The 57,020-nt window shown below is 72.4% G+C and carries 47 protein-coding genes and 1 tRNA gene; 21 read left to right on the top strand and 27 right to left on the bottom strand.

Annotated elements, in window-relative coordinates:
- The first annotated feature begins 211 nt into the window (after positions 1–211).
- Both DS079_RS09250 and DS079_RS09245 read left to right on the top strand, forming a co-directional pair.
- Complete coding sequence (locus tag DS079_RS09250; RefSeq protein ID WP_126986811.1) at positions 212–757, top strand: DUF4188 domain-containing protein; 546 nt, start codon at positions 212–214, stop codon at positions 755–757.
- Between the two features lie 209 nt (positions 758–966).
- On the top strand, positions 967–1,536 hold the full coding sequence (locus DS079_RS09245; RefSeq protein WP_126986809.1) for a dihydrofolate reductase family protein: 570 nt from the start codon (positions 967–969) through the stop codon (positions 1,534–1,536).
- Positions 1,537–1,558: 22 nt separating this feature from the next.
- Here DS079_RS09245 and DS079_RS09240 read toward each other — a convergent pair whose 3' ends face one another.
- The 8 genes from DS079_RS09240 to DS079_RS09205 all read right to left on the bottom strand — a co-directional run bounded on the left by DS079_RS09240 (position 1,559) and on the right by DS079_RS09205 (position 11,810).
- A complete protein-coding gene (locus DS079_RS09240; protein WP_126986807.1) occupies positions 1,559–2,266 on the bottom strand; it encodes a response regulator transcription factor in 708 nt (235 codons plus the stop codon).
- On the bottom strand, positions 2,263–3,648 hold the full coding sequence (locus DS079_RS09235; protein WP_126986805.1) for a sensor histidine kinase: 1,386 nt from the start codon (positions 3,646–3,648) through the stop codon (positions 2,263–2,265). Before DS079_RS09235 ends, DS079_RS09240 begins: the two co-directional genes overlap by 4 nt.
- On the bottom strand, positions 3,645–4,796 hold the full coding sequence (locus DS079_RS09230) for a hypothetical protein (RefSeq protein ID WP_126986803.1): 1,152 nt from the start codon (positions 4,794–4,796) through the stop codon (positions 3,645–3,647). Before DS079_RS09230 ends, DS079_RS09235 begins: the two co-directional genes overlap by 4 nt.
- Positions 4,797–5,028: 232 nt before the next feature.
- On the bottom strand, positions 5,029–6,192 hold the full coding sequence (locus DS079_RS09225) for an FAD-dependent oxidoreductase (RefSeq protein ID WP_126986801.1): 1,164 nt from the start codon (positions 6,190–6,192) through the stop codon (positions 5,029–5,031).
- A gap of 273 nt (positions 6,193–6,465) precedes the next feature.
- Positions 6,466–8,571 carry an ABC transporter ATP-binding protein gene (locus DS079_RS09220; protein WP_126986799.1) on the bottom strand — a complete coding sequence of 702 codons (2,106 nt, stop codon included), beginning with the start codon at positions 8,569–8,571 and terminating at the stop codon, positions 6,466–6,468.
- The gene (locus DS079_RS09215) at positions 8,568–10,331 is read right to left on the bottom strand and encodes an ABC transporter ATP-binding protein (RefSeq protein WP_126986798.1); all 1,764 of its coding nucleotides are present in this window, start codon (positions 10,329–10,331) and stop codon (positions 8,568–8,570) included. The genes DS079_RS09220 and DS079_RS09215 overlap by 4 nt, the downstream gene beginning before the upstream one ends.
- Before the next feature lie 352 nt (positions 10,332–10,683).
- Positions 10,684–11,382 carry an LrgB family protein gene (locus tag DS079_RS09210; protein ID WP_126986796.1) on the bottom strand — a complete coding sequence of 233 codons (699 nt, stop codon included), beginning with the start codon at positions 11,380–11,382 and terminating at the stop codon, positions 10,684–10,686.
- Positions 11,379–11,810 carry a CidA/LrgA family protein gene (locus tag DS079_RS09205; RefSeq protein ID WP_126986794.1) on the bottom strand — a complete coding sequence of 144 codons (432 nt, stop codon included), beginning with the start codon at positions 11,808–11,810 and terminating at the stop codon, positions 11,379–11,381. Before DS079_RS09205 ends, DS079_RS09210 begins: the two co-directional genes overlap by 4 nt.
- Before the next feature lie 215 nt (positions 11,811–12,025).
- Here DS079_RS09205 and DS079_RS09200 point away from each other — a divergent pair, with 215 nt between their 5' ends.
- Both DS079_RS09200 and DS079_RS09195 read left to right on the top strand, forming a co-directional pair.
- Complete coding sequence (locus DS079_RS09200) at positions 12,026–12,673, top strand: cysteine peptidase family C39 domain-containing protein (protein WP_126986792.1); 648 nt, start codon at positions 12,026–12,028, stop codon at positions 12,671–12,673.
- Between the two features lie 36 nt (positions 12,674–12,709).
- Entirely contained in the window at positions 12,710–13,213 is a 504-nt protein-coding gene (locus tag DS079_RS09195) for a GNAT family N-acetyltransferase (protein WP_126986790.1), read from the top strand.
- Between the two features lie 11 nt (positions 13,214–13,224).
- Here the strand turns inward: DS079_RS09195 and DS079_RS09190 are convergent, their stop codons facing one another.
- From DS079_RS09190 to DS079_RS09180, 3 genes are all read right to left on the bottom strand, one after another.
- Complete coding sequence (locus DS079_RS09190) at positions 13,225–13,782, bottom strand: pyridoxine/pyridoxamine 5'-phosphate oxidase (protein ID WP_126986788.1); 558 nt, start codon at positions 13,780–13,782, stop codon at positions 13,225–13,227.
- 356 nt (positions 13,783–14,138) lie between these two features.
- Positions 14,139–15,725: an AbgT family transporter gene (locus tag DS079_RS09185; protein ID WP_126986786.1), complete on the bottom strand. Its 1,587-nt coding sequence runs from the start codon at positions 15,723–15,725 to the stop codon at positions 14,139–14,141.
- A gap of 144 nt (positions 15,726–15,869) precedes the next feature.
- Positions 15,870–17,243, bottom strand: coding sequence for a M20 family metallopeptidase (locus DS079_RS09180; protein ID WP_126986784.1), 1,374 nt, complete (start codon positions 17,241–17,243; stop codon positions 15,870–15,872).
- A 183-nt stretch (positions 17,244–17,426) separates the two neighbouring features.
- On the opposite strand from DS079_RS09180, the gene DS079_RS09175 reads away from it, so the two are divergent.
- The 4 genes from DS079_RS09175 to DS079_RS09160 all read left to right on the top strand — a co-directional run bounded on the left by DS079_RS09175 (position 17,427) and on the right by DS079_RS09160 (position 22,084).
- Positions 17,427–18,263 carry a PTS sugar transporter subunit IIA gene (locus tag DS079_RS09175; RefSeq protein WP_126986782.1) on the top strand — a complete coding sequence of 279 codons (837 nt, stop codon included), beginning with the start codon at positions 17,427–17,429 and terminating at the stop codon, positions 18,261–18,263.
- A 63-nt stretch (positions 18,264–18,326) separates the two neighbouring features.
- Positions 18,327–19,919 (top strand): PTS ascorbate transporter subunit IIC, encoded by a 1,593-nt coding sequence (locus DS079_RS09170; RefSeq protein WP_126986780.1) that lies wholly within the window; start codon positions 18,327–18,329, stop codon positions 19,917–19,919.
- A 341-nt stretch (positions 19,920–20,260) separates the two neighbouring features.
- Positions 20,261–21,913: a sodium-dependent transporter gene (locus DS079_RS09165; protein WP_126986778.1), complete on the top strand. Its 1,653-nt coding sequence runs from the start codon at positions 20,261–20,263 to the stop codon at positions 21,911–21,913.
- Between the two features lie 57 nt (positions 21,914–21,970).
- Positions 21,971–22,084: a methionine/alanine import family NSS transporter small subunit gene (locus tag DS079_RS09160; RefSeq protein WP_082358729.1), complete on the top strand. Its 114-nt coding sequence runs from the start codon at positions 21,971–21,973 to the stop codon at positions 22,082–22,084.
- 219 nt (positions 22,085–22,303) lie between these two features.
- On the opposite strand, the gene DS079_RS09155 is transcribed toward DS079_RS09160, so the two are convergent.
- The 4 genes from DS079_RS09155 to DS079_RS09140 form a co-directional block, all read right to left on the bottom strand.
- A complete protein-coding gene (locus tag DS079_RS09155) occupies positions 22,304–23,128 on the bottom strand; it encodes an energy-coupling factor transporter transmembrane component T family protein (protein WP_126986776.1) in 825 nt (274 codons plus the stop codon).
- Positions 23,128–24,963: an ABC transporter ATP-binding protein gene (locus tag DS079_RS09150; RefSeq protein ID WP_126986774.1), complete on the bottom strand. Its 1,836-nt coding sequence runs from the start codon at positions 24,961–24,963 to the stop codon at positions 23,128–23,130. The genes DS079_RS09155 and DS079_RS09150 overlap by 1 nt, the downstream gene beginning before the upstream one ends.
- Before the next feature lie 28 nt (positions 24,964–24,991).
- Entirely contained in the window at positions 24,992–25,921 is a 930-nt protein-coding gene (locus DS079_RS09145) for a DUF8171 family membrane protein (RefSeq protein WP_126986772.1), read from the bottom strand.
- Positions 25,922–26,058: 137 nt separating this feature from the next.
- Positions 26,059–27,873: an HAD family hydrolase gene (locus DS079_RS09140; protein ID WP_126986770.1), complete on the bottom strand. Its 1,815-nt coding sequence runs from the start codon at positions 27,871–27,873 to the stop codon at positions 26,059–26,061.
- Between the two features lie 177 nt (positions 27,874–28,050).
- On the opposite strand from DS079_RS09140, the gene DS079_RS09135 reads away from it, so the two are divergent.
- The 4 genes from DS079_RS09135 (at position 28,051) to DS079_RS09120 (ending at position 32,241) form a co-directional block, all read left to right on the top strand.
- On the top strand, positions 28,051–29,052 hold the full coding sequence (locus DS079_RS09135; RefSeq protein WP_126986768.1) for a LacI family DNA-binding transcriptional regulator: 1,002 nt from the start codon (positions 28,051–28,053) through the stop codon (positions 29,050–29,052).
- A 123-nt stretch (positions 29,053–29,175) separates the two neighbouring features.
- Positions 29,176–29,260, top strand: a tRNA-Ser gene (locus DS079_RS09130).
- A gap of 410 nt (positions 29,261–29,670) precedes the next feature.
- On the top strand, positions 29,671–30,690 hold the full coding sequence (locus DS079_RS09125; protein WP_126986766.1) for a neutral zinc metallopeptidase: 1,020 nt from the start codon (positions 29,671–29,673) through the stop codon (positions 30,688–30,690).
- A gap of 75 nt (positions 30,691–30,765) precedes the next feature.
- Positions 30,766–32,241: a hypothetical protein gene (locus tag DS079_RS09120; RefSeq protein WP_241237605.1), complete on the top strand. Its 1,476-nt coding sequence runs from the start codon at positions 30,766–30,768 to the stop codon at positions 32,239–32,241.
- Positions 32,242–32,383: 142 nt separating this feature from the next.
- Here the strand turns inward: DS079_RS09120 and DS079_RS09115 are convergent, their stop codons facing one another.
- Both DS079_RS09115 and DS079_RS09110 read right to left on the bottom strand, forming a co-directional pair.
- Positions 32,384–33,448, bottom strand: a complete 1,065-nt coding sequence (locus DS079_RS09115; protein WP_126986765.1) for an Rv2578c family radical SAM protein — start codon at positions 33,446–33,448, stop codon at positions 32,384–32,386.
- 54 nt (positions 33,449–33,502) lie between these two features.
- Complete coding sequence (locus tag DS079_RS09110; RefSeq protein ID WP_126986763.1) at positions 33,503–35,542, bottom strand: S9 family peptidase; 2,040 nt, start codon at positions 35,540–35,542, stop codon at positions 33,503–33,505.
- A gap of 392 nt (positions 35,543–35,934) precedes the next feature.
- Here DS079_RS09110 and DS079_RS09105 point away from each other — a divergent pair, with 392 nt between their 5' ends.
- From DS079_RS09105 to DS079_RS17615, 7 genes are all read left to right on the top strand, one after another.
- Positions 35,935–37,092: an LLM class flavin-dependent oxidoreductase gene (locus tag DS079_RS09105; protein WP_126986761.1), complete on the top strand. Its 1,158-nt coding sequence runs from the start codon at positions 35,935–35,937 to the stop codon at positions 37,090–37,092.
- 180 nt (positions 37,093–37,272) lie between these two features.
- Complete coding sequence (locus DS079_RS09100) at positions 37,273–38,007, top strand: CE1759 family FMN reductase (protein ID WP_126986759.1); 735 nt, start codon at positions 37,273–37,275, stop codon at positions 38,005–38,007.
- Positions 38,008–38,193: 186 nt separating this feature from the next.
- The gene (locus DS079_RS09095; protein WP_126986757.1) at positions 38,194–38,643 is read left to right on the top strand and encodes a YciI family protein; all 450 of its coding nucleotides are present in this window, start codon (positions 38,194–38,196) and stop codon (positions 38,641–38,643) included.
- 154 nt (positions 38,644–38,797) lie between these two features.
- Positions 38,798–39,580 carry a sugar phosphate isomerase/epimerase family protein gene (locus DS079_RS09090; RefSeq protein ID WP_126986755.1) on the top strand — a complete coding sequence of 261 codons (783 nt, stop codon included), beginning with the start codon at positions 38,798–38,800 and terminating at the stop codon, positions 39,578–39,580.
- Positions 39,577–40,569, top strand: a complete 993-nt coding sequence (locus DS079_RS09085) for a hydroxyacid dehydrogenase (protein ID WP_126986753.1) — start codon at positions 39,577–39,579, stop codon at positions 40,567–40,569. The genes DS079_RS09090 and DS079_RS09085 overlap by 4 nt, the downstream gene beginning before the upstream one ends.
- A gap of 223 nt (positions 40,570–40,792) precedes the next feature.
- Positions 40,793–41,893, top strand: a complete 1,101-nt coding sequence (locus tag DS079_RS09080) for a LacI family DNA-binding transcriptional regulator (RefSeq protein ID WP_126986751.1) — start codon at positions 40,793–40,795, stop codon at positions 41,891–41,893.
- A gap of 55 nt (positions 41,894–41,948) precedes the next feature.
- Complete coding sequence (locus DS079_RS17615) at positions 41,949–42,059, top strand: siderophore-interacting protein (RefSeq protein ID WP_164736177.1); 111 nt, start codon at positions 41,949–41,951, stop codon at positions 42,057–42,059.
- A gap of 110 nt (positions 42,060–42,169) precedes the next feature.
- On the opposite strand, the gene DS079_RS09075 is transcribed toward DS079_RS17615, so the two are convergent.
- The 4 genes from DS079_RS09075 to DS079_RS09060 all read right to left on the bottom strand — a co-directional run bounded on the left by DS079_RS09075 (position 42,170) and on the right by DS079_RS09060 (position 47,129).
- Positions 42,170–43,405, bottom strand: a complete 1,236-nt coding sequence (locus tag DS079_RS09075; protein ID WP_126986749.1) for a multidrug effflux MFS transporter — start codon at positions 43,403–43,405, stop codon at positions 42,170–42,172.
- A 321-nt stretch (positions 43,406–43,726) separates the two neighbouring features.
- On the bottom strand, positions 43,727–44,608 hold the full coding sequence (locus tag DS079_RS09070; RefSeq protein WP_126986747.1) for a sugar phosphate isomerase/epimerase family protein: 882 nt from the start codon (positions 44,606–44,608) through the stop codon (positions 43,727–43,729).
- Positions 44,605–45,951: a DUF993 family protein gene (locus DS079_RS09065; RefSeq protein WP_126986745.1), complete on the bottom strand. Its 1,347-nt coding sequence runs from the start codon at positions 45,949–45,951 to the stop codon at positions 44,605–44,607. The genes DS079_RS09070 and DS079_RS09065 overlap by 4 nt, the downstream gene beginning before the upstream one ends.
- Before the next feature lie 5 nt (positions 45,952–45,956).
- Complete coding sequence (locus DS079_RS09060; RefSeq protein WP_126986743.1) at positions 45,957–47,129, bottom strand: Gfo/Idh/MocA family protein; 1,173 nt, start codon at positions 47,127–47,129, stop codon at positions 45,957–45,959.
- Between the two features lie 291 nt (positions 47,130–47,420).
- On the opposite strand from DS079_RS09060, the gene DS079_RS09055 reads away from it, so the two are divergent.
- The gene (locus DS079_RS09055) at positions 47,421–48,920 is read left to right on the top strand and encodes a hypothetical protein (protein ID WP_126986741.1); all 1,500 of its coding nucleotides are present in this window, start codon (positions 47,421–47,423) and stop codon (positions 48,918–48,920) included.
- A 27-nt stretch (positions 48,921–48,947) separates the two neighbouring features.
- On the opposite strand, the gene DS079_RS09050 is transcribed toward DS079_RS09055, so the two are convergent.
- Entirely contained in the window at positions 48,948–49,433 is a 486-nt protein-coding gene (locus tag DS079_RS09050) for a hypothetical protein (RefSeq protein ID WP_126986739.1), read from the bottom strand.
- Between the two features lie 213 nt (positions 49,434–49,646).
- Here DS079_RS09050 and DS079_RS17080 point away from each other — a divergent pair, with 213 nt between their 5' ends.
- A complete protein-coding gene (locus tag DS079_RS17080) occupies positions 49,647–49,814 on the top strand; it encodes a hypothetical protein (RefSeq protein ID WP_010549287.1) in 168 nt (55 codons plus the stop codon).
- Between the two features lie 56 nt (positions 49,815–49,870).
- Here the strand turns inward: DS079_RS17080 and DS079_RS09045 are convergent, their stop codons facing one another.
- From DS079_RS09045 to DS079_RS09025, 5 genes are all read right to left on the bottom strand, one after another.
- Positions 49,871–50,728 (bottom strand): sugar phosphate isomerase/epimerase family protein, encoded by an 858-nt coding sequence (locus tag DS079_RS09045; RefSeq protein WP_126986737.1) that lies wholly within the window; start codon positions 50,726–50,728, stop codon positions 49,871–49,873.
- A gap of 122 nt (positions 50,729–50,850) precedes the next feature.
- A complete protein-coding gene (locus DS079_RS09040) occupies positions 50,851–51,450 on the bottom strand; it encodes a hypothetical protein (RefSeq protein ID WP_126986735.1) in 600 nt (199 codons plus the stop codon).
- A gap of 34 nt (positions 51,451–51,484) precedes the next feature.
- On the bottom strand, positions 51,485–51,820 hold the full coding sequence (locus tag DS079_RS17740; RefSeq protein WP_126986733.1) for a substrate-binding domain-containing protein: 336 nt from the start codon (positions 51,818–51,820) through the stop codon (positions 51,485–51,487).
- Between the two features lie 859 nt (positions 51,821–52,679).
- On the bottom strand, positions 52,680–53,603 hold the full coding sequence (locus tag DS079_RS09030; RefSeq protein WP_164736176.1) for a DUF4240 domain-containing protein: 924 nt from the start codon (positions 53,601–53,603) through the stop codon (positions 52,680–52,682).
- 19 nt (positions 53,604–53,622) lie between these two features.
- Positions 53,623–57,020: hypothetical protein (locus DS079_RS09025; RefSeq protein WP_206516155.1), on the bottom strand; the 3,398-nt coding region annotated here is incomplete at its 5' end.

Below are 57,020 nucleotides of genomic sequence, written 5' to 3'. Positions count from 1 at the left end.
CGTCGCTGCGCGGGCCGGCAGGGTCGGGCGGGGCGCGCCGGGGCGGACGGGACGCAGCGGGCCGAACGCGGCGAGGACCGACGGGTCGGGCACTTCGAGGGACGAGAGGTCGGGTCGGACGGACGAGGACCGCCGCCCGAAACCCCTTGACTGGGAGTCGACCCGAGCACACTCTTAGAAAGTAGCACTTTCCAATTGAGACGAGGACCCCATGGACCACCCCGCCGCGCCCGCTGACCGCCCGGCCGCCGCCACCGACCGCCGGCCCCCGAACCTGACCCATGCCGCAGTCGACGACCTCGTCGTCTTCCACATCGGCATGACCATCCGCGCCCCGTGGCGGCCGGACCTGTGGGGCCCCGTCGCCGCCGCGATGCCGCGCATGCTCGCCGAGCTGCACCGCAACCGCGCCGCGGCCGCGCGCGGCGAGGCCGAGGACCTCGGCTTCCTCGGCGCGGACACCCTGATCGGCGCGAAGGGCCCCTGGGTGGTGCAGTACTGGCGCAGCACCGAGCACCTCTACACCTACGCGCGGATGTCGAGTGCCGAGCACCTGCCGGCCTGGAAGGCGTTCAACAAGGCGGCCCGGACGCATCCCGGCGCGGTCGGGATCTGGCACGAGACCTATGCCGTGCCCGCGGACGGGATCGAGACGTTCTACGGCAACGGGGCGCGGGTGGGACTCGCGAAGGCGGTCGGCTCCGCTCCTCTGGCCTCCCGGGGACGCACCGCCGCCCAGCGGCTCGGCACCCGCTGAGGCGCCGCGCCCCCGTCCTCGCGGGGGCTGGCCGTCGCGCAGCGACTCGGCACCTTCCAAGTCACCGCACCTCGAGCGCTCCGGTCCCGGCATCGCCCTCACCGCGGGGGCGGCTCCCGGAAAAGCATGGGGCGCTGGTCGCCACTGCGCCGTAGTGTCGGCCCTCCGAGCCGCGGCGCCGCCGCGGGGCACCGACCCGAGGGGGACCCATGCGAGAGCTCGTCTACTACGTCGCCGTGAGCCTGGACGGCTATATCGCCGGCCCCGACCACCAGTTCGACGCCTTCCTGATCGAGGGCGACCACATGGAGGGGATCAACGAGGAGTTCGCCGTCACGATCCCCACCGACATCGCCGCCCACCTCGGCATCGACCAGTCGGGCGGCCGCTTCGACACCGTGCTGATGGGTGCGAACACGCATGCCGTCGGCCTGCCGGACATGCCCAGCCCCTACCGCCACCTCCAGCAGATCGTGTTCACGCACCGTCCGCTCGAGCCCGCCGAGAACCTCCGCGTGACCGACGAGGACCCGGTCGCGGTGGTGCGGGAGCTGAAGCAGCAGGACGGCGGGGACATCTGGCTGTGCGGCGGCGGCCGGCTCGCGACCCAGCTGCACGGGGAGATCGACCGGCTCCTGCTCAAGCGCCAGCCGTTCCTGTTCGGCGACGGGATCCCCCTGTTCGCCCCCGGCGAGTACGCGCCCGAGCAGTTCGAGCACGTGCGCACCCGCACCTACGAGACCGGGGTGAGCTTCACGGAGTTCGCGCGACGGCGCTGAACCTCCCCCGCACCCGAGCGGATCAGCTCGCGCGCGGGTCCACCAGACCGGTGCGGTAGGCGATCACCACCGCCTGGGTGCGGTCGCGGGCACCGAGCTTGGCCAACAGGTTCCCCACGTGCGTGCGGACCGTCTCGACGCCGAGGAAGAGCTCCGCGGCGATCTCGGCGTTGGTCTCCCCGCGGGCGAGATGCGCGAGGACCTCGGTCTCGCGCTCGGTCAGCGGCGGGCCGTCGTGCCGGGCGGTGCGGGCGCTGGGACGCAGCAGGTCCCGCACGGCGTCGGGGAACAGCAGGCTCGTGCCGTGGGCGATCGTGCGCACCGCCCGGACCATCTCCGGCCCGGTCGCGCGCTTGAGCAGGAACCCGGAGGCCCCGGCGAGGAGCGCGTCGTGCACATGCTGGTCATGCTCGAACGTGGTCACGACCAGCACCTTCGGCGGCTCCGGGAGGTGCAGCAGGAGCTCGGTCGCGCGGATCCCGTCGATCCCGGGCATGCGCACGTCCATGCACACCACGTGCGGCCGCGTCGCGCGGACGATGCGCAGCGCCTCGTCGCCGTCGGCCGCCTCGCCCACGATCTCGAGGTCGTCCTCGGCGCCGAGGATCAGCGACAGGCCCTGCCGGACCAGGGGCTCGTCGTCGACGACGACGAGGCGGACGGGGTCCGGGGCGTCGACGGGACGCGCGAGACCGGTGGGCTCGGCGGGCTCGTTCGCGGGGTCGGTCATCGCTCCTCCTCGCGCAGCAGGGGCAGGTCCAGGCGCGCGATCCAGTGCTCGCCGCGGGGTCCGGCCTCGAGGGTGCCGCCCAGCAGCGCGGCGCGCTCGCGCACGCCGACGAGACCGTGCCCTCCCGGGACGGCGGCGGGCTGCGCGGCGGAGTCCGCAGGCGGCGCGGCGGCGTCGTCGGCGGGCTCCGCGAGCGCATCGTCGAGGGGGCTGGTCACCTCGAGGTGCACGCGTCCGTCGTCGGCGCCGAGCACGAGGGTGACGGGTCCGGGCGCCGCATGGCGCTGGGCGTTGGTGAGCAGCTCGCCCAGGCCGCGCACCAGATGGCGGTGCTGGAGAGGAGCGAGATCGGCGGGGAGCTCGCCGCGTCGGTGCAGGTCCATCCCGGCGCGGCGGTGCCCGGCCAGGAGCCGCTCGAGCTCGTCCTCGGCAGCGGGTTCGTCACCGGGAGCAGCGGGCGCGTCCGTGGCGCGGCCGTCCGGCGCGGCGGGGTGCCGCGGCGTCCGTCGGCCGCTCTCCTCCTCGCGCAGCAGGGCGAGGACCGCATCGAGCTCCCCGGTCGCGTCGCGGGCGGTCTCCTCGATCGCCGCGAGCGCGGCCGCGGTCACCTCGGGATCCCTGTGCTGCACGGTGCGCGCCGCGGCGGCCTGCACGCTGACCACCGTGAGGGCATGCCCGATCCCGTCGTGCAGCTCGCGCGCGATCCGGGTGCGCTCCGCCTCGCGGGCGACGCGCTGCTCGGCCGCCTCGAGCCGGTCGGTCGCCGTCGGCCCCAGCAGGTGGGGAGCGAGACGGGAGAGGGCGGCGCCCAGCGGCCACCACGCGAGCGCCGAGGCCGCCCCGATCAGCAGGGCGAGCGCGGCCGCGCCGAGCCGCCCGACCGCACCCTCCGGCAGCGGCAGCCCGGAGCCGAAGGACCGGCCGGCCGCGAGCTCGACGAGGAACAGCGCGGCCGAGGGCACGAAGGTCGCCAGCAGCGTCGCGCAGAGCAGCCCGGAGCCCAGATGGAGCACGACCCACAGGGCGGTGCGGGCATGGTGACCGGCGCGGGGCCGGCGCGGTACGAGCAGCTCCCCGTCGGCGCCGAGCATGCCGCGGGCCCCGGTCACCTCGAGCTCCCGCACCCCGGGCACGAGGCCCAGCAGCGCCGCGAGCAGAACGCTCGCTCCCGCGATCGCGCCCACGGGGCCGGCTCCCCGGAGGGCGCCGACCGTGCCCGAGCCGGCCTCGGACCCCGGCTCCGCGCCGAGGCCGACGGCGACGGCCGCCACGACGACGACCAGCAGGACCACCGCCAGGCCGATGGCGGCTCCCGCCATCAGCCACGCGAGGCGGCGGCCCTGCCGTCGGAGGATCTCCATCCGCACATCGTCGTCGATCATGCGCGGCGGGCACCAGCGACTTCCGGCGCGGATCCGCGACGCTCCTGGTCACGACGGTGGCCGATGTATCCCCGGACGGCCAGGGCGAGCGCGGGGCCCCACAGCCAGCAGGGGAAGGTCACGGCGAACAGGAGGCGGTCGGCGGCGGTCATCATCTCCGCGCCGACCAGCATCGGCACGGCGGCGAAGGTGAACAGCGCGGCGACCGCACCGCCGGGCACCACGGCCACGGCGATCGGCACCTCCCGGCCCGCGACGACCGGCATCCAGCGAGGGAACCTCTCGCCCCACGGCAGGATCAGCCCGAGGGTGAGCACCACGGCGAGCCAGCTGCCGGAGGAGAGGACGAGGCCCCACAGCCGCGTGCTGAGCTCGAGCCCGTCGGGTGCCATCAGCGGCCAGGGTGTCAGCCAGGACAGCCGGATCAGCGCGTAGGGCAGCGGGCAGGCGGCGGCGACGAGCGTCAGGGGCACCCGGTGACGGGTCACCCGTGCTGCGAGGCGCGCGGCACTCCCGTCGCTGCGCAGGGCCGCGGCGGCGAGAGCGGCCCACAGGGCGCCGCCGGCGACGAGCAGCAGGGTCGTCGAGATCATCGGGATCTCGGCGACGAAGGCCGGCAGGAGATAGCCGGCGAGGTCCAGCAGCGCCTCGCCGAGGAACAGCGCTCCGGCCGCCAGCGCGATCACGACGATCCCGGCGACGGGCACGCGCAGGCGCGGGTATCGGCGGATCACCTGCACCACGAGCAGCCCGACGACGGCGGGCATCGCGAGCGCGAGCAGGTAACCGGCCGTGGACAGGGTGGACATGCTGCCCATCCCCACCCCGGCGACCAGCACCTGCGCGGCCGCGACGGTCAGCAGCGCTGGGCGCGGCAGCCTCCGGGAGAGGGCGGTCAGCGCCGCACCGACTCCGAGCAGGGAGACGGCGGCGAGCGTCGCGACGGCGCCCGTCGGGCCGAGGAGCAGCTCGAGGGGCGTGCGATCGGGTGGTCCGCCGAGCAGATCGGCGTCCGGGGCGAGCGCCCACGCCGCCCCGAGCAGGGCGATGAGCGCGCTGGCCAGGACGGCCGCGAGCAGCAGGGCGCGGGGCGCGGCGGCAGGTCGGTCGGTGTCGGTCAGGGACGGTGCGGGCGTGTTCGTGGTCATGCCCCGAGCCTTCTCGGAGGACGTGCTCCGCACCTCCCCCGCGCGGGGGAACCGGCCCCGTCGACGGGTGGGATCCGCCGGGCGGAGCCCGTCGGCCGGCGGACCTCTTCAGCCGACCGGAGCCCGCCTGTCCGGTGGACTTCTTCTGCCGACCAGTGCCCTCGCGACCTGGCACGGCCGGTCGGACGGTGCCGGCCGTCGGCTGCGAGCGGGCGCGCGACGCCGTGCCGGCTCAGTGGCCGAGGACGCTCCGGGCGGCGAACAGGCCGGCACCCGGCAGCATGACCGCCCGGCGGGCGATCTGCTGGAGGCGCAGCTGGAGCCGGGTCGCGGGCGCGAAGAAGGAGGCGCTGCGACGGCCCGCGCGCTGCACCCGCTCGGCCGTCGGCCGCCAGCGCCGTTCGTACTCGACCAGCCCCACCTCGACGTGCGGGCCGGCCGCGCGGAGGCTCCGGGCCAGCGCCTCGGCCCCCGCGATCGCGAGCGAGGTGCCCTGCCCGGCCAGGAGCGAGGGGGCGTGGGCGGCGTCCCCGGCGAGGGCCACGCGCCCGCGGCTCCAGCGGGGCGCGATCGCCTGGGCGGCGAGGTCGTCGTAGAAGGACTCCGGGGCGTTCTCGAGGGTCCGGTCGACCTGCGGGTGGAGGCCGGCGAAGTCGCGCTGGAGCCGTTCCCGATCGGGGACCGGCCGCTCGGTGCTCGCGACATCGGTGCGCTCGGCGAACATCGCCCCGACCCGGCCGTCGCCGGCTGCGTACGCCCAGCCCACCCGGCCGACGGTGTCGGTCATGAGCATCCGCTCCCCCAGCTCGCCTGCGAGCTCCGGATCCGGATAGAGGTAGCTCGCCACCCGATAGCCCATCGGCACGATCTCCCCGTGCCCGGGCGCGACCCTCTCCCGCACCGGGGAGCGCACGCCGTCGCAGGCCACGACGAGGTCGGAGGCGATGCTGGTGCCGTCGGCGAGCTCGACCAGCGCGCCGCGCGGGGAGCCCCCGCCCTGCAGCCCGATGTCGCGGACCGCGACCGCGCGGGCGCCGTAGCGCAGGTCGACGGAGCGCGGCAGCACGGCGAGGAGCCCGAGCTCGACCTCCGGGCGGAGGATGGAGAAGTAGCGGCCACCCAGGGCCGCGGCGAGCGGCCTGACGTCGATCCGGCCGGACTCGGCCCCGTCGGGCGTCCCGTAGCGCACGCCCTCGTAGACGTGACCGCGGGCGCGGAGCTCGTCGATGATCCCCATCCGCTCGGCGGCGACGAATCCGGGGCCGAAGAAGTCGATCATGTAGCCGCCGCCGCGGGGGCCCGGGGAGGCCTCGAGCACGGTGACGTCGTGGTCGGGGGCGAGCTGGTGGGCGAGGGCGAGGCCGGCGATGCCGCCTCCGATGACGGTGACGTCCATGCCCTCGACGCTACCCGCGACCGACGGAGCTGCCCAGGGGGTTTCCTTCAGCCTCTCGAGCCGCGAGGCGAGCGGGACGGGACGCGGCGGGAGGCGGCGGAGCGGGACGCGGCGGAGCGCCAACCGGTTCTGTGCCCGTGAGGACTCATGCGCGGGTCGGCATAAGTCCTCACGGGCGCAAAAGGTGCGGCCCGCCCGGCCCGGGCGGTCCGGGCGAGGCAGTGCGGGGCGGGGCGGCCGATGTGCCGAGTCCGCGCCCCCCCCCTGCCCGGGCTACTCGGCCTCGAACTCGGTCGCCGCGACGGCCGGGACGGGGCCGGTGGTGGTGCCCTCGAGCACGGCCTCGTCCTCGTCGGGGTCGACGCCGTCGGCGAACTGCGACCAGTACAGCCGGTGGTAGGCGCCGCCTGCGGCGAGGAGCGCGTCGTGCGAGCCCTGCTCGACGATGTCGCCGTGCTCCATCACCAGGATCACGTCCGCGTCGCGGATGGTGGAGAGCCGGTGCGCGATGACGAAGCTGGTGCGGTCGGTGCGCAGCGCCGCCATCGCCTCCTGCACGAGCACCTCGGTGCGGGTGTCCACGGAGCTGGTGGCCTCGTCGAGGATCAGCAGCGCGGGGTCCGCGAGGAAGGCGCGGGCGATCGTGATCAGCTGCCGCTCGCCGGCGGAGACGTTCGCGCCCTCGTCCTCGATGACGGTGTCGTAGCCGTCGGGGAGGGTGTGCACGAAGCGGTCCACGAAGGTGGCGGTCGCGGCGGCGACCACCTCCTCGTCGGTCGCATCCAGCCGGCCGTAGCGGATGTTCTCCCGGATCGTGCCGCCGAAGAGCACCGCGTCCTGGAGCACCATGCCCACGCGGGAGCGCACCGCGCCGCGGTCCAGGGCACGGATGTCCACGCCGTCGAGCCGGATCTCGCCGGCGTCGATCTCGTAGAACCGCATGATGAGGTTGACCAGGGTGGTCTTGCCCGCACCGGTGGGGCCGACGATCGCGATCGTCTGCCCCGGCTCCGCGGTCAGCGACAGGTCGCTGATCAGCGGCTTCTCCGGGGTGTAGGAGAAGGCGACGTGGTCGAACTCGATCCGGCCCCGGGTGGGGCCGGTGAGCTCCTGGCGCGGCACGATGCGCCCTGCGGGGGCCGACGAGCCGGCCTCGCCCTCGACGATGCCGGCACCGGTCGCCTCCGCCCGACCGCCCGGCGCCTCCGCGGAGGACGCGCCGCCGACGGGCCCGCGCGCGGTGATCTGCCCGTCGGGCTCCTGCTCCTCGGCGTCCAGCAGCTCGAAGATCCGCTCGGCGGAGGCGACGCCGGAGATGAGCATGTTCGCCATCCCCGCCACCTCGCCCAGCGGCGCGTTGAACTCACGGGAGTACTGGATGAACGCGGTGACCTGGCCGAGGCTCATCTGCCCGGCCGCGATCCGCAGACCGCCGACCACGGCGATGCCGACGTAGCCGAGGTAGGTCACCCACTGCATGATCGGCATGATCATGCCGGAATAGAACTGCGCCTTGTACGACGCCTCCCACAGCTCCTCGTTGCGCGTATCGAACTGCTCGCGCATCGAGTCCTGGCGGTCGAAGACGGTGACCAGGTCGTGGCCGGTGAAGGACTCCTCGACATGGCCGTTCAGCCGCCCGGTGCCCCGCCACTGGGCGGTGAAGAGCTTCTGCGACTTCGCGCCGATGATGCCGATGACCACGCCGGAGATCGGCAGGGCGATCAGGGCGATGAGCGCGAGCTGCCAGGACAGCCAGAACATCATCACGGTGATGCCGACGATGGTGAGGACCGCGTACACGAGCGAGGCGAAGGCCTGCTGCAGGGCGGTCTGGACGTTGTCGACGTCGTTGGTGGTGCGGGAGAGCAGGTCGCCGCGCTGGCGGGTGTCGAAGTAGCTCAGCGGCAGGCGGTTGACCTTCGCCTCGATCCGCTCGCGCAGGTCGTAGACGATGTCCATCACCACGTCGTTCAGCAGCCGGCCCTGCAGCCAGTCGAACAGCGCCGCGATCACGTACATCCCCAGCACGATCAGCAGCAGGCGGCCGAGCGCCCCGAACTCGACGCCGTCGCCGAGGAAGCCGTCGAAGATGACGTCCATGGCGTCGCCGAGGATCGAGGGCGCCCACACGGTGAGCACCGTCGAGACGATGCCGAAGGCGAGCACCACGGCGAGCCCCAGCTTGTGCTCGCGGAAGGTGCCGGCCAGCCGCAGCGCGGAGGGCCAGAACGCCTTCGCCTTGCGCGGCGCGCCCTCGCCCCACTCGCTGCTCATCGAGTCCTGCATCTCCAGGATCTCGGCCTCGGTGAGCTCGGCGGTCCCGGTGCCCTCGGCCTCGGAGGACTTCTTCGCGGAGGTCTTCTTCTTCGTGCTCATGCCATCTCCTCCGCGGTGATCTGGGAGTCGACGATCTCCCGGTAGGTCTCGGAGCTCTCCAGCAGCTCCTCGTGGGTGCCGCGGCCGACGATCCGACCCTCCTCGAGCACGAGGATCTGGTCGGCGGAGGTGATGGTGGAGATGCGCTGGGCGACGATGATCGTGGTCGCGCCGCGGGTGTGCTGGGCGAGGCCCTCGCGCACCCTCGCGTCCGTGGTGACGTCGAGCGCCGAGAACGAGTCGTCGAAGACGAACACGCGCGGGGCGGCGACGAGGGTGCGGGCGATGCACAGGCGCTGCCGCTGGCCGCCCGAGACGTTGGTGCCGCCCTGGGAGACGGTGGACTCGAGCCCGGTGGCGACGGCGTCGCCCTCGCCGGTGGTCCGCTCGCGCACGAAGCCGGCGCCCTGGGCGACCTCGAGCGCGTCCCAGAGCTGCTTCTCGTCGGCCGACGGATCGCCGAAGCGGAGGTTGTGCGCGATGGTGCCGGAGAACAGATAGGGCTTCTGCGGCACGAGGCCGACGGCGGCGGAGATGTCGGCGCGGGCGAGGTCGGTGACCGGCACCCCGTCCAGCAGCACCTGGCCGCTGGTCGCGTCGTGCAGTCGCGGGATGAGGCTGACCAGCGTGGTCTTGCCGGAACCGGTCGAGCCGATGATCGCGGTGGTGCGGCCGGCCTCGGCGGTGAACGAGACGCCGTCCAGCACCGGGGACTCGGCGCCCGGGTAGGAGAAGGTGACGTCGCGGAACTCGACGGTCGCTCCCCCGTCGGCCGCCGGCAGCGGGGTCGGGGCGGCGGGCTCGTGGAGGGTGGGGGCGGTCTCGAGGACCTCGCCGATGCGGCGGGCGGAGATGATCGCGCGCGGGAACATCATGAACATGAAGGTGCCCATCATGACCGCCATGAGGATCTGCAGCAGGTACTGCATGAAGGCGGTGAGCGCGCCGACCTCGACGAGCCCCGCGTCCACGCGGTGACCGCCGAACCAGAGCACGGCGGCGGTGGCGAGGTGGAGCACGATCGTGATCGCCGGGCCCATGATCACGAAGAGGCGTCCGATCCGCACCGAGGTGTCGGTGAGGGTCGCGTTCGCGTCGCGGAAGCGGCCGGTCTCGTGCTCCTCGCGCACGAAGGCGCGCACCACGCGGATCCCCATGATCTGCTCGCGCATGACGCCGTTGATGGAGTCGATGTTGTCCTGCATCCGCTGGAACAGCGGCATCAGCCGGGTGACGAGCAGGCCGACGATCACCATCAGCACCGGCACGGACACCCACACCAGCCAGGACAGCCCCGGGTCCTCCTGGATCGCCATGACGATCCCGCCGATGGACATGATCGGGACCATGACCATGAAGTTCAGGGTCATCAGCACGAGCATCTGCACCTGCTGGACGTCGTTGGTCGCGCGGGTGATGAGGGTCGGGGCGCCGTAGCGGCCCATCTCCTCGGTCGAGAAGCGGTCCACACGGGTGTAGACAGAGCGGCGGATGTCGCGGCCCATGCCCATCGCGACGCGGGCGCCGAACCAGACCGACGCGATCGCGGTGACGACCTGCGCCATCGCGACGATCAGCATGATCCCGCCGATGCGCCAGATGTAGTCGGTGTCGCCGGTGGCGACGCCGTTGTCGATGATGTCGGCGTTGAGGCTGGGCAGGTAGAGGGTCGCGAGCACGGTCGCGAGCTGGAGGACGGCCACGGCGGCCACGTGCGGCAGGTAGGGCCGCAGATGGCGCCGGATCAGGGTCCAGAGCATGAGGGGATCTCCCGGAGCAGGGTGGTGCGGCCCGGCCGACGGGGTGAGCGGCCGGGGTCTCGTCGGAGCGTAGGACGGGGCGAGGACAGATCCTGTCCTCGAAGGGGCCGACGGGGTCGTCGGCCGAGTGGTCGGCGGGGCGTGCGCCGGACCCGCCGGACCCCGAGGTGACGGGCGCTGCCGGAGCGGGACCGCTGGTCGCGGCAGGGGCTCAGGCGGACAGGGCCGGTCCGAGGAGCAATCCTCCCCCGGGAGCACCGCCCGGCGCACCCGACTTTCGGCGAGCAGCGCTGAGACGCGCGGCACGTCCCGTCCGTGCGTGCGACCGGCCACCGGGCCCGCCGGCCGGGCCTCAGCCCGTGACGAGCGCAGCGACGATCGGCAGCACGATCGTCATCACCAGGGCGTTCAGCACCATGGCGGCGCTGGACCAGCCGCCGGCGACGGTGGAGTCGGCGAGCACGCGCGAGGTGCCGATGCCGTGGGAGGTCAGGCCGATCGCGAAGCCGCGGGCACGGTCGTCCTCGACCCGGGCGAACCTCAGCAGCGCGGGGCCGACGGCGGCGCCGAGCACGCCGGAGACCATGGTGAGCACCACCGCGAGCGGCGCCGAGGCCTGGAGCATCTCGGCGATCGAGAGGCCCACGGGCGAGGTGACCGACCGGGGCAGCGCGGCGAGGAGCACGTCGTCCTCGGCGCCGAGGAGCATCATGGCGCCGACGGTGATGCCGATGCTGAGCACGCCGCCGACCACCAGCACCGCGGTCACGGCGGGCGCCGCCCCGACCAGGGCGCGGCCGTTGCGCAGCAGCGGCAGGGCTAGGGCCACGGTGGCGGGGCCCAGGAGCATCGTCAGCAGGGCCACCTGCTCGAGGTAGACCGCGTAGGGCAGACCGGTGAGCTGCAGGACGGTCGCGACGATCGCGGTGGTGACCAGCACCGGCGAGAGCACGCCGGGGCGGCCGGTGCGCTGGTGGAGCCAGAAGGCGAACAGATAGGCGCCGAGGGTCAGGACGAGCCCGAAGACGGGCAGGTCCACGAGGGTGCTCATGCCGGCGCCTCCCCGGGCCCGTCGGCCGCGCCGGAGCCGGCGCCGCCCCGTCGTCGGTCCCGGCGGCGCAGCAGCGCCTGCAGCAGCATCCCGGAGACGATCAGCGGCACCAGGAAGGAGCCGCCCACGCCGAGCGCAAGCGGAAGGGCGTTCTCGGCGAGGGTCTCCAGCTCCAGGACGATCCCGACGCTCGGCGGGACGAACAGCAGCTGCAGGTGGGCCAGCAGCGGGGTCGCCGCGGGCTCGGCGGCGCGGAGCACGCCGCGGGTGGGCCGGAGGATCCCCAGCAGCGCCAGCAGCACGATCCCGAGCACCACGCCGGGCACGGGCAGGTCGAGCAGCGCCGTCGCGGCCAGGCCCGCCATCTGCGCGAGCAGCAGGACCACGAGGCCGAGCAGCACGGGAGGCAGGAGGGCGGCGCGTGACATCCGGCAAGGGTAGCCCGCACCGGGGCGCCTGCCCCGATGTGGTTCGTGCCGCACGAGCGGTGGATCACGCACGTCTTGCCGCGCGCGGGCGGGCTGTTACAGCGTGGATGGCTCATTTCGGCGCATCGGTCGCGTCTCGCGGGGACGGTGCGCGATCGAGACCGCCCGCTGAGGCTCGCCCGGTCGCTCCCCTCGACCCCTCGGAGGTGACCGGGTTGCCCAGCCCGCTCGACAGCACCCTCAGCCGACGCACCGCGCTCCGCGGCTTCGGCGCCCTCGGCCTCACCGCGGCCGGACTGCTCGCGTCCACGCAGGCCCATGCCTCCGGCGACCTCGTGGTCGTCGACCAGATCGGCACCGGACCGTGGGACACGGAGAACTGCGGCCCCACCTCGACGGTCATCGCCATGGTCGCCGCGGGCCGGGAGGTGCGGCACTTCGTCTCGGGCGAGAAGGGCACGACGGTGGGCGGCAACCGCAGGGCGGTCATCGAGATGCGGGCCCGCTGCGGCCTGTCCCCGTGGGGCGAGCCCGAGAAGAAGTCCGTCGACTACACGGGCGCCTATCTCGGCGACCTCGAGAACGGCCTGCGGGACGCGGGGGCCCGCGCCACCCGCGCCCGGTTCGAGGAGGGGCTGGAGGCCGCCGCGCGCGGAAAGGTCGTGATCCTGCACGTCCATCACGGCCGGCTGCTCGGCGAGGAGGAGGCCGACTACGGCCACTTCGTCGTCGCCCAGGGCGAGGACGAGAACGGGAACCTGCGGGTCTCCGATCCGGGCCGTGCCCAGGAGATCGGCATCACCACCTACTCCCCAGACCGGCTGCGCCACGCGCGCCAGGGCCTCGCCACGGTCGTCAGCTGACTCCCGGCCGGGCCGGCCCCTCGCCATACTGGCGGGATGACCCTTCGGTTCCCGCTGCGCGGCCCGCGCCTGGACCTGCGCCCGTTCACGGTCGACGACGCCGCGGCCGCGCATCGCGTCTACGGCGATCCCGAGGTGATGCGCTTCGTCGGCGACGGCGAGCCCGCCTCCCCGGAGCAGTCCGCGCAGATGCTCGCCGACTACGCCGCCCACCAGGCCCGGCACGGCTTCGCGTTCTGGGCCGTGATCGAGCGTGCGAGCGGCGAGCTGATCGGCGATGCGGGTCTGGAGGTCACCGACCAGGGCATCGAGCTCGGCTACACGCTGGCCCGGGGCCGGTGGGGCCACGGTCTCGCGACCGAGGCGGGGCGGCTGTGCGTGGAGGCGGCCGACGGGCCGCTCGCGCTGCGCCGTCTCGTCGGCCTCGCGGACCTCGCGAACCCGGCCTCAGCCACGGTGCTCGCCCGGCTCGGCTTCACGGACGACGGGATCGTCGACGCCTACGGCCGGCCGCACCGGCGCTTCGTCCGGGAGCGCTGAGGCGGGGTCGGTCAGCCCGCCGGGGTGGTGATGCGCTCGTGCGTCCAGGCGCCGCCCTCGCGCCGGTAGCCGACGCGCACGTGCTTGCGGTCCAGCCGCGACTGGGTGAACTCGTACCAGGCCGGCTGCAGGGCGTAGACCTGCCAGTCCGGGTTCGGGGAGCCGTCGTAGGAGGGGCGCGAGGCCCAGTCGGCCTGCGAGGTCGCCTCGTCCAGCGCGACGACCTCGCCGCCCACCTGGACCTGCCTGCCGCTCTCGCGCCAGAAGAAGGTCATCGCGGCGCGAGGGTCGGCGCCGAGCTGCTCGCCCTTGCGGGAGGTGCGGTGGGTGGAGACGTGCAGGCCGCGCTCGTCGAGGTCCTTGAGGATGAGGGTGCGGCCGACGGGCGCGCCGCCGTCGAGGGTCTGGAAGGTCATGGCGTGCGGCTGGCGGGCGCCGCTCGCGATCGCGCCCTCGAGCCAGTCGAGGAAGAGCTCGGCCGGGTCCTCGGGGGCGGAGTCCGGGTCGAGGCCGGGCATGTCCTCGGGGAAGGACGGCAGGGCGCGGAGGCGGTCGGCGAGTTCGCTCATGCCTGCCATCCTCGCGCCGACGGCCCCGCCGCTCAACCCGGTGCCCGGGCAGGGACGCCTCGCCCCCGCCGACCGGTCGCGCGAAGCGCTGGCTGAGGCAGATGCACCCAGGCACACCCCGGCTCAGGTTTTGCTGCCCACAGGACCGATGCAACGCGCGACATAGGTCCTGGGCGCAGCAGAAACTGTCGGTCCGACGGCCCCGCCGCTCACCCCAGGCCCCGGCACACCATCGAGACGTAGCTTTGGTGCTCTCTCCGGGCATATAGAGCACCAAAGCAACGTCTCGATGGGCAAGGTGTGGGGACGGCGGGCCATCCAGGGCCGAGGGGGTCGACGGGGCCGCCGGAGGGGGATCAGCCGAGGAAGATGCCGTTGCCCGGGCCGAGCGGCAGGTCCGCGAAGAAGAAGACCGCGAGGATCACGGTCCACACGAACCAGAACGGGACCACGAAGGGCAGCATGCGCGCCATCAGCGAGCCGAGGCCCGCGCCGGGCTCGTACTTCCGCAGCATGCCCAGCAGCACGATCATGTACGGGTTCATCGGCGTGATGACCTGGGTGGCGGAGTCGCCCACGCGGAACGCGGCCTGGGTGAAGGCGGGCTCGTAGCCGATCAGCGCGAACATCGGCACGAACACGGCGGCCATGATCGCCCACATGCCGGAGCCGGAGATGATGAACAGGTTCAGGCAGCTGGCCAGCAGCATGAAGCCGAGCACCGCCGGGAAGCCGGTCAGGCCGATGCCCTCGAGGGCGGCCGCGCCGGTCACGGCGATCCAGGTGCCGATCCCGGACCAGTTGAACAGGGCGATGAAGTTGCCCAGGATGAAGGCGAGCACCACGAAGGGCAACATCTCCTTGAGCGACTCGGTCATCATCGCGACCGCATCCTTGGTGCTGCGCAGGGTGCCGACCACGATGCCGTAGGTCAGGCCCAGCACGATGAAGTAGGCGACGACCAGGAACACGATGGAGTCCAGCAGCGGGGACTTCGGCAGGAAGCCGCCGTCCTCGTTCCGCCACGGCGAGGCGGGGGCCAGCGTCGCCGTCAGCACGATCGCGGTGAGCACCGCCGCGGCGATCACGGCGGCGATCAGGCCCTTGTTCTCCGCCGGGGTGAGCTCGGCACGCATCTGATCGGCGCTCTCGCCGCTGGTGGCGACCTCGCCCTCCTCGGTGATCTCGTCGCGGCCGATGCCCTGGCGGTTCAGGCGCGGCTCGAGGATCCGGTCGATGATGAAGCCGGCGACGAAGCCGAGCACCAGCGACGAGGCGATGTTGAAGAACCAGTTCGAGACCGGGTTCACGGCGGTGAACTCGAAGTCCGGCAGCGCATCCATCACGGAGGTGGTGATCCCCGCGAACAGGGCGTCCAGCGAGGTGGGGAAGATGTTGGTGGAGTAGCCGGCGCCGGCGGCGGCGAAGCCGCCCAGTAGGCCCGCGACGGGGTGTCGCCCGGCGGCCTTGAACACCAGCGCGGCCAGCGGCGGGACCACCACGAAGGCGGAGTCGGCCATGATCGAGGAGACCACGCCCACGAAGCCCACCACGTAGGGGAGCATCCACGAGGGCGAGGAGCCGAACAGCTTGCGGATCGCGGCGGCGAGCAGCCCGGAGTGCTGGGAGATGCCGATCGCGAGCAGGATCGGCAGCACCGTCACCAGCGGCGGGAAGCCGATGTAGTTCTCGCCGAGGGTGGTGGTCAGCCAGGTCAGGCCCTCACCGGTGAACAGGCCCTTGATGACGGTGGCCTCGTCCGAGCCGGGCACCGTCACCTCCACGTCCGCCCAGGCCATGGCCGTGGAGACCACGCCGGTGATCGCGAACAGGATGAGGAACAGCATGAAGGGCTCGGGCAGCTTGTTGCCCGCCCTCTCGACGCCGTTGAGGATCTTGTCGGTCAGTCCGGTCTTGGCCGGGGGCGCGGGGGTGGCGCTCATGAGGACTCCCAGGTGGTGCGGTTCGAGGTCGGGGCCGGAGGAGGGGGTGCGCGACGGGACGGTCCGGGACGGGGGCGGAGGTCGGGCGGGCGGCGCCGACGGCCGGCTCGTCCCTCGGCCGCCGACGGCGGTCGGGGAACGGTGTCAGTCGAAGAAGGAGGGCACGTCGATCGCGCCCCCGGCCTGCGCGAACTCCTCGGCGACGGCGGCGGCGAGCGCCGGGTCGTGCAGGACGTCGAGCAGGGTGGCGGCGAGGCCGTAGGCCCCGTCGGTCGCGGCGGCGCGGGCGTCGGCCGAGGTGGACTCGGCCGCGAACTCGCGGGTGTGCAGGGCGACGTCGGCCGGGGCGATGCGGATCAGCGGATGCATGCCGGGCAGGCGGTAGCTGACGTTGCCGAAGTCGGTGGAGGCGGCGAGGGTCGTGGAGACCACGCCCAGCGGCAGCGGGTCGCGGCCACGGCGGCGCTGCGCCTCGACCCAGCGGCCGGTCAGCGCGTCGTTGGTGCGCACCGGCAGGGAGGGCGGGTGGTGGTCCCAGGTGACGGTCACGCCGACGCCGGCCATCAGAGCCGCACCGTGGGCGACGTCCTCGACCCGGCGCGAGAGGTCCTTGAGGGTCTCGGGGCGCTGAGAGCGCACGTACAGGTCGAGCCTCGCGCGGTCGGGGACGACGCTGGCCCGCTCGCCGCCCTCGCGGATCACGGCGTGGATGCGGTCGCTGGGCGGGGTCTGCTGACGCATCAGGCCGATGCCCTGGTACATCAGGCTCGCCGCATCCAGGGCGTTGCGGCCCATGAACGGCTGCGCGGAGGCGTGGGCGGTGTGGCCGTGGAACTCGACGGTGAGGGTGCGCCGGCCCAGCCACACCTGGTCGGCCAGGTCGTAGCCCGGGTAGCCGTGGGCCATGACCGCGGCGTCGAGCCCGTCGAAGGCGCCCTGGCGGGCCATGTACTCCTTGCCGGTGTGTCCCTCCTCGGCGGGGGTGCCGAGGTAGACGACGGTGCCGGGCACGGCCGAGGGGTCCCTCTTCGCGAGCTCCGCGAGCCCCAGGAAGGCGCCCAGTCCCATCACTGCGATGACGTTGTGGCCGCAGCCGTGACCGATGCCGGGCAGGGCGTCGTACTCGGAGAGCACCGCGACGGTCGGCGCGTCGGCCGATCCGGCGCCCTCGCCGCGGATCTCGGCGCGGATCGCGGTGTCCAGGCCGTGCACGCCGAGCTGCGCCTCGATGCCGTGGTCCTCGAGGGTCTTCACGATCGCGGCGGCGGAGCGGTGCTCCTCGAAGGCGACCTCGGGATGCTCGGCGAGGTCGATCATCAGGTCGACGAGCTCGGGGCCGGCCTTGTCGACCTCCTCCTCGAGCCGGGAGCGCAGCTCCTCCGCCGCGCCCTCGTGGTCGGAGCCGGGGTGGGACTGCGTGCGCAGCGCCGCCTCCCGCTCCTCGTCGAGCTGGGCCATGTATGCGGTGGACGGCTCGGTCGGGGTGGACCCGAGCCGCACGGGGGACGGTTCAGACATGGGCCCGAGCGTAACGGTCGGGGCCCCTCTCCTCGTGCGCGCCTGCCGCCGGTTGCGGGGTCGTGACATGCAGGGCGGGTGGGCCTCGTCGCACCGGGACAGGCGCGCTCCCCCATCGCCGACGGCTCAGGCGTAGCGTATCGATCCCGCCCCGCGCCGCCCTCGTGAGAAGAGGCCCTTGACATGTCACAGCTCAGCGAACTGCTCTCCCCGTCCACGATCCTCCTGGACGCCGATGCCGCCGACTGGCGCGAGGCGATACGCCGCTCCGGCGAGCTGCTGGTCTCCACCGGCGCCACCGACCCCGCCTACACAGAGGCGATGATCCGCATCGTCGAGGAGCACGGCCCCTACATCGTCGTCGCCCCGGGATTCGCGCTCGCCCATTCCCGGCCCGACGAGTCGGTGCATCGCACGGGGATGTCGTTCGTGCGCCTGGCGGAGCCGATCGCCTTCGGCAACGCGGCCAACGACCCCGTCACGCTGGTCATGGCGCTGGCTGCGGCGGACAGCTCCGCGCACCGCGAGGCGCTCGCGGCCCTCGCCGGGGTGCTCGCCGACCCGGCCCGCCGTTCCCTGCTCGACGCGGCGCGGACGCGAGAGGACGTGCTCGCAGCTCTCGGGGCCGACGGCGCTGGTCCGGGCGAGAGGTCGGCAGAGGACTCCCGGTCCGGGGCCGGGACCGACACCGGCTCCGGCACGGGCGCCATGGTCGATGCCGACGCCGTCCCCTCGAAGAAGCTCCTGCTCACGGTGTGCGGGAACGGGCTGGGCACGAGCCTGTTCCTGAAGAACACGGCCGAGCAGGTGCTGGACCGCTGGGGCTGGTCCTCGCACCTGGACGTGCAGGCCACCGACACGATCTCTGCGAAGGGCCGCGCCAAGGACTCCGACGCGATCCTCACCTCCGGTGCGATCGCGGACACCCTCGGCGAGGTCGGCGTGCGCGTCGAGGTGATCGAGAACTTCACCTCGCAGGCGGAGATCGACGCGGCCCTGCGCCGTATCTACGCCGTCTGACGCATCCGCCCTCTCCGACCTGTCGGCCACCCCTCCCCCGTCCCCACTCCCCGGAGAAGAACCATGAACGTGCTCGTCACGATCGCCGAGTTCCTCGTCAACGAGGTGCTCTCCGTCCCCGCCTATCTCATCGGCATCATCACCGCGATCGGCCTGATCGCCCTGCGCAAGTCCGCCGGGCAGGTGGCCGGCGGTGCGCTGAAGGCCGTGCTCGGCTTCCTGCTCATCGGCGCCGGCGCCACGCTCGTCACCGCCTCCCTCACCCCGCTGGGGGTGATGATCCAGGGCGCGCTCGGCGCCCAGGGCGTGGTCCCGACCAACGAGGCGATCGCGGGCATCGCGCAGGAGGAGTTCGGCGCCCAGGTCGCGTGGCTGATGATCCTCGGCTTCGTGGTCGCGATCCTGCTCGCCCGCTTCACGCCGCTGCGCTACGTCTTCCTCACCGGTCACCACCTGCTGTTCATGGCCACCCTGATCACGATCGTGATGGCCTCGGCCGGGATGCCCACCGTGGTCGTGGTGGTGCTCGGCGCGCTGCTGCTGGGCATCCTCATGGTCTCCCTGCCCGCTCTCGCCCAGCCCTGGACCCGGCGGATCACCGGGGACGACTCGATCGCGATCGGTCACTTCGGCACGGCGGGCTACATCGCCGCCGGCGCCGTCGGCCGACTCGTCGACCCGAAGGGGAAGAGCCGCTCCACCGAGGACCTCAAGGTCCCCGAGTCGCTCCGCTTCCTGCGCGACTCCATGGTCGCCACCGCTCTGTCGATGGTGCTGATGTACCTCGTGGTCGCCGTCGCGTATCTCGCGCGGGCCGGGCAGGAGACCGCCTTCGGCGCCTTCGAGGGCGGGGCGACGGGGGTGGGCAACTACCTCATGCAGTCGGTGACCCAGGGTCTGCAGTTCGGCATCGCGGTCGCGGTGATCCTGTTCGGCGTGCGCACGATCCTCGGCGAGCTCGTCCCCGCCTTCCAGGGCATCGCCGCGAAGGTCGTGCCCGGCGCGATCCCGGCCCTCGACGCCCCGATCGTGTTCCCCTACGCCCAGAACGCGGTGTTGATCGGGTTCCTGTCGAGCTTCGCGGGCGGCCTCGTGGGCCTGCTGGTGCTCGGCGTGTGGCTCGGCCCGGTGCTCGGCCTCGCGCTGATCCTGCCGGGCCTGGTCCCGCACTTCTTCACCGGCGGCGCCGCGGGCGTGTACGGCAACGCCACCGGCGGCCGACGCGGCGCGGTCGCGGGCGGATTCGTCAACGGCCTGCTGGTCACCTTCCTGCCGGCGCTGCTGCTGAAGGTGCTGGGCACCTTCGGCTCCGCGAACACCACCTTCGGCGACACCGACTTCGGCTGGTTCGGCATCCTCATCGGCTACTCGGCGCGCACCGGGGTGCTGCCCGGCATCGTCCTGCTGATCGTGCTGGGCGCCGTGCTCCTGGGAGCCGCGATCCTCATGCAGCGCCGCGTGGTCGACGGCGGCTGGGACCCCTCGCCCGCCCGCGTCCCCGTCGGCGCCGCTGCGGGGACGGGAGCGGACGGCCGTGCCGGCGAGTCGTCGGGTGCCGCGGCCGACGGCCGCACCGCCGCCCGCTCGGGGACGACCCATCCCCGGGTCGCCCCGCCCGTCGGCGCGCCGACGCCCCCGCCGCCGCCCGCCGACTGACCCGGGGCAGGCCCGGTCCCTCGGCGTAGCGACGCCCCGTCGCGTCCCGGGCCGGGCCGGCGCGGTGCGGTACCGCGCCCGATTCGCCGCACGGGGCACGACCCGGCGGTCAACTCCGCTCCGCGCGCGTCCATCCCTCTGGACGGTACGATCCCCCCACGGTGCCCCGCGGCGATCCCGCACCGCGCCGTGCGTCGGACCGCCCATCCCTGCGGTCCAGGGCCGTCTCCCGCGGCCGTCGTGCCGTCGTCCCCTCAGGCGGCGCATCTTCCCCGGGTCGCCGACGTCGTCGACCTCTCTCCCCCGCGCCGTGACCGGCGCAGCTCACCCGGAGGCTCATCGTGAGTGCACCAACCCCGTCCGCCGGCGCCGCCACCCAGAGCGCCGATCGCGGTGCGTTCCGCGGCCGCACCGCCTTCATCTTCGCGGCCATCGGCTCCGCCGTCGGCCTCGGCAACATCTGGCGCTTCCCCGCAGTCGCCTACGACAACGGCGGCGGCGCGTTCATCCTGCCGTACCTGGTCGCGCTGCTGACCGCGGGCATCCCGCTGCTGTTCCTCGACTACGCGATCGGTCACCGCTGGCGCGGCTCGGCCCCCGCCGCGTGGCGCCGCTTCCGCCGCTGGACCGAGTTCATCGGCTGGTGGCAGGTGCTGATCGCCCTGATCATCGCGCTGTACTACGCGCTGATCCTGGCGTGGGCGACGAACTACACGATCTTCTCCCTCGACCAGCGCTGGGACTCCCACCCCGACGGGGCGGCCGGCTTCTTCGGCGAGTACACACAGGCGCTCGGCGGGGCCGACGTGGCGGTCTCCTTCGACTACGTCCCCGCGGTGCTGATCTCCATGCTGGCGGTGTGGATCACGGTGATCGTGGTGATGGCTCTCGGCGTGCAGAAGGGCATCGCGGCCAGCTCGGTCGTCTTCATCCCGCTGCTGGTCGTCATGTTCATCATCCTGGTGGTCCGCTCGCTGTTCCTGCCCGGCGCGATCGACGGCCTGGACGCCTTCTTCCGCCCGAACTGGGCCGCGCTCGCGGACCCGGGAGTGTGGATCGCCGCCTACGGGCAGATCTTCTTCTCCCTCTCGGTGGCGTTCGGCATCATGCTCACCTACTCCTCGTACCTGAAGAAGAAGACCGATCTCACCGGCTCCGGCCTGGTGGTCGGCTTCGCGAACTCGAGCTTCGAGATCCTGTGCGGCATCGGCGTGTTCTCGGCGCTGGGCTTCATGGCGCAGGCCCAGGGCGTCGCGATCGACGAGGTGGTCGTCGCCGGTGTGGGCCTCGCGTTCATCGCCTTCCCGACGATCATCTCCGAGGCCCCGGCCGGCGCGCTGATCGGCGTGCTCTTCTTCGGCTCGCTGGTGCTGGCCGGCTTCACCTCGCTGATCTCCATCGTGGAAGTCGTAATCGCGGCGGTCCAGGACAAGTTCGGCCTCGCCCGCGTCTCCTCGACCCTGCTGGTGTGCGTGCCGATCGCCGTGGTCTCCACGGTGCTGTTCTCCACGACCATGGGCCTGCCCCTGCTGGACGTGATGGACAAGTGGGCCAACGAGTACGGCATCGTCGCGGCGGCGCTGGTCTCCTCGCTGATCGTCGCCTTCGTGGTGCGCGGAATGCCCACGCTGCGCGATCACCTGAACTTCCGCGGCACCTTCCACATCGGCCGCTGGTGGTACGCGTGCGTGGCGATCATCGCGCCGCTCGTGCTCGGCGTCTCGCTGATCATCAGCACCGTCAGCCTGCTCTCGGCCGACGGCACCTACGAGGGCTACCCGGGCTGGTTCGTGCTCGTGTTCGGCTGGCTTATGGCGATCGGTCTGGTGGTGGTCGCGGTGATCCTCTCGCTGATCCCGTGGCCGGCCGGCTCGAACCTCTACAAGGCCGACTCCGACGGCGACCCGATCGCCCCCGAGGTCGTCTCCGGCAAGGGCCTGGTGACCACGCCCGAGGCGACCACGCCGCACGAGCTGCGCCCCGCCGGCCTCTGAGCCGTCACTCCCCGACTCACCGCCGGTCCCGCACCGGCCCGTTCCCCAGGAGGGATCATGTCCGTCCCCGCCATCGTCATGATGATCGTCGCGATCGTCACCGTCTGGGGCGGCCTCGTCGCCGCCGTCGTCAACCTCCGCAGCCACCCCGAGGCGCCCGAGGAGGACTGACTCCAGCCGCAGGCCTCCCGTCGGCCGGACCCGTCGGCCGGACCCGTCGGCCGCTCCGGCCAGCCGGTCCCGTCGGCTGAACCTGACTGCCGTACCTGTCGGCCGATGGCGCAGGGGCGACCACTATGCCTATATAGGCATACTGGTCGCCCCTGCGCCATCTCCTGGCCATCCCGGCTCCACGAGGGCGCCCCGGGCCGCAGCCGATGGCCTTGCCCCTCACCCGAGCCACGGGATCCGCGCGCCAAGCGGGAAGGCGGCGACGACGAGCGCCGCGGTCGCGAGCAGCACGGCGAGGTCCAGCGCCGAGACGCGCAGGTAGGCCAGCCGCAGCGAACGTCCGGCGGGGTTCGAGGCACCGTAGGTGAAGCCGCGCGTCTCGAGCGCCTCGACCGTCGTGCGCACGTTCTTGGCGGTGTTGAGCATGATCGGGTAGAACGCGGTGACGGCGAGGACGCACCACTGACCCATCACCCGCCACCCCAGCAGGCCCGGTCTCTCCACCGGCGCGTGCCGCAGGCGCTGCCCCTCGAAGACGGTCACGTACTCGTCCACCAGGATCGGCAGCATCCGATAGCCGTAGCTGACGCCGAAGGCGAGCAGCTCGGGGGCGCGGAACCACAGCAGCGCGTCGGAGAGCTTCTCCGGGTCCAGTGACACGAACGCCGCCATCGACGCCATGGAGACGGCGCCGAGCTTGAGGTTCAGCTCGGCGAGCGCGACGAGGGTGTCGAGGTTCCCGCCGAACAGGAACGACGCCACGAACAGGCCGATCACGTTGCCGAGCAGGCCGATGAGAAACAGCCCCAGCACCAGCGGCCCCACCCGGGCGAGGGCCACGGAGACGACGCCGAGCGCGAAGAGAACCAGCAGCACGCCGGTGTCATGGGTGAGCCAGGGCGCGATCGCCATCAGCAGGTACCAGGCCAGCACGATCCGCGGATCCATCCGCGAGAACAGCCCGCCGCGGGTGGAGTACGCGGTGCGCAGCAGCTCGAGCCGGATCCAGTCGACGCTGAGCACGTCGTGGGTCTTGCGCGCCATCAGCGCACCTCCTTCGGCAGCCAGGCCCGCAGCTCGGCCGCGGTCAGGGGCAGCGGGTCCAGTCCCAGCTCGAGCGCGATGCGGGCGGCCTGCGGCGGGACCAGCCGGGTGCGGGCGGTGAGCTCGGGGCGGGAGAAGAGCTCGCGCGGGGTGACGTCGGCGAGCACCTTCCCCTGGTCGAGCACGAGGACGCGGCTCGCCCAGGTGGCGACGAGCTCCATGTCGTGGGTGGCGACGACGGCGCAGCGCACGGTCTCGGCGAGCGCGGCGAGCATCGCGGTGACGTCGTCGCGGGAGCGGATGTCGAGGCTCGATGTCGGCTCGTCCAGGAGCAGCAGCGAGGGCCGCATGGCCAGGCCGATGCCGAGCGTCGCGCGGCGCTGCTGGCCGCCGGAGAGGGAGCGTCCGTCACGGTCCGCGAGGGCGGAGAGCCCCACCTCCTCGATGATCCTCTCCACGATCGCCTCGGCGTCGGGCACCTTCCGGCCGCGGGGGAACAGGGCGATGTCCTCGCGCACGGTGTCCTTGAGGAACATCTGCTGCGGGTGCTGGTAGAGGTAGGAGACGTGGTCGGCCATCGTCGCGGCGGAGCGGGTGCGGGTGTCGATCCCGTCGACCGTGACGGTGCCGGCGCGGGGCACGATCAGCCCGGTCAGCAGCTTCATCAGCGTGGTCTTGCCGGCGCCGTTGGTGCCGACCAGGGCGATGCGCTCCCCCGCGCGCAGGTCCAGGTCGAGGTTGTCGAGGACGGTGGAGAGGCCGCCTGCGACGGAGCGGTAGCCGTGGCGGACGCCGCGCAGCGTCGCGACGATCTCGGCGGACGCGACGGGCGCAGCGGGCGCAGCGGGCGCGTGCTCGGCCCCGGCAGTCTGGTCGGCGGTGTCGACGACGGGCGCGGGATCGGCGCCCTCAGGGGCGTCGGCCCCCGTCGGCCGCTCCCCCGTCGGCCGTTCCCGCACGACGGGCCGCAGGGCCGCGGCGGCGGAGGGGACGTCGAGCGCGACCGGCCGCGCACCGGCCGCTGCCGAGAGCGCAACCGCGTCCGGGGCGGGGACTCCGTGGGCGGCGAGGTCCTCGTGGCGGTCCATCGCCTCCTGCACGGGCAGGTGCCAGACGGGCGCGCCGTCGGCCATGAGCACCACGGAGCGGGCGAACTCCGCGATGAACTCGGCGTGGTGCTCGATGGTGATCACGGTGATGCCGTCGCGCTCGTTGAGCTCGCGCAGTCGCAGGTAGATCTCCCGCGCCCGGGCCGGGTCGAGCTCGGCGACCGGTTCGTCGACCACGATCACCTCGGGGCGCAGGGCGAGCACCGCGGCGAGGGCCACGAGATGGGACTGGCCGCCGGAGAGCTGCCAGACGAACTGGTCGCGCAGGTGGGCGATGCCCAGGTGCTCGAGGGCCTCGTCGGTGCGCTCGCGGTAGTCAGCGTGACCGAAGTTCAGGGGTCCGAAGGCGACCTCGTCGCGGACCGTCGGACGCACCAGCTGGTTCTGGAAGTCCTGGTAGACGTAGCCGACACGGCTGGAGAGCTCCGCGACGGACGAGTCCCAGGTGTCGACCCCGTCCACGTGCACGGACCCGGCGAAGTCGCCGCTCCAGTAGTGCGGGACGAGGCCGTTGAAGGTCTTGCACAGGGTGGTCTTGGCGGAGCCGTTGCCCCCGACCACCGCCACGAAGTCGCCCCGCTCGACGGTGAGGTCGACGTTGCGCAGGGTGTCTCGGTCGGTGCCCGGGTAGCGGAAGGACAGGTCCTTCACGCGGATCACGGGGTCCGCCCGCCTGTCGCCGGCGGGTGCCGGGGCGGGAGCGGTGGTCGGGGGAACGGTCTGCATCAGGGTCTCCGAGGTCGGGCGTCGTCGCTCAGGCGCGGTCGGCGGTCCCGCGCGAGGCCTGCGCCCGGCGGAAGAGCAGGATCGCGATCCCCAGGACCACGGCGATCGCGAGCACGGAGACGAGGACGAACCAATCGCCGAACCGGTCGATGAAGTCGGGCTCGAAGGCACCGGCGGAGATGTCGAAGGCCTCGAGGAAGGCGAAGCCGAAGCTCGCCACGCCGAGCAGCACCGCGAAGCCGACGAAGGTGCCGGAGAGGCGGGCCTGGCCCGGGATCGGCTCGCCGGGGACCCGGGGACGCATGCCCATCAGCGGCTCGATCTTCCCGTGCAGGGCCGGGATCAGCCACATCGCGGGGATCGCGCCGAGCAGGATCCCCGACATCAGCACGTCCACGCCGAGGCCGAGCAGCTCCAGCGCCAGCATCGACTCGGGCAGGCCCTCGACGAACTCCGCGTCCTCCACGCCGATCCAGACCTTGGAGAGGTCCACGATCGCGGAGAGGATCTTGTCCACGAGCACCAGCACGATCGCACCGAGCGCGATCTGGCCCCGGGAGCGCGGGTTGCGGATCAGGGAGCCGGCGAGGAACACGGCGAGGAACATCTGCAGGAAGCCCTCGACCTCGGCGAGGCCGGAGAAGTCACCCATCAGCAGGTCGGTGAACACGATCTCGCCGAGCGGTGCGCCGAGCGCGGCCCAGAACGGGGAGAACAGCGCCGCGATCGTCAGCGGCACGAACACCATGTAGGACACGGAGATGTCGACGGGGCCGATCGAGGGGTCCGGGATGATCTCCAGGATGATGTTCGACAGGCCGAACAGCGACATCGACAGCACGAAGATCATCAGCTTCTGCGAGGTGGACAGCTGGACGCTGCGCACCCCGTCGATGGTGCCGCGGAGGGCACCGCGGCGCTCGTCCTCGGCAGGACGGGGAGGGTTCTGGGTGGTCACGGGAGGCTCCTTCGAGAGGTTCGGGGCGTGTGGGGGCGGTGAGGGCCGGCGGACGGTACGGACTGCGGCCGAGGGAGCGGGTCGCAGGGACGGTCGGCGAGGGGACGGGGGACGACGGCGCCGCAGGGGCGCCGAGATCAGGGGGCGGCGGGGTGCGCACCCGCCGCGACGGACGGGCGCGCGGCCTCGCGCACGCGCTCGACGAGAAGGGCGATGAGCGCGTCCGGGGAGTCGAGGACGTGGTCGGCGAAGCCGCCCGCGAGCGCCTGCGCGAGCTCCTCGTCGGAGTCCTTGCCGCCGCGCAGCAGGCAGACGGTGCCGATGCCGGCGTCCTTCCCGCCGCGGCCGTCGTTGACGGACTTGTCGCCGACGTAGAGCACGTCGGCGGGGTCGGCGTCGAGCCCGCCGAGCGCGGCCTCGAAGATCTCCCGGCCGGGCTTGCGCACCCCGATCTCGTCGGAGTACGCGGAGGGGCCGAGGTCAGCGAGCACGCCGTAGCGGGCGAGGATCTCCCGCACCCCGCGGCCGGAGATCGTGTTGGAGACGATGCCGACGACGATCCCCTGCTCGCGGCACCAGCGGATCAGCTCGAGCGCCCCGGGTCGCGGCGCGGGCACGGACTTCGCCCGGTGCAGGGCGAGGGAGAACTGCGCGCCGTCCAAGCGCAGCGCGGCGCGCAGCGGCTCGGGCAGGCCTTCCCCCACGAGGTCGCCCCAGAGCACGGCCGGATCGATCTCGTCGTGGCGGTGCGAAGGGTCGGCGGAGGCGTCGAGGTCACGGGTGTCGCGGGCGCGCTTGCGGGCGCGGTGCCGTTCCCACCCCTCGGCGACGGCCCGGGCGGCGGTCTCGAGGTCGATCGGGTGGCCGATGCGCTCGGAGAGGGCGACGATCAGCGCGCCGACCTCCTCGTCCCGGGCAGGATTCGGGGTGGACAGCGTGATCACGCCGCCGTGGTCCAGGAGCACGGCGGGACGGCCGCGGCGCGAGGGGACGGGTGCGGCGCCGGCCGAGTCGGCCGACGACAGCGCTGCGGCCGACGGGTCGCCGGCGGGCGGCTCCGTGCCCGGCGCGGTCGCCGTCGTCGGCCCGCCGGCCGCGCCGCGCCCGGACGCCGCGGAATCGAGCGCGGCGCGCAGCGGGGCGATCAGCCCCTCCGGGGTCTCGAGCACGAGATCGGGAGCCTCGGCGATGCGGAACGGCGGGGTGTCGGTGCGTCGGTCGCGGGTGATCACCACGGCGCCGACCCCGGCACGGCGCGCGGCGACCACGTCCCGGTCGAGGGTGTCGCCGACGTACCAGGCCTGCGGCAGGGCGACGCCGAGCCCCTCCGCGGCCAGGCGGATCATGCCCGGGTGCGGCTTGCGGATCCCGACCTCGTCGGAGTACACCTGCACGCCGAAGAAGCGGTCCAGCCCCAGGTCGGCGAGGATCGCGCGGTGGGCCCGACCGGAGTGGGCGTTGGAGACGATCCCGAGGGGGATCCTGCGCGCGGCGCACTCGGCGAGCAGCTCGTCGATGCCCGGGCGCTGGTGGTGCTCGGAGACCAGGGTCGCCATCGTCGCGAGCAGCTCGCCGGCGTCGAGGGCGAGGGTGCGCCGCACCGGGTCCGGGAGATCGGCGAGGAGGAAGTCGCCGACGATCTCGGCCGGGGCCAGCTCGCGCGGGGCGAGGCGGCGGGAGGCGGCGTTCTTCCACATCGAGAGGGCGGATCGCCCGGCGCGCAGCGACTCCGCGACCGAGCCTGCGTCGAGACGGGCGCCGAGCGTCGCGGCCCGGGCGACGACGTCCTCGGCGAGCTCCTGCGACCAGGTCGCCCGGGAGACGGTCGTGACGACCACGCCGCCGAAGTCCAGGAGCAGCGCCGCAGGGGCGGGCAGCTGCGGGGCCCCGCCTGCCGCGGGGAGCAGGTCGGCCGGGGAGGCGAGATGGAGGGTGCGGGGCGCAGTGGTCACGGAGGTCCTTCGACGGGGAGGAGCGGGGGCGGCGCGGGCCGGTGCTCTCGACGCTAGGCGGCATCGGGGCGCGCCCCGTGAACGGAGGGTGAACCCGTCGGCACGCCTTCGGGTCCGGGACTGAAAACCTTCAGATCCGCCGGTCAGGACCGCACTCGGCGCTGATAGACCGGTCTCGTGACCGCCCCTGGGAAGCGCCCGAGCCTGGCCGATGTGGCGCGCGCGGCCGGGGTCTCCCCCTCCGCCGCGTCGATGGCGCTGAACGAGCGGCCCGGCATCGCGCCGGCGACCCGGGAGCGCGTGCGGGAGGCCGCGCGGCGGCTCGGCTACGGGCGGCGGAGGCGGGCGACGACTCTGTTCGGGGTCCTGCCGACGGACCTCGGGAATCCGTACCACACCGACGTCATCGCGGGCATCGAGGCGACGGCGGAGGCGCTCGGGGCGGGGGTCGTGATCGCCCACGGCAGGCGGGACACGGCGCACATGGAGCGGCAGCTGCAGCGCCTGCTGGACCTCGAGGTGGACGGGGTCATCGCGGTGACCACCTGGCTGCCGCCGGAGGCGCTCGAGCGGGCGGCCCGCTCGGTGCCGGTGGTGGTGATCGGGCGGATGCAGGACCCGGTGCCGGGCACCGATGCGGTGATCACCGACGACACCGCCGGCGCCGCGCTCGCGGTGCGGCATCTTGTCGCGGCCGGTCATCGCCGCCTCGCCCACGTGACCCTGTCCTCGCGACCGGGTCCCGCCGCCCGGCGCACCGGGTTCCTCGCCGAGACGGCGCGGCTCGGGCTCGCCGATGCGGTCACGGTGATCGGTCCGGACTCGGCCGACGAGGGCATCGACCTGCTGCTCCGCGCGCTGCGGCGCGGCGCCGAGGAGGCCCCGACCGCAGTGTTCGCCGCCAACGACATCGCCGCGGTGCGGGTGCTGCACCGCGCCGCCGATCTCGGGGTGGCGGTGCCCGAGCGGCTCAGCGTGGTGGGCTACGACTCCTCCGCCGTCGCGCTCACCGTCAGGCCGCACCTGACCAGCGTGAACCAGCCCCGGCAGGAGATGGGGCGGATCGCGGCGCGGATGCTGCAGGAGCGACGCGAGGGCCGTCGCACGGACTCCCGCAGCATCGCCGAGCCCGTGCTGCGCCTCCGGGACTCCACCGGCCCGGCCCCTGCCTCGCGATGAGCCTCGATCCCGGCGCGACCCGGCCGCGACGACCTCGAGCCCGGGCCGAGTGTGACGTGCGCCCGCTCGGTTCGCGCAGACCTGCACTCTCAGGTACTCTGATCATCGCTCTTCACGAGCGCTGGAGGATTCGCCTAGCGGCCTATGGCGCACGCCTGGAACGCGTGTTGGGTTAACGCCCTCGGGGGTTCAAATCCCCCATCCTCCGCCGGAGAAAGACCCCTGACCAGCGAGTTCGCTCGCCGGGCAGGGGTCTTTCCGCATGTCCGACCGGTGCGGCCGCGCCGCCGGGGCGCCGAAGGGGGCGTCCTCTCCCCCGCGCATGGAACGCTCTCCCGCGGGCGAGATGCCCAGATATCCTGCACACCAGCAGTGCGGTGGCAGTGCGGTGGCGGAGACGAGGGGGACCAGATGTCGAACACAGGATGGGGAGGCCCGGGGGACGGGGCCGGCCCGCCGGGACAGGGCCAGGGCGGGCCATGGCAGGGCGGTCCGCAGGGTGGTCAGGGCCGGGGCGGACCGCAGGGCGGCGCGCCCCAGGGGCCGTGGCAGTCGCCGCAGTGGCAGCAGCCTCCGTCGCAGCCGCCCCAGGGCCCCGGCTACGGACAGGCCCCCGGCGTGCAGCCTCCCGCACCGCAGCGGAAGCGGCCGTGGGCTCTGCTCGCCGTCGCGGCGAGCTGCATCCTGGCGATGATCCTGGTGGTCGGAGGCGGGATCACCTTCCTCGCACTGAACCGCGGGGGTCCGGAGCCCGTCGCCGGCGACCCCACGACGACCACGGAGTCGGTCGAGCCCAGCGATTCCGAGGCCACCTCGACCGCGGAGGAGACGCCGACGACCGAGGCGTCGGACTACTCGGAGTTCCATGTGCTGGGTCTCGGGGAGTTCCCCGAGGCCACGCCCGAGGAGCTCCTGGGAGTCATGCAGGACAACCCCCTCACCGAGGGCGGCCTGCCGGACGTGGGCAGCTGCGACCTGCCCGCCACCCCGACCGCCCCCTCGCAGGAGCAGCTCCAGGCCGTGCTCGATGCGGCCTCGGGATGCCTGAACCAGGTGTGGTCGGTCGCGAGCTCCGACCGCGGGCTGCCCTGGACCGCGCCCGACGTGGTGGTCTACACCTGGCCGGACGTCCCCTCGTCCTCCAGCTGCGAGGCGGACACCTTCGCCGAGGACGTCCCTCGGATGTGCAACCTCGACTCCACGATCTACTGGCCAGTGGGCTACGGCACCGCGACGGACTTCGAGGACGAGGCGCACGCCCCCGGCGCCTACCTGTGGGACCTCGCCTACATGTACTCCAACGCCGCCAGCTGGAACAGCACGCTGGTGTTCTACCAGGGCGAGCTGCGCAACCAGTACGAGGACACCGATCCGGAGGCGTTCGACGACGCCTGGCGCCGCAACTCGCTGCAGTGGATCTGCTGGGCCTCGGCCGCGTCGATGCAGGTCCCCAGCGCCGCGCAGCCCAGCCAGGAGCTGCGGGACGCGCTGGGCTCGCCCGACGCCTGGGAGGCCGGGGAGCCGCCGAACGACATCACGCCGGAGAACCGGGCGCGCTGGATCGCGGCGGGCTTCGAGTCGGGCGGCGACCTCGCGAAGTGCAACACCTGGACGGCGGAGACCGAGACGGTCTCCTGACCGGACGGCGCGGCCACGGCGCCGGGCCTCCGGCGGAGGAGCCGCCGGCCGCCGGGCCCTGAGGGAAGGAGGACGATGAGCGATCAGCGCGGAGACGCCGTTGACGGCTCCCCTGCGGATCCCGACCTCGAGGACACCGTCCGACGCACGCCCTCGGAACGGGCCCCGGCCGATCACCGCCCGGGCGACGCCGAGGAGACCGTGCCGGACGGCTCCGGCGGGGACCTGCCCGAGGACGACACCGTGCTGCGCGAGGCACCACCCACGGAGGCCGACGGCGACGCGCTGGTCCACGAGGTCCCACTCTCGGACACCGACGACGACACCGTGGTGCGCCGTCCCGGAGGCGGACTGTTCGACCCCTCTCCCGGCGGCAGGCCCTTTCTGCCTGACAGCGGTCCGATCCAGCGCTTCGACCAGCGGCCCCGCTTCGAGTACCCTGCCGCGTCGACCACCTCGCCGTCGGCCGCGCGATCGACCGGCACGTCGTCGCCCGCCGCGCAGCCGCAGGGCTCGCCCTCGCAGGGAGCGCAGCCGGCCGACGGAAGTCCGTCGACCTCCTCCCCCGCACCGCCCGGCGCCCCGCCGGGGATCGACGCGACCGGTCCGCGCCGGCGCGGACTGCTGGTGCCGGCGATCGCCTTCGGCTGCGCGCTGCTCCTGCTGCTGGGCGTGGGCGGCGGCCTGACCGCGGTGTGGCTCGGCAATCGCGATGCCGAGCCGACCCCCGCCGCGGAGTCCTCGAGCAGCTCCGGCCAGGCCGAGCCCGGCGTCTGGCAGCCGCTCGAGGAGGGGCAGGAGCCCACCGGCACCGCCGACGACCTCGAGCAGGTCCTCGCCGAGAACCCGCTGCAGGAGGCGACGCTGCAGGCCCCCACCGGCTGCGAGCTGCCGCCGACCGACGGCGGCGCACTCGCACCGGAGGAGCTGACCGGCTATCTCGAGGCCGGGGCCGACTGCCTCGAATCCAGCTGGGGGGAGGCGCTCGGCGCGGTCGGCGTCGACTTCACCGGCCCGGACGTCGTCGTCTACACCGTCGATGCGCTGCCCGAGGACTCGGCCTGCGATCCGGCGCGCTTCTCCGAGGCGACGCCCGTCGTGTGCCAGGCCGACAACACCCTGTACTGGCCCGCGGCCTGGGACCCCGGCTTCTCGAACACCGATGCGGAGGAGGTGCCGCAGCTGTACATGTGGCACCTCTCCTACTCCTACGCGCTGTTCGCGATGAGCGCCGTCTCGCTGGACGACTACTTCGGGACGCTGCTGATCTCCCTGGCCGAGGAGCCGGAGCGCGCCGAGGAGTCGCAGCGCCGCTACGCCCTGCAGGTCTCCTGCATCGCCTCCGCGGCCGTCTACCGGATGCCCGAGGGGATCCGTCCCGCGGGCCGGGTGGAGGGCTTCGTGACCTCGGTCGACGCGCAGGCCGCGCCCGCGACCGCCGGGGAGCCGAGCGCCGAGGCCCGTGCGGTGTGGGTGGGGCAGGGGAAGGACAGCGAGGGCGTGCTGCGCAGCTGCGACACCTGGTCCGCGGCGCCCGACGCCGTCGCCTGACCCCGACGCCACCGTCTGAGTCGACCGGCCATCGCCTGCGCTGCGGCGCGGGATCCGTGGCCGTGCGCAGGGCGGGCCGGGACTCCGGGGCCGAGCGCGGAGCGGGACGGGGCGCCGGGACGCGCCGAGACGGGCGCCTCCGTCAGAACAGCGCCGGCTGCGGCATCGGGTCGAGGGCGGGCGGCGGCGAGGAGGGCCGGCGTGCGGCTCCACGGACGAGGCGGCGCTGCTCCGGCTGGTCCTCGTCCTCCAGGGCGTCCAGGCCGTGGCGCCGCAGCATGGGCCGCAGTCGCCGGGCGAGCTGGGCGCGATAGGCCGCCGGGGCGTAGGAGGAGCTGCCGTAGAAGCGTCGGTACCCGGTGGCCAGGTGCGGGTGCTCGCGCTGGATCCACTCGAGGAACCACTCCTTCGCCCCCGGCCGCAGATGCAGCGCCCCGAACACGACGCGCGAGGCGCCCGCCTCGGCGATCCGGGCGAGGGCGTCGTCGAGCTGCGTGTCTCCGTCGGTCAGCCAGGGCATGATCGGCATCAGGAAGACGGTGACGGCGAAGCCGGCGTCGGCCGCGGCGCGCACGGTCGCGAGCCGGGCCGCGGTGGTGGGGGTGCCGGGCTCGACGGCCTTCTGGAGCGCGTCGTCGAACACGGCGATCGACATCGAGAGGTCCACGGGGACGCGCCGGGCGGCCTGCTCGAGCTGCGGCAGGTCGCGGCGCAGCAGGGTGCCCTTGGTGAGGATCGACAGCGGCGTTCCGGACTCGGCGAGCGCATCGATGATCCCGGGCATGAGCCGGTAGCGGCCCTCGGCCCGCTGGTAGGGGTCGGTGTTGGTGCCGAGCGCGACGAGGTCGCCGTTCCAGGAGCGACGGGCGAGCTCGGCCCGCAGCACCTCGGCGACGTTGACCTTCACGATCACCTGCTGATCGAAGTCCGCGCCCGCGTCGAGGTCGAGATAGCGGTGGGTGCTGCGCGCGAAGCAGTACACGCAGGCGTGGGAGCAGCCGCGATACGGGTTCACCGTCCAGTCGAAGGGCATCGAGCTGGCGGCGGGCACGCGGTTCAGCGCGGACTTCGCGGTGACCTCATGGAAGGTGACCCCCTGGAACTCGGGCGTGGTCACGCTGCGCACCAGGCCCGAGAGGCCCAGCAGCGCGGGCGCCCCTGCCTGCTGAGCACCCTCCGGGCCGATCTCCTGTCCGCTCCACCGCATGCCCGATAGTCGAACACGCGTTCGAAGCGGCGTCAAGCGTGCGGGGCCGTCCGCTCAGCCGAGGGTCGCGGGTCGCTCCCAGTCCTTACCGCGCACGTGCTCGTCGAGGAAGCCGAGGAAGGTCTCGTACCAGACCTGCGCGTTGCCGCGGCCCTGGATCCAATGGCCCTCGTCGGGGAAGTACAGGTAGCGGTGGCGACTGCGGCCCTGCGCATCGCGCGGGGTGGCCGAGTACTCGTGGAGGTCGTGCCAGAGGGCGTGGCCCTGCGCGATCGGGACGCGGTAGTCCTTGTCGCCGTGGATGACGAGCATCGGCGCCACGATCTCGCCCACGAAGTCGCGGGGGTTGTAGCGCGCGTTCTGGGCGAGCATCGGCCGGTGCCAGGCGGCGTTGTCGGTGGTGCGGCCCATCGACTCGGTGTCCCACAGCGAGGCATGGGTGACGATGCAGCGGAACCGGTCCCCGGTGTGCCCGGCGACCCAGTTGGCCATGTACCCGCCGTAGGAGCCGCCGGCGAAGGCGGTGCGATCCTCGTCGATGTCCTCGCGCGCGATCGCCTGGTCGGTCAGCGACATGATGTCGGCGAACGGGGCGCCGCCGAGCTCGTGCTGGCCGCGGTCGATCATGGACTGGCCGTAGCCGGTGGAGATCGCGGGGTCCGGCAGCAGCACCGCGTAGCCGGCGTCGACGAAGGGGCCGGGGTTCCAGCGGTAGGTCCAGGCGTTCCACGAGCCCCACGGACCGCCGTGGGCGAACACGACCAGCGGGTGCGGCCCCTCGCCGTCGGGCAGGCGCAGCCAGGCCCGCAGCTCCGTGCCGTCCTCCGCGGCGGCGGTGACCTCGGTGAGCGTGCCCGGCTGGGCGAGCGCGTCGGCCGGGTTCGGCAGCTCCTCGACGGCGCCGCTGCTGCGGTCGATCCGCACCGGATGCGGGGCGACGGCGATCCCGGAGGCGGAGGCGATGATCTCGCCGCCGGCGATGGAGAGGTCGGAGAAGGCGAGGTCCTGGCCGGGGCCGCCGGCGAGGCGGCGCGGCGCGGCGTCGGTGACGTCGCCGATCCAGACGGCACCGCGACCGGTGTCGTCGGAGGCGGCGACCAGGGTGTTCTCGTCCAGCCAGACGGGGTCGACCCAGTGGTCGAGCTCCGGCCAGACGGGGGCGGACTCTCCGGTGGCGAGGTCGAGCAGCTCGACCCCCGCGTGGAGCGAGGCGGTCTGCGTCCAGTGGCGGTGGCGGCCGATGAGGACCCGGTCGCCGGAGGGGCTGAACTCGGCGGGGCCGTACTCGACCTCGTTCGTCCCCTCGCACAGCAGGCGCGGCGGCTGGGCGCCGACGAGGTCGAGGAGGTAGAGGTCGGTGACGGCGAGGCGGTCGCCGCGGGAGTCGGCCATGGCGACGAGGGCCTGCTCGCCACTGCGGTCCGCGGTCCAGCCCTCGAGGCGTCCGGGCGGCATGGTGACGTGGCGGAAGTGGAGGACCTGGGTGGGGGCATCCTCGTCCGCGTCGGCCCCGTCGGCCGAGGGCGCGGCGGTGCGCTCGGCGGCGGCGAGATCCTCGGGCAGGGCGGCGATGGCGAGGACAGGGCGGGTGGGGCCGAGGTCGTGGTCCCAGTACCGGGTCGGGAAGCCGGTATGGAAGGCGGCGCTGACCTTGGCCTTCTTCCGCTTCGCGGTGAGCTTCGCGTGCTCGGCCTCGTCGGCCGCCTGGGAGTGGACCTCGAGCTCGGTGACCAGGTGACGTCCGGCGACGACGAGGCCGCCGAATCCGCCGGGACGGTTCGCGAGCTCGCGCGCCTCGCCGCGGGCGGGCAGCGCCCAGAGCTGGGCGTCCTCGGACTCCTCGCCGTCCTCGCCCACGCGCTTCGCGGTGAAGAAGGTGGCGCCGTCCTCGGCGAGCGCCACGGCGCCGACGGAGGCGCTGCCGCGGGTGAGCGGGACCAGGCGGTCCCCGTCGATCTCGACGAGGGAGCCGCGATAGGAGGTGCCCTTCTGATCGAGGCCGGACACCTTCGCCACGACCCTCCCTCCCTCGGTGGTCTCGAGGGCGGCCAGTCGGGTCGCGTCCAGCAGGGTCTCGATGCTCGTGGAGGTCATGGCTCGCCATCCTCGCACCTGCCCGTCGGCCGACGGGCGCGAATGCGCAGATCGCGGGCGCGCTCACTCCCGATCCCTCGCAGCCACGCACCCACGCGCCCACGCACTCGCCGAGACGTAGGTTTCCGCCCCTATGACGCTCCATACGGACGGAAAACTACGTCTCGACCGCGGGCGAGGGCTCGACGTCGTTCGGGACGGAGCGGACTCGGGGTCGGCACAGAAGAGGGCTCGGACTCGGCGGCGATGCGGCCGGCGAGGGCGACCGGGGTCACGTCGGGGTTGCCACCCCCTCCGAGATAGTTTAAAGTTGCAGCATCTTCTCGGCGGGTCCGGGCGGGACCTCGCCACTGCCCTCCCGGATGCCCGCGACGCACCTCAAGGAGCCTGCCATGCAGTTCGGAATCTTCACCATCGCCGACATCACCCCCGACCCCATGACCGGGAAGGTGCCCACCGAGAACGAGCGCCTGAAGAACATGGTCGAGATGGGCAGGCTCGCCGAGCAGGTGGGCCTGGACGTGTTCGCGATCGGCGAGCACCACAACCCGCCCTTCGTCACCTCCTCCCCCACCACCACACTCGCCTACCTCGGCGCGCAGACCGAGAAGATCATCCTCTCCACCGCGACCACGCTGATCACCACCAACGACCCGGTGAAGATCGCCGAGGACTACGCGATGCTGCAGCACCTCACCGGCGGCCGCGTGGACCTGGTGATGGGCCGCGGCAACACCGGTCCGGTCTACCCCTGGTTCGGGCAGGACATCCGCAAGGGCATCGAGATCGCGATCGAGAACTACGACCTGCTGCGCCGGCTGTGGACCGAGGACGTCGTGAACTGGGAGGGCCAGTTCCGCACCCCGCTGCAGCAGTTCACCTCCACCCCGCGCCCGCTGGACGGCGTGGCGCCCTTCGTGTGGCACGGCTCGATCCGCTCCCCGCAGATCGCCGAGCAGGCCGCGTACTACGGCGACGGCTTCCTGCACAACAACATCTTCTGGCCCATGAGCCACACCGAGCAGATGGTGCAGCTGTACCGCGAGCGCTACGAGCACTACGGCCACGGCACCGCCCGCCAGGCCTACGTGGGCCTCGGCGGCCAGGCCTTCATGCGCAAGAACTCCCAGGACGCGTGGAACGAGTTCCGCCCCTACTTCGACAACGCCCCCGTCTACGGCGGCGGCCCCTCGATGGAGGACTTCACCGCGCAGACCCCGCTGACCGTCGGCTCCCCCGAGCAGGTGATCGAGCGCTACCTGACCATGGCCGACCACGTCGGCGACTACCAGCGCCAGATGTTCCTCATGGACCACGCGGGCCTGCCGCAGAAGACGGTCCTGGAGCAGATCGAGCTGCTGGGCACCGAGGTCGTCCCGGTACTGCGCCGCGAGCTCGAGGCCAGGAAGCCCACCGACGTCCCCGAGGCGCCCACCCACGCCGCCCGCGTCGCCGCCGCCGAGGCCGAGCGAGGCGCCTTCGACGACAGCTACAAGTTCGAGACCGGCGACAACTGGACCGGCCTGCGCGCCGAGGACGCCCGCCGCTGACCGGGCGCGGCCATCCGGGCCCGACGACCCCTGCGGTCGACCCCGGGCCGCCGTCCATGCAGCTTTTGCGGCCCGGAGGACCGATGCTCGGGCCGCTAGCGGTCCTCCCGGGCGCAAAAGCTCCCGCCACGCTCCGCCCCATGCCCCCCGCCGCCCGGCGCTCCCCGAGAGAGACTCCCCATGACCGACACGTTCCGCCTGCTCGCCCTGTCCGCAGGGCTGTCCACTCCGAGCTCCACGCGCATGCTCGCCGACCAGCTGACCCGTGAGGCCTCGGCCGCGCTCGGGGCCGACGGCTCCGCGGTCGAGGTGACCACCGTCGAGCTGCGGGAGTACGCGCACGACCTCACCGATGCGCTGCTGACCCGCTTCCCCAGCGAGCGCCTCTCGATGGTGATCGAGCAGGTGCGCGCGGCGGACGCCGTCGTCGCGGTCACCCCGATCTTCAACGCGGGACCGGCCGGGCTGTTCAAGACGTTCTTCGACGCGCTGGACATCGAGCTGTGGAAGGACAAGCCGGTGCTGGTCGGCGCGACCGCCGGCACCGCCCGCCACTCCCTCGCGATCGACTACGCGGTCCGCCCGATGTTCGGCTACCTGAAGGCGGATCTCGTGCCGACCTCCGTGTTCGCGGCCTCGGCGGACTTCGGCGCGGACACCGAGGGCCAGGCCGACGAGCAGCCGCTCGCGGCGCGGGTGCGTCGCGCGACCGGTGAGCTCGCCACCATCCTGCTTGCCCGTCGCGGGACGGCGCTCCCGGTCGCCGGCGCCGCGGGCAAGGCTTCTGCGGCCGACGGCTCCGCCGAGACGCATTCCGTCGAGGACGCGTCGGCCGACGCCGCTCCCGCACGCCCCGGCCTGGACCCCGAGTTCACCGACTTCGTGCCGATGGGCGACCTGCTGCCCCGCCGCTGATCCGGCACGGCACCTCGACCGGCCCGGGACCGTCACGGCCCCGGGCCGGCCTGCGTCTCCCTGGCGGTGAGGCGACGGGCTTCGGCTGACCTGATCCGCCCGTTCGCCGCGTGCCCAGATCGAGGCGGCCCTACGCTGACCGCAGACGGCCCGCGGATCGCCGCGAACCCCACGACAGGAGCCTCGATGAAGTACATGCTGATCATGCGAGCGACCGATGCCGCGCTCGCCGCGAGCGCCGAGGTGGACTTCGAGGAGGTCGTCAACCAGATGGGCGCCTACAACGAGGCGATGCACGATGCGGGAGTGCTCGCCGGCGGCGAGGGGCTCACAGACGCGGGCGCGGAGGAGAACTTCGTGCTCGACTTCTCCTCCACCCCGCCCGCCCTCTCCGAGGAGCCCTACGGGCCGACGGAGTCGTTGTTCAACGGGTTCTGGATCCTGAACGTGCCCTCCCGCGAGGAGGCGCGGCAGTGGGCGGAGCGCTGCCCGCTGGGCCCCGGCATGAAGCTCGAGGTGCGCCGGATCCACGGTGACGAGGAGATCGCGGAGCTCGTCTCGGAGGACAACGAGTTCATCGCCAAGGAGAAGGTCTGGCGGCAGGAGGAGGCCGAGCGGGCGCAGCGCGAGGGCTGATCCGGGCGGCCGGCCCCTCGGTTCCGACCCGTCGGGCGCCTGCTTTCCGGCCGCGTCGGACCGGACCCCACAGGTGACCCGTCGGGCACTTCGCGGACCTGCGATAGCCTGATAGCAACCGCTTTCCCGCCTCGTCGAGATCGGAGGGATCGTCATGATCCGCCCGGGCCTGTGCTCCGTCACCTTCCGCTCCCTGCCGGTCGAGGAGGTGGTGCGCCACGCCGCCTCCGCCGGGCTCGAGGGCATCGAGTGGGCCGGGGACGCGCACGTCCCGCCCGGCGACCTCGACGCGGCCACCCACGCCCGGACGGTCACCGAGGAGGCGGGCCTCTCCGTCACCTCCTACGGCTCGTACCTCACCTTCGTCGGCTCCGACGAGGAGGTGCACGCCGCAGGCGGGGCGGTGATCGCCGCGGCCCGCGCGCTCGGCGCCCCGCGGATCCGGGTGTGGGCGACCCGCACCGGCTCGGCGGAGACCTCCGCCGAGGACCGTGCCGTCACCGTCAGCCGGATCCGGGAGCTCGCCGACCGCGTCGCCGCCCACGGGCTGGAGCTCGGGCTCGAGTTCCACGGCGGCACCCTCACCGACGAGATCGGCTCGACCCTGCGCCTGCTGGACGAGGTGGGACGCACGAACGTGCTCACCTACTGGCAGCCGCATCAGGACATGCCCGTCGAGCCGGCGCTGGACACGCTGCGCCAGGCGCTGCCCCGCACCTCCACGATCCACGTCTTCTCCTGGTGGCCGGGCCACGAGCGCCTGCCGCTCGCCGAGCGCTCGGACCTGTGGGAGCCGGCCTTCGCGGTCCTCGCCGCGAACGGCGCGGACCTCGATGCGCTGCTGGAGTTCGTGCCGGGCGACGACCCCGCGCTGCTGCCCCGCGAGGCGGACACCCTGCGCACCCTGATCACCGCCGGCGAGGAACTCGCGCGATGAGGACGCTGCTGGCGATGCCCGAGGGCCTGCAGGACAGGATGTTCTCCCCCGCCCAGCGGGAGCGGCTCGCGGAGATCACCGGCATCGACGTCTCCCGCACCGTCCCGGACCTCGCCGCCGCGCCGGGCGAGGAGCTCGCCGAGGTGGAGGTGCTGGTCACCGGCTGGGGCTCCCCCGCCGTCGACGCCGTGGCGCTCGCGCGGATGCCGCGCCTGCGCGCGATCGTGCACACCGCCGGCACCGTCCGCTTCGTCGTCACCGACGCCGTGTGGGACAGAGGCGACATCGTGGTGACCTCCGCGACCGAGGCGAACGCCGTCCCGGTCGCCGAGTACGCGCTCGCGCAGATCCTGCTCGCCGGGAAGCGGACCCTCGCCCAGCAGGCACGCTACCGGCGCGAGCGCACCGTCGGCCCGGCCACGGCCGCCGATCCCGGGATCGGGAACCACGGCGGGGTGGTCGGCCTGATCGGCGCCTCCCGGATCGGGACGCTGGTGGCCGAGCACCTGCGCCGCTTCGACCTCGAGGTGCTGGTCACCGACCCCTTCGCGAGCGCCGAGCAGGTCGCGGAGCTCGGCGCGAGGAAGGTCGATCCGGAGGAGCTCTACGCCCGCAGCGACGTGGTGAGCCTGCACGCCCCGGACGTGCCCTCGACGAAGGGCATGGTCACCCGCGAGCTGCTCGGTCTGATGCGCGACGGCACCACGTTCCTCAACACCGCCCGGCCCGCGCTGGTGGACATCGACGCGCTGCGGGACGAGGTGCTCTCGGGCAGGCTCAGCGCGGTCCTCGACGTGCACGACGACCTCGCCGACGACGACCCGCTGTGGGAGGCGGAGCTCGCGCAGCTCACCCCGCACCTCGCCGGCTCCCAGGGCAACGAGCTGCACCGCATGGGTGAGGCCGCGCTCGAGGAGCTGCGACGCCTCTCCGCCGGGGAGCCCCCGCGCTTCCCGGTCGACGGGAGCCGCCGGGACTCCATGGCCTGACCCGCATCCCGACCGGGATCACGCTCCCCGACCTGCCGTGCCGGCCTCGCGGCCGTGATCGCCTCGTTATGCTGGCCCTCCCGGGACAGCGTTTCCCACCCCACTCGTCGGCCCTCCCCGGCAGCCCTGCCGGACCCACCCGTCGGCCCCGACGGACCGCTCCGGTGCGCACCGCCCGGACGATCGCCGACGGGAGGACCGCCTCACCACGAAGGAGCCCCCGATGCCCGCCGTGCGCCTCAGCGACGTCGCCCAGGATGCGGGCGTCTCGCTCGCCACCGCCTCCCGCGTCCTCAACGGCTCGGCCCGCGTGCCCGGCAAGGAGGTCGCCGAACGGGTGCGCGCCTCCGCGGACCGCCTCGGCTACGTCCCCAACGCCCAGGCCCAGGCCCTGGCCCGCTCCCGCTCGGGGCTGATCGGACTGGTCGTGCACGACCTCGCCGATCCGTACTTCGCGACCATCGCGGGCGAGATCCAGCAGCAGCTGTTCGCCTCGCAGTCCCAGGTGCTGCTCACGCAGACCGATCGCCGGATCGACACCGAGGTGCGGGCGCTGCGCTCCCTGATCGCCCAGCAGGTCGACGCGCTCGTGCTGGTGGGCACGCATCGCTACGGCACCGAGGACGACACCGCGATCAGCACGCTGCTGCAGGGCTTCGAGCGCAACGGCGGGAAGGTCGTGGGGCTGGGCCAGTCCCTGGGCGTCGGCCGCACGATCATCTCCGACGACGCCGCGGACTCCCACGAGCTCGCCACCGCCCTGGTCGTCGAGGGCCATCGGCGCTTCGCCGTGGTCGAGGGCATCGCCGGCATCCCCTCGGCCGGCTCCCGCACCAGCGGCTTCATCGCCGCGCTGACGGAGGCGGGGATCGAGCCCGAGCTGAGCATCGCCGCGGACCTCACCCGCGACGGCGGGCTCGAGCTCGCCGCCCGCATCCAGGAGCATCTCGAGGGAGCCGGCGGCTCCGGGCAGGGCCCGCTGTGCCTGTTCGCCCCGGCCGACGTGATGGCCCTCGGCGCGCTCGGCGAGCTGCGCCGCCGCGGCCTGGACGTGCCCGGCCAGGTCGCGGTCGCCGGCTTCGGCGGGGTGTCCGCCGCGGCGGACGCGAACCCCTCGCTGACCACGATCGCGCTGCCGCTGTCGGAGATGGCCGCACAGGCGGCGGCATGGGTGCTCGAGGGCGTCACCCCCGCGCACCGGTCGGCGGACGATGCGGAGGCCGCGAGCGGCTCCAGCGAGGACCCTTCGGCCGACGGGGTGCGCGAGGTGCGGGTGCGCGGAGACGTGGCGCTGCGCGAATCGACGGGGATCGCACCTCGCTGACCGGGCGACACATGACCGCCTCGGGGATGAGGTGAGGTCCGAGGGGACGAGCGTCATGGTCGCCCTCGAGGGGGTGCCGACGCGCCGGCTCACCGGGGCGCTGCGTCGCGAGCTGGGACTGCCGAAGGAGCGTGTGCACTCGCTGGCGTACTGGAAGCGGAGCTGAGCGCCGGGCCCCGCGTCGGGCGCACTGGGCGATGGACGCCCGACGATCGCCTCGCCCTCGCCGCTCCCCGGCCCGCGCGGCGGAGGATCCGCCTCAGTGCGCCGCGGGCGTCAGGCCGTCGCGGCGTGCACCATGTCCTCGGGGGCGCGACGGCGCAGCGTCAGCAGCGCACCGGCCGCGGCGAGCACTGCGGCGCCGGTGGTGATCACCCCCAGCGGCAGGATGCTCAGCGAACCGGCGATCCCTACGAAGGGGGCGGCGAGCGCGCCGAGACCGAAACGGGCGGTGCCGAGGATCGAGCCCGCGGTGCCGGCCATCTGCGGATACTCGGACAGCGCGAGGGTGGTGCCCGCGGGGGACGAGAACTGCGCGCCCGAGGCGAGCAGGAACAGCGAGGCGATCACCGCCGCGAGCGGCATCGGCACGAGTCCCGCCAGGAGCAGGCCGAGGCAACCGGTGCCGGTCAGCGCGATGCCGAGGAACAGCGCGCCGTGGACGTTCCATCGCTCGGCGGTGCGGCCGCCCAGCCAGCCGAAGAACACTCCTCCGGCGGAGTTCAGGGCGAACGCGGCCGCGTACCACTGCGGGGACAGGCCGTAGATCTCCTGGAGCACGAAGGTGGATCCGGCGAGATAGGAGAAGATCGCCGCGTAGACGAAGCCCTGGGAGAGGACTGCGCCGACGAACACCCGATCCGCGCCCAGCACCCGCAGCGCGGCGCCGGTGCGGCGCAGCCCGCCGGCGGTGCGGCGCTCGGGCGGGAGCGTCTCGGTGAACATCGTCGCGGCCATGAGCAGCAGCGCGAGACCCACCACGGCGAGGAAGCCGAACAGGCCGCGCCAGTCCATGAACGTGTTCAGCAGCCCGCCGATCATCGGGCCGACGATCGCGGCGGTGGGCCCGGCGACCGCGAGGCGGCCGTAGAAGCGGATCAGCTCGCGGCCGTCGAAGATGTCGCGCCCTGCGGCCTGGGCGATGACGATGCCGACGCCGCCGGCGAGGCCCTGCACGAAGCGGGCCGCGACCAGCACCTCGATGCTGGGGCTCAGCGCGCACAGGGTCGAGGTGAGCACATAGGCGGCGACGCCGATCAGCAGGATGCGGCGCCGTCCGTGCTGGTCGGAGACGGGGCCGGCGAGCAACTGCCCGGCGGCGAGGCCCAGCAGGCAGGCGGTCACGGTGAGCTGGGCGATCGAGGTGGTGGCCTCGAGCTCCCGGGTCAGCGCGGGCAGCGCCGGGAGGTAGAGGTCCATCGAGATGGGCCCGAAGACCGTCAGCAGCAGCAGGATCCAGGGCAGGGCCCGGGAGACGGCCGGCGCGGACGGGGCGGGACGGGTGGTGGTCACGGCAGGCGGGGACCTTCCTCGCGCAAGGGGTGGGGACCGGACGAGTCCATCACCAGCAACGGGCTCGAGCCAGGCCCTGACGGGGCACCCCGGCGGCGTCGGCCCCCGCACCTGGTCGTGCACCTGCCCGCTCCTGCCTGCCCCTCCCCCTGCCGTCGGCGCGCCGCCGCTGCGCTCCGGAGTCATCCGGTCCTGCACGGGCGCATAGCCGCACGACGTGGCAATATCGCCAGACCGTGCTGCCCAGCGCCCGTCCAGGACACGGCCCGGCCACCCCGGCTCCCGGTGGCCCGGTTCCAGGCGCCCCGGACGGGCACTGCCTCACGCGTACGGCAGCACGAGCTCCTGGTACCGCTCGGCGATGATCCGCGCCGATTCCTCGGCCGGCGTCGCCCACACGTTCTCGTTGAAGATCTCCACCTCGATGTCGCCGGTAAAGCCGGTCGCAGCGATCATGCGGGTGATCGCGGGGAAGTCGATGAACCCGTCACCCATGTAGCCGCGGGAGTGCAGCGGCTCCGCGGCGAGCGGCAGGTTCCAGTCGCACACCTGGTAGGCGAGCAGACGATCCGAGGCCGCGGCGCGCTGGACGGCGCGCTCGAGGGAGGGGTCCCACCACACGTGGTAGGTGTCCACGACGACGCCGACGGCGGAGCTGCCGGAGGCCTCGGCGATGTCGAGGGCCTGGTCGATGGTGGAGAGCACGGCCCGGTCGGCGGCGAACATCGGGTGCATCGGCTCGAGGGAGAGGCTCACGCCGCGCTGCTCGGCGTAGGGGGCGAGCTCGGTGATCGCCTCGGTGACCCGGGCCCGGGCGCCGACGATATCCTTGTCGGCGCGGTCCACGCCGCCGACGACCATGACCAGGGTGGGGGCGCCGAGCGCGGCGGTCTCATCGATCGCACGGCGGTTGTCGTCGAGCGCCGCGGCGCGGTCCGCCTCGGCGGAGGCGGTGAGGAAGCCGCCGCGGCACAGGGAGCTGACGCGCAGCCCGGCGTCGTCCACACGGCGGCGCAGCGCGTCCAGGCCCACCTCCTCGACGTCCTGGCGCCATAGGCCGACGGCTTCGATGCCGCGGGAGGTCGTGGCCTCGAGGAACTCCTGCACCGGCGTGGTGCGGAAGGTCCAGCGGTTCAGGGACAGCCGGGGCACCGTGCCGGCAGCCTCGGCGTCGATGGCGGTCGAGCTGGCCTGCGTGGTCATGCGGCGTCTCCCGTCCGTGCGGTCCGCGATGCGGCGGCGTCCTCGCTCGCGGCGGTCGCCCCGCCCGAGTCCGCCGCGCTGTCGGTGGCGGAGTCGATCTCGTAGCCGGCCAGTCGCAGCATCCCGTGCCAGCGCTCGGCGGCGAGCACCGGGTCCTCGAGGTTGCCGGTGGTGGCGGCGAGCTCGATGGTGCGCGAGAGGTGCGGGAGGCTGCGGGCGGAGTGCATCCCGCCCACCATCGTGAACGCCTGCTGGTGGCCGTTCAGCCAGGCAAGGAACGCGACCCCGGTCTTGTAGTGGTAGGTCGGGGCGGAGAACACGTGCCGTCCCAGCTGCTCGGCGGCGTCCAGGATGCGCCGCGCCTCGTCCACGTCCCCGCGGTCCAGTGCCTGCACGGCGGCGGAGGCGGCGGGAGCGGTTGCGGCGAAGGCGCCGAGCAGCGCGTCGGAGTACTCCCCACGGACCTGCTGCTCGTCGGCCCCGGTCGTCACGGTGCCGTCGCCGACGATGAGGTGGGAGAAGTGGAAGTCGTCGCCGGTCAGCATGCGAACGCCCTCCGGGAGGCGCTCGCGCACGGCGATCTCGGCAGCATCGTCGAGCAGGCTCATCTTCACGCCGCGAATGCGGGAGGGGTCCTCCTCGATGATGCGCAGGAGGGCGTCCGCCCCGACGGCGGGGTCGTCGCTGCCGAAGTAGCCCTTCAGCTGCGGGTCGAAGACGGTGCCGAGCCAGTGCAGGACCACCGGGGCGGTCGCCTCGGCGAGGACACGACGGTAGACCTCCTCGTAGTCCGCGGCGGAGCGCGCGGTGCGGGCGAGGTGGCGGGAGGCCATCAGCACGGCGCCGGCGCCGGCCCGCTCGGTGGCGCGGAGCTGCTCGACGTACGCCTCGACGATCTCGTCGAGGCTGAGCTCCTGCTCAGTGCGCTGATCGGTGTTGACACCGGCGACGACGAGGTCGCTCACCGTGGCGCCGGCGGGGAAGACGGCGGAGATCTCCGGGTCCTCGAGCGCTGCGCGGGCGGCGTCGGCGGTGCGGGTGATGAGCTCGCGGGTCGCGACGGGGTCCAGGCCCATGCCGCGCTGGGCGGTGTCCATCGCGTCGGCCACGCCGAGCCCGCGCGACCACATGGTGCGGCGGAAGGCGAGGGTCGCATCCCAGTCGATCTGGGCAGGGGCGCCGGGGGTGTTGTCGCCGTGGACCAGCGGGACCACGTGCACCGCCGCGTACACCACGCGGGAGCGCAGCGGCGCGGTGGGGCGGGCGAAGGCGGGGGCCTCGGCGAGCGGGATGCGGCGCAGGGCGCCGTCCTCGCCGAGGAGGGTCAGCTGCAGGTCGCTCATGGCTCTCACGCCTCCGTCAGCGGGTCCAGGGAGATGCGGCGACCCTCCGCCGAGCTGGCGAGGCCGGCCTCTGCCAGCCGCACGCCGCGCGCGCCGGAGAGGAAGTCGTACGGATAGTCGGAACCCTCCTCAGCGCCTGCCACATGGCGCAGGAAGTCCTCCCACTGCACCTTGAAGCCGTTGTCGAAGCCGTCGGGCCCGGCGTTGTCAGGGACCTCGATCCAGTCGTCGTAGTAGTTGTGGGGATCCTTGACGTCGGGGTTCCACACGGGCTTCGGGGTCGCCTCGCGCGGCTGGATGCGCGCGCCGTGGAGGCCCACGACGGCCGAGCCCTTGGTGCCGTCGACCTGGAACTCGACGAGCTCGTCGCGGTGGACGCGCACGTCCCAGCTGGAGTTCATCTGCACGACGGCGCCGCCCTCGAGGCGGAAGACGCCGTAGGCGGCGTCGTCGGCGGTGGCGGTGTACTCCTGGCCCTGCTCGTCCCAGCGCGTCCCGATGTGCGTGGCGGTCTGGGCGTAGACGTCCTCGATGCGGCCGAAGAGCTCCTCGATGACGTAGTTCCAGTGCGGGAACATGTCCGCGACGATGCCGCCGCCGTCCTCGGAGCGGTAGTTCCAGGAGGGGCGCTGGGCACTCTGCCAGTCGCCCTCGTAGACCCAGTAGCCGAACTCGCCGCGCACGGAGAGGATCTCGCCGAAGAAGCCGGAGTCGATCAGGCGGCGCAGCTTGAGCAGGCCGGGGAGGTAGAGCTTGTCGTGGACGACGCCGTTCACGACCCCGGCCCCCTTCGCCAGGCGGGCGAGCTCGAGCGCGTCCTCGAAGGACTCGGCGGTGGGCTTCTCGGTGTAGATCGCCTTGCCGGCGGAGATCGCCTTCTTCAGGTTCGCCACCCGCAGGTTCGTCACCAGCGCGTCGAAGTAGACCTCGTAGTCCGGATTCGCGAGCGCCTCGTCGACGTCGGTGGTCCAGTTCTTCAGGTCGTGGCGCTCGGCAATCGTGCGCAGCTTCTCCTCGTTGCGGCCGACGAGCAGCAGGTCCGGCACCAGCCGGTCTCCGTCGGCGATCTCGACGCCGCCCTGATCGCGGATGGCGAGGAGGGAGCGGACCAGGTGCTGGCGGTAGCCCATGCGCCCAGTCGCGCCGTTGACGATGATGCCGATCCTGCGTTCTGCCATGTGGCTGCTCTCCTTCGAGGTCCTTGGGCCGCACTCGCAACCCCTGCGGCGGCAACCGCTTTCCGTCTTGATTGATTAGACCACGGAGCATCACGGTCGGGCAAGCGCGTGCCGACCGCATCGGGTCCGCAGCGAGGAACGACGACCAGCCGGGGAGATCCGACACGGGGATCTCCGTGCCATCGGCCGCTCCGCGGCTCTGACAGCATGGGCACCATGCGAACGCACCGGCCCGGGCTCGGGCCGGCCCGATCGCCGGCATTCGCCCACATCGCAGAGGAGGTCACGGCCGTGACAGCACGAGACCGACGACCGGCGATCATCACCCGGCGAACGTTCGCGGGCGCGACGGTGCTCGCGCTCGCGGGCGGCCTCGCGGCCTGCACCGGGGGCGATCTCTCCGTCGAGCGCACCGAGCCCCCCGAGACCACGGTGCTGCCGGGCGACGATCTCACTGCGGCGTCCGCCGCCCTGAGCGCGGCACTGTTCACCTCCTCGGACGTCGCCGTCCTCGCCGACGAGGCCTCGCTCGAGGCGTTGCTGCCGACGCTCGAGGGCTTCCCCGCCCCGGTGCTGGCGGGCATCGACCAGGCGGTCGCCGATGAGATCGACCGGCTCGGCGCCGGCACCCTCGTCGTCCCGGCGGGCGTCGATCCCGGCGATCTCGGGGGCGGTCGGGAGGTCGTCGAGATCGACCCCTCCGCCGAGAACCCCGACCTCCCGAAGGTCTCCGCCGGGGAGGCGACCGCCGCCGTGACGCTGCTGATCGACCCGGAGGCGGCCTCGCCCGCGCAGGCGCTCGCGAGCGCCGTGGTGACGGCCGCGGGCGGCTCCGTCGTCGAGACGCCCGGCGGGGACGTCGGCCGCAGCAGCGAGAGCGTCGCCGCGGCGAAGGAGGCGGCCGGCGAGGACGCCTCGGTGGGCGCACTCGCGCTCGGCGACTCCTTCGGGGACGCCTCGTCGCTGGTGGAGGCGCTGGGCCGGACGGCGACGACGACAGAGCTGCCCGGCGGCGGCATCACCGCCTTCCCCGGCCGGCGCATGATCGCGGCCTACGGCTCCCCCGCCGTGCCCTCGCTCGGGATCCTCGGCGAGCAGGACCTCGAGCAGACCCTCGAACGGGTCAAGGAGATGGTCGCCGAGTACGACGGGCTCGCCGAGGAGCCGGTCGTCCCCGCCCTCGAGATCATCACGACGATCGCCTCCTCGGAGCCGGGCGGCGACGGGGACTTCTCCTCCGAGCTGGGCGTCGAGGGCCTGCGCGAGTGGGTCGATGCGGCGGGCGAGGCCGGGGTGTACGTGGTGCTGGACCTGCAGCCGGGCACCACCGACTTCCTCACCCAGGCGAAGCTCTACGAGGAGCTGCTGACCGCCCCGCACGTCGGCCTGGCGCTGGATGCCGAGTGGCGGCTGGAGCCGGGGCAGAAGCATCTCGAGCAGATCGGCTCGGTCACCGCGGCGGAGATCAACGAGGTCTCGACCTGGCTCGCGGATCTCACCGCGGAGCACGGCCTGCCGCAGAAGGTGCTGATCCTGCACCAGTTCAACCTCTCGATGATCTCGGACCGTCAGGACGTGGACACCTCCCGTCCCGAGCTCGCGATCACCCTGCACGCCGACGGGCACGGCACCCCCGAGGACAAGCTCGCCACCTGGAACGCGCTCCAGCAGGACCTGCCGGGCGGAATCTTCATGGCGTGGAAGAACTTCCACGACGAGGACACCCCGATGTTCACCCCGGAGGAGACCTACGCCCTGGAGCCGCGCCCCTGGTTCGTCTCGTACCAGTAGCCACTGCGCCGGCCGGGCCGGTCCGGGTCAGGCGGCGCGGAGGTGGGCGAGGACGAGCCCGACGGGGATCGACAGCGCGGTCAGCACCAGCGCGGCGCGGAACACCCACAGCAGCCAGGTGGGCCCGCCGGCCCGGCGTCCGACGGCGCGGAGCATCAGCATCATCGTCACCACCAGCAGCGCGCCGCCCGCGTCGACCAGCAGCGGCGCCCCGAGCACGGTCCCGCCGATCACGGCGAGGCCGCCGAGGTTCCAGGTGAGCAGCTCGGCCAGGAGCACGCCGCGGCCGGGGGCCCGGGCGGCGAGGCCGTGCTGCGCGATGCCGAGCACTCCCTGCAGCACGCCGCCGACGAGCACCTGGAAGGCCGCGGACCAGGAGCCGTGCTCGAGGCCGAGCGGACCGGTGACCGCCGCAGTGAGCCCGCCGGCGATCACCCAGACGAGGGCGAGCAGACGGAAGGGCAGGTCTGTGCGTGCGGGGCTCGCGGGCGCGGCGGCGGACGGCTCGGTCATGTCTCCCATCCTGCGCCTCGGCGCCCCTGCGGCATCGCGCGATCACGGCCGGATGTGGCACGGACCCCAGCGTCCCCTCCGGTCGACGTGGTCAGGAGCGGGGCGAGGCCCGATGACATTCGGCCCTGGCGGCGTCGCTCCCGGCGCGAGAGGCTGGGGGCGAGCAGAGCGACCTGCCCGGCCCTCGGGCGCGCGACCACGGAGGAGAGCACCATGTCGAGCTTCAGCATCGGGGACGGGGTCCGCGCGACGGACGGCCCCATGCAGCACCAGTACGGGACCGTCGTGTACTTCCGCGAGGACGACGGCACGATCCTGGTGCGCTTCGGCGGCAGCCAGCAGCTCTACTTCCGCGAGGACGAGCTCGAGCCCTGGGCATAGTCCGTCCGCGCCGGAAACGGGCCGGCGCTCCGGTCGACGCGAGCCGACGATCCGGCTCAGGCGCCGGTGATCGCCCGGTCCAGGCGGGAGGAGATGTCGGCGAGGACCTCGTCGACGGGCTGCTCGGCGAGGCTCTTCATGAACGGCTCGACCTTCACGGGGCCGGTGTACCCGGCGGTGCGGATCGCTCCCATGAACCCGTCGAGGTCGATCACCCCGGTGTCGTAGGGCAGGCGGCGGTCGAGGTCCATCTGCTCGTCACGCGCCCGGTCCGGGCGGGCGTCGTTGATGTCGACGGAGACGATGTCGGAGGCGGCGAGGCCGGTGAGGTCCTCGGGGGTCTCCCCGGCGGTGTACCAGTGATAGCTGTCGAGGATCAGGCCGATGTTGCTCGCGCCGGTCTCGGCGATGAGGGCACGGGCGTCGGTGATGTCGTGGACGAAGGGGTGACGCTCAGTGGACCAGATGGTCTTCGGCCCGATGTACTCCAGCCCGAGCCGCAACCCGTGGTCGGCGAGGATCTCGGAGACCAGGGAGAGCCGTCCGGCGTGCAGACGCCAGTTGGCGGCGTGGTCGAGGGTCCGGTGCATGGGGCGGATCCAGGTGCCGACCGCGGTGACCCCGGCGGCGGTGAGCAGCCCGAGGGCGTCGGGCAGGGAGCCGAGGGCGGCGCGGAACTCCTCTGCCGAGGCGTCCAGCGCGATCGGGAGACCGGCCATCCCCCACTGCAGGCCCTTCGCCCGCAGGGCGGCACCGTGGGCGGAGACCGCCTCGAGGCCGCCGTCGGCCAGGAGGGTGCGGAAGTGCTCGGGGTCGGGGTCCACGCCCCCGAAGCCGTGCGCGAGCGCGAGATCGATGGCGGCGGTGTGGTCCAGGGGGAGCCCCAGCGCTCCGGGCGACAGGCAGGAGAACATTCTCGAAGCCTAGGAGAGGAACGGCGTGGGGCGGTGATCTGGGCCACTTCGTCCACGGGGTGGGACGGCAGGGTGCCGCGGTGCGTTCAGGCGCCGCCGCTCGGGCGGACGCCGCGGTGCGCTCAGCACTCAGGCACCGCCTCGCGGTCAGATGACGCGGGGACCCCTCCCCCCTCGGGGGCCCGCAGGGCGAGGACGGCGTCGGCCGGCCACACGTACTCGTCGTCGCAGCGAAAGGCCCGCAGCCAGGTGACGCCGTCGACGACACGCAGATAGAAGCCCTTGGGGTAGTCGTGGTCCGCGCGGAGAGGTACGGAGTGGACGTGCACGGCGCCGGTCGGTGCCCTCCCAGCGGAGAGGATCGAGTCCGGGGCCTGCCCCTGGTCCGTGATGGCGAGGCGGAGGTAAGGGCCGGCGTCCGGCGGCAGCGGGGCGAGACCCTGCGCCCGTGCCGCAGCGGTGATCTGCGGGAGGGTGCCGCCTGAGGCGAGGCCGAGCTGCTGGAGGCTGCGCTGCACGACCTCGAGCGTCTCCGGTGCGCGGGTGTCGAAGCACGAATCCTCGAGAAGCGTGCGCGCGCCGTCGTTCAGCTGGATGCCGAGCTTCGCGAGCCGGGTGTGCAGCTCCTCCCTGCTCGCCCCGCCGACCCGCAGCTGCAGCGGGGCGCGCCGGCCCGCAGGGCTCGGCTCGTCGCGGGCGCCGGATCCGCCGACGGCCGTCATCGCCCCACCTTCAGAGCCGTGTTCGTCGCTGTCATCACCCGTCCCTCCGCGCGTGCCCCGCCCCGTCGGCCGGCACCGCCGTAGACTCGCACACGACGAGGCTCGGTGGGCGCAAGCTGTTCAGCGGCGGGTCCAGGGCGGCGGACGCGTCGTCGATGCCGGCTACAGGGGTCTCACCCGGCACGGAGCGCCCGGCCCGGCGCGCGGAGCGCAGCACGGGCGCGGTTCCGCCGCCAGACGCGCAGAGGATCCCATCGACCGCGGGCGCCCGCGGCCAGCACTTCCTCGCCGGCAGGCAGGTGCGAGCGCGTGAAGCGGGTTCACTCGACCCGCGATAACGCAGCCTGTCGCATTGAAGTGGCCGACGCACTTACCTGGACAGATCTGTCCCGAAATCACGGCGAAGGACCCTAACGGGAACCGTGGGCACGTCCAGGCTCAAGTGTCTCGTTGGGGTATACCCCAATGGGGCTATTCGGTTACGCCTCACGCCGCCGTTCATCGAGCGGGGCCCTTCAGTGCCCATCGGGGAAACCGGTGTGAACGTCTCGGCCGTAACCCCCGCGTGCAAACTATGCGCCTGCCCTCTCGGCCAGCAGCGGTGGCAGCCAGCCAACGGCGCGCGGTTTGCACCACGCCACCACCCCCAGAGAGCGTCAACCCGACCTCAGCTCACCCCCGGGCCGAGTTCGTCGGAGACTGCGTCGGGAGAGATCGTCGGGAAGCAGACATCGATGCAGAAGACGCGGCCATCGATCCGGGGGCTCGCAGGTTCGCCGTTAAGGCGCTAGAGAAGAGAGCTTTCCGGGACTTCTCCCCTGTGCGTCACGAGGACATCGCGGCCCTGAGTGAACCCGGAGGTTGCTCGTCCTGCGAAGGCTTTGCATCCCGCATCGATTGCCCGCTGCGACGGCCCCAGGTCCGGCTGGAGGCTCGGCTGCGGGCTGAGCAGGTCACTCCTCCTGCTCACGCAACCGCTTCATCACCCTCATCCTGCGACGATAGCCGTCTTCCGCACCGCCCCGGAGTGGGCCGTCTATTGGCCGATGGTCCGACGAGTGGCACACAAACGGCGACCTATCGCAGTGCACCTTCCTGCCAGGGCTCGTACCGATATTCAGTGGAGAACCCCGAAGTCTCACTTAAGAGGAGTCGCGCTATGTACTGGGACGTTACGACTGAAGACAGTTAAACATCAGTCATTGGCCAATTACTGTCGGTAGACCTGATCAAGAACCTCGCAGGAGAGATATGGCGGCGAGTTCTTGCGCATGGCCCGCGAAATATACCTCAAGTGCATCGAAGACTACCGAGGCGCCTAAGATATCTAGCTCAGGGGACTCTGACTTAGGGAGGGACCGCCGATCTATCCCAATTGCCACCCCAGGCCGAAGGTCAAATGGGCCGTTCCTCGAGCAAATCGGCCGAACCTCAGGTCCGTATGATTGATCGCCGACTGTGATACTTATATTTAGAACAAGCCCGGGAATCTCCCTAAAATCGATAGCTGATCGCAATTTTTCGCAGGCGGCATCGGCGGGCCCCGCGAACGCAGATCGCACAGAATCACTGTCACTTTCGGGGTAGATCGCGAACGACCCGCCATTGTAAACTAGCTCTTCGATCGCCGGGAAGCTGGCATCTTGAACATCGGCTAGGATCCATCCGAAGGTGTCCGCCGGGAAGTCCGTTTCGAGATCTTTCGGCGGAACCGGATAGCGCTCACTAAATACTCGGGCCGGAGAACTGACAGTCCCCCGTCTCGAGGTTGCTGTTTGCGGCGAATCCTCGCGGGCCTCGATCAACTCTGACGCGACATGAAGCAGGTCTTCATGCTCGAACCACTGGCCAGATTCGAGCACACTGGCATCACGACGCACTTCCTCGAACACTTCTCGCCCCCGAGAGATCACACCAGAGAGCAGGTACTCGAGCCCGTCGTCGGACATCGACTGTTCGACCTCGGGATTACGTTGGAGCGCCTTCAAGCAACGGTCGATGTCGAGTTCGTCGATCCGATCAATTAGATGGCCATCGAACTCGATGATCTGCTCGTCCGGGAGGCGCTCCAAGCAATTCTCAAGCTTCTGCATACTTAGCTTGCCCCGCTCGCTAGCGTCGGCGATAAGATTCCAGAAGTCGTCTTCGGACATTCCCCCACCTTTCACAGAGTTAACGGCACTGTCTGTGCCGACAGGGCTTGATGATGTTGTCCATTTTATCTTCTCCAACGACTCCTCGCCAATACCAGTACGCATCGTTCTCTTGCTGTCGCAGCGACTTTGACGTCTTCTTCTTGGAGAAGGTGATCTTGGAGATCCCGCCATGCTTATCAAACTTCCCGCGGTTCTGATGCTCACCAATGCGTCGGTACATGTTGTTGCTGCGCCCAACATACTTGTGGCCGCTCTTGAAATGGACTACATACACGCCGGACTGTTTCGGAACGTCAAAGGCCTTGTTTGCTCGCGCATAGGAAGCTTTCCCATAGAGAGGGACCCTTACAGCTACTTTCCCTCCGCCGACTCTTCTGCCGCCGCCGGCACTTCCGCCGATTCCCCCTCCGTCGTGCCGCATTCTTGGACGCTCTCCGGAGGTGTCGTCGAAGTTAATGGGGTCCGTGGGATAGTTGTAGGCGGTGGCGTTCGCACCCGGGATTGGGTCTGGGCTGGTAAATGATCCAGTGATCCGATTGTAGTAGCGGACGCCCATGAGGGTGAGGTTCGCTGTCTCGGCGGTGGTGGAGCGTTCCTTGGCTCCGAGCCAGCCGTAGCCGGCGCTGGTGCCGACGGTCTCTGTCTGAGCGGGGTCGATGGGGGTGCCGTATTCGGTGTAGCTGGACCAGCCGGCGATGGTGGTTGCTGCCGTGGTGGCGGGGGTGCCGGCGGGAATCGGGATGGTGGTGGTGATGTCGTCGTGGATGTTGGGGAGCATGAGGGAGACGCCGCCGTCAGTGGCGATGCTGGCGCCGAGGTCTCCGCTGATGGAGCTGGTGTAGCGGAGGGTCTCGGTGGACCCGTCGGGCCTCTTCGTCTCGATCCAGGAGGGGTTGTCGGAGGAGTCGGTGTAGTGCCGGGTCGTGGTCGTCACCTCCCCGCCCGTGTCGCTCGCCTGGACCAGGCGCCGCTTGGCTACGTCCAGGGTGAAGGTCGTGGTGGTGCCGTCCTGGGCGACCTTCTGGGGAAGGTCGTCATCGAAGTACCCCAGCTGCACGTCGCCACCGGCGGGGTTCGGGGCGTGGGCTGCGGGGAGGGTCGTCTGCCGGCCGAGCGGGTCGTAGACGTAGCCGCCGGTGAGCCGGTCGGCGGTGTCGTAGGTCAGGGTCTGGTCGATGCCGGTGGTGGCGGTGCCGGTGGGGGTGCCGTCGGCCCGGATCGTCTCCTTCAGCGTGGCGCGGGCGCCGTTGGTGGTGAAGGTGTAGTCCCGCACCGTGTAGGGGCTGACGTCGCTGCCCTCGACCGGGGTGCCGGTGAGGTCCTCGACCTTGGCGAGGTTCCCGGACTTGTCATAGGTAAAGCGGTGGTCGAAGTCCAGCGGGTTCCCGCCGGTCGGTTCGGTCATCTCCCCGTCGGTGGTGCCGCCGTCGGGGAGGATCCCGGCGGTGGTCGCGATGGCGGAGGCGAACGTGGTCTGGTCGGTGCGGACCCGGCCGAGGATGTCGTTGGTCTGGGACCACGCGATCCAGTCCCCCGAGGTGACATCGCCCGTCTCGGGGTCGGTGAGCTGTCCCGCGTAGGTCAGTCCCACCTCTTCCCCGGCCTCGTCCACGTGATGGGAGACGGTGATGCCGCCGGGCAGCTTCTCCGTCGTCATCGCACCACTGGGGTCATAGGCCGCGGTGTAGGTGAGGACCTCGGCGCCGGTCCGGGTGACCTTCTGCGTCGTGACCACGCCGCGGCGTTCGGGCTTCCCGTTCGCGTCAGTGCCGTCGTAGGCGAAGGTCGTGGTGCCCTTCGGGTCCGCGATCGAGGTGACGCGCGCGGCGGTGTCGTAGCTGGTGGAGGTCTTCTCGCCCAGCTGGTTGGTGTAGCTGGTCTCCTTGCCCCACAGGTCGTAGGTGAAGGTGTCCTTCGCGCCGCCGATCCCGGTGCCCAGCGGGTCGGCGACGCCGACCGCGTCGACCAGGCCGGTGGTGGGGTTGTACTGGGTGAAGATTGCCTCGGTCGCGACCGACCCGGCAACGCCGCTGGTGGAGGTCTTCTCCCACACCGCCCGGCCCGCGGCGTCGTACTTCACCTCGCTGGTGCGGGTCGCGGAGCCGGAGGTCTCTACCGTGGTGGTCGGGGCCAGCCAGTAGTCATACCCGGTGACCTTCGTCGAGGGCAGGGTCGGGCCGCTGCTGGGCGCCGCCGCGGGATAGGTGCGGCAGAGCTCGCCGGCCCAGGCCTTCGCCTGGTCGCTCGCCCCGCACGACGCATCCGCCGAGTTCGCACCGGCGGTGTAGTAGATCGTCCTGGTGGTGCCGGCATCGGAGCCGTTCGAGGCCGGCATACGGGTCTCGAGCACCTTGCCGCGGGCATCGAAGCGCTGCTTCGTAGTTCTTCCCGCCGCGTCGGCGACGGTCGTCGGGACGCCGAGGACCCAGCCCGAGGTCGGGTCATCCGCCTCCTTTCCGTCGATCGGGGCGTAGCCGTTGGTGGTCTTCGAGACCTCCTCCACCACCGTGGTCACGCCGTCGTTCATATCGGTGGCGTTCACGGTGACGGTGGTCGGCAGGGCATAGGCCTGCCCGGTCGCGGGATTCACCCCACCGTTCGGTGCGCCCTCGTCGTACGTCGTGAGGGTGTGGGGGCGCAGCCTGTCCGTGGTGCCGTCGGCGAGCATCACCGTGCGTGCGGGTCCGAACGTCTCTGTCACCACGGACCCAGCAGGCAGGATCACCGTGCCCGCGGCGTCCTTCTTCTCGTCGTTGAAGACGGTGCGCGTGCCCAGGTCATCAACCTGAGGGCCGTCGAGGCTGGGGTCGGCGATCGCGGTCTGGATCGCGGTGGCGTCGAGCTCGCGGGTCACGTTGCCCTGGTCGTCGTACCGGGTCGCGGTGATCTGCCAGGCCCCGGCGCCGTAGGACGCGGTGTTGACCGTGTAGGCCTCGGAGTTGATGTACTGCAGATCCGCGTACTGCAGATCCGCCGCCGCAACCCCGGTCCCGACCAGCGCGGTGACGGGCTTGTCCGGCCCGAACACCGCGTACCCGTTCACGGGCATCTGCCCGAGGTGCTCGGCCGAGCCCGGCACGTCCTTCACCCACGCCGCGATCCCGTCCTCGGAGAGGTTCGGCAGCCCGGTCCCGGAGACAGGCACGTTGTAGACGATCGAGGCGATCTGCACCGGCTGTCCGCCGCTGGTCTGCGCGCCGCGCTGGACGTTCTTGACCACCTGCGTCGGGACCGACGCATCAGGGTTCGCGGCGTAGTTCAGCGTGTACCCGGCAAGCCCGGACGGGGTGATCGTCTTGATCCGGGTGGTGCTGCCCTCCCACGTGTAGGTGGTCGACAGGTTCGAGCGGACATCGGTCACCGTGGACAGGCGCGAGAGCGAGTCATAGGTGTAGCGGGTGACGGGCTGGGACT

The organism is Brachybacterium paraconglomeratum (assembly GCF_003994255.1).
Lineage (GTDB): Bacteria > Actinomycetota > Actinomycetes > Actinomycetales > Dermabacteraceae > Brachybacterium > Brachybacterium conglomeratum.
This window is presented reverse-complemented; position numbering and strand designations above follow the sequence as displayed.

What these genes read in the sequence shown, in the direction of transcription:
- DS079_RS09190 (WP_126986788.1), bottom strand. Translation starts at nt 13,782, where the DNA reads ATGAGCGAACTCGCCGACCGCCTCCGCGCCCTGCCGTCCTTCCCCGAG.
- DS079_RS17080 (WP_010549287.1), top strand. Translation starts at nt 49,647, where the DNA reads ATGTCGAGCTTCAGCATCGGGGACGGGGTCCGCGCGACGGACGGCCCC.
- DS079_RS09170 (WP_126986780.1), top strand. Translation starts at nt 18,327, where the DNA reads ATGAACGTGCTCGTCACGATCGCCGAGTTCCTCGTCAACGAGGTGCTC.
- DS079_RS09210 (WP_126986796.1), bottom strand. Translation starts at nt 11,382, where the DNA reads ATGAGCACCCTCGTGGACCTGCCCGTCTTCGGGCTCGTCCTGACCCTC.
- DS079_RS09040 (WP_126986735.1), bottom strand. Translation starts at nt 51,450, where the DNA reads ATGACGGCCGTCGGCGGATCCGGCGCCCGCGACGAGCCGAGCCCTGCG.
- DS079_RS09030 (WP_164736176.1), bottom strand. Translation starts at nt 53,603, where the DNA reads ATGTCCGAAGACGACTTCTGGAATCTTATCGCCGACGCTAGCGAGCGG.
- DS079_RS09060 (WP_126986743.1), bottom strand. Translation starts at nt 47,129, where the DNA reads ATGGCAGAACGCAGGATCGGCATCATCGTCAACGGCGCGACTGGGCGC.
- DS079_RS09100 (WP_126986759.1), top strand. Translation starts at nt 37,273, where the DNA reads ATGACCGACACGTTCCGCCTGCTCGCCCTGTCCGCAGGGCTGTCCACT.
- DS079_RS09065 (WP_126986745.1), bottom strand. Translation starts at nt 45,951, where the DNA reads ATGAGCGACCTGCAGCTGACCCTCCTCGGCGAGGACGGCGCCCTGCGC.
- DS079_RS09115 (WP_126986765.1), bottom strand. Translation starts at nt 33,448, where the DNA reads ATGCGGTGGAGCGGACAGGAGATCGGCCCGGAGGGTGCTCAGCAGGCA.
- DS079_RS09185 (WP_126986786.1), bottom strand. Translation starts at nt 15,725, where the DNA reads ATGAGCGCCACCCCCGCGCCCCCGGCCAAGACCGGACTGACCGACAAG.
- DS079_RS09045 (WP_126986737.1), bottom strand. Translation starts at nt 50,728, where the DNA reads ATGTTCTCCTGCCTGTCGCCCGGAGCGCTGGGGCTCCCCCTGGACCAC.
- DS079_RS09250 (WP_126986811.1), top strand. Translation starts at nt 212, where the DNA reads ATGGACCACCCCGCCGCGCCCGCTGACCGCCCGGCCGCCGCCACCGAC.
- DS079_RS09180 (WP_126986784.1), bottom strand. Translation starts at nt 17,243, where the DNA reads ATGTCTGAACCGTCCCCCGTGCGGCTCGGGTCCACCCCGACCGAGCCG.
- DS079_RS09230 (WP_126986803.1), bottom strand. Translation starts at nt 4,796, where the DNA reads ATGACCACGAACACGCCCGCACCGTCCCTGACCGACACCGACCGACCT.
- DS079_RS09215 (WP_126986798.1), bottom strand. Translation starts at nt 10,331, where the DNA reads ATGCTCTGGACCCTGATCCGGCGCCATCTGCGGCCCTACCTGCCGCAC.
- DS079_RS09205 (WP_126986794.1), bottom strand. Translation starts at nt 11,810, where the DNA reads ATGTCACGCGCCGCCCTCCTGCCTCCCGTGCTGCTCGGCCTCGTGGTC.
- DS079_RS09160 (WP_082358729.1), top strand. Translation starts at nt 21,971, where the DNA reads ATGTCCGTCCCCGCCATCGTCATGATGATCGTCGCGATCGTCACCGTC.
- DS079_RS09070 (WP_126986747.1), bottom strand. Translation starts at nt 44,608, where the DNA reads ATGACCACGCAGGCCAGCTCGACCGCCATCGACGCCGAGGCTGCCGGC.
- DS079_RS09220 (WP_126986799.1), bottom strand. Translation starts at nt 8,571, where the DNA reads ATGAGCACGAAGAAGAAGACCTCCGCGAAGAAGTCCTCCGAGGCCGAG.
- DS079_RS09225 (WP_126986801.1), bottom strand. Translation starts at nt 6,192, where the DNA reads ATGGACGTCACCGTCATCGGAGGCGGCATCGCCGGCCTCGCCCTCGCC.
- DS079_RS09235 (WP_126986805.1), bottom strand. Translation starts at nt 3,648, where the DNA reads ATGATCGACGACGATGTGCGGATGGAGATCCTCCGACGGCAGGGCCGC.
- DS079_RS09150 (WP_126986774.1), bottom strand. Translation starts at nt 24,963, where the DNA reads ATGCAGACCGTTCCCCCGACCACCGCTCCCGCCCCGGCACCCGCCGGC.
- DS079_RS09195 (WP_126986790.1), top strand. Translation starts at nt 12,710, where the DNA reads ATGACCCTTCGGTTCCCGCTGCGCGGCCCGCGCCTGGACCTGCGCCCG.
- DS079_RS09090 (WP_126986755.1), top strand. Translation starts at nt 38,798, where the DNA reads ATGATCCGCCCGGGCCTGTGCTCCGTCACCTTCCGCTCCCTGCCGGTC.
- DS079_RS09095 (WP_126986757.1), top strand. Translation starts at nt 38,194, where the DNA reads ATGAAGTACATGCTGATCATGCGAGCGACCGATGCCGCGCTCGCCGCG.
- DS079_RS09110 (WP_126986763.1), bottom strand. Translation starts at nt 35,542, where the DNA reads ATGACCTCCACGAGCATCGAGACCCTGCTGGACGCGACCCGACTGGCC.
- DS079_RS09245 (WP_126986809.1), top strand. Translation starts at nt 967, where the DNA reads ATGCGAGAGCTCGTCTACTACGTCGCCGTGAGCCTGGACGGCTATATC.
- DS079_RS09120 (WP_241237605.1), top strand. Translation starts at nt 30,766, where the DNA reads ATGAGCGATCAGCGCGGAGACGCCGTTGACGGCTCCCCTGCGGATCCC.
- DS079_RS09085 (WP_126986753.1), top strand. Translation starts at nt 39,577, where the DNA reads ATGAGGACGCTGCTGGCGATGCCCGAGGGCCTGCAGGACAGGATGTTC.
- DS079_RS09175 (WP_126986782.1), top strand. Translation starts at nt 17,427, where the DNA reads ATGTCACAGCTCAGCGAACTGCTCTCCCCGTCCACGATCCTCCTGGAC.
- DS079_RS09240 (WP_126986807.1), bottom strand. Translation starts at nt 2,266, where the DNA reads ATGACCGACCCCGCGAACGAGCCCGCCGAGCCCACCGGTCTCGCGCGT.
- DS079_RS09080 (WP_126986751.1), top strand. Translation starts at nt 40,793, where the DNA reads ATGCCCGCCGTGCGCCTCAGCGACGTCGCCCAGGATGCGGGCGTCTCG.
- DS079_RS17615 (WP_164736177.1), top strand. Translation starts at nt 41,949, where the DNA reads ATGGTCGCCCTCGAGGGGGTGCCGACGCGCCGGCTCACCGGGGCGCTG.
- DS079_RS09105 (WP_126986761.1), top strand. Translation starts at nt 35,935, where the DNA reads ATGCAGTTCGGAATCTTCACCATCGCCGACATCACCCCCGACCCCATG.
- DS079_RS09050 (WP_126986739.1), bottom strand. Translation starts at nt 49,433, where the DNA reads ATGACCGAGCCGTCCGCCGCCGCGCCCGCGAGCCCCGCACGCACAGAC.
- DS079_RS09155 (WP_126986776.1), bottom strand. Translation starts at nt 23,128, where the DNA reads ATGGCGCGCAAGACCCACGACGTGCTCAGCGTCGACTGGATCCGGCTC.